The sequence below is a fragment of the Cryobacterium sp. TMT1-2-2 genome (assembly GCF_004403505.1).
GTDB classification, from domain to species: domain Bacteria; phylum Actinomycetota; class Actinomycetes; order Actinomycetales; family Microbacteriaceae; genus Cryobacterium; species Cryobacterium flavum.
Map to the genome: position 1 here is coordinate 57,672 of NZ_SOGS01000026.1, position 56,746 is coordinate 114,417.

Below are 56,746 nucleotides of genomic sequence, written 5' to 3' on the forward strand. Positions count from 1 at the left end.
TTCTCAACGGCCTCCTCGCCCCCGGCGCTGCCTTGCTCGAAGTAGAACAAGCCGAGCGCATCGGCGTCTCCCGCACCCCGCTGCGCGAAGCGGTCGCCCGGTTGATCGCCGACGGTCTCGTTGTCGGCCGTCGCGGCCGCGGTTTCGAAGTGACCGACATCTCCGTCGACAGCATCTCCGAACTGTACGAACTGCGCCAGGCGCTCGAGGTGCAGGCGATCCGCCTGGCCGCGACTCGGCGCGAACCCGCACCGTTCCTGAAGCTGCGCGACGCATTTGTGACGGCGCCGGAGCTGCTGGACCAGGGCGATATCGGTGTGCACCGATACTACGTGCTGATCGACGAGCTCGAAGATGCCGTCGACGCGGCCGTTGAAAACCCCTTTCTCGTCGGCGCCCTGCGCGCCGTACGCACCCACTTGGCCCGTATCCGTCGGCTGGCCCGGAGAAATCCGATGCGGCTTCGTGCCGCAGCGTCCGAGCACCTGCTGATTATCGACGCCATCATCGCCGGCGACCCGTCGCTGGCAGCCCATGCCACCCATATTCATCTTCACCAAAGCCTCTTGAGCGTCCTCGCGACGATCGACGAGGACTCGGCAATTGGTGTCAATCCGGCTCTTGTCGATTAACGACTCCGGCCGACTAACGAAGGGATCCACCGTGCAACTGCACCACGTTCGAGTTCACAAGAGCGACGAGAATCTGGCCCGCGAGGACCAGCTGGCCTGGAAGATCGCCGAGGTCGCCGCCGACCCCGCCCTGGTCTCCGAGGAAGTGACCGAGATGGTCATCAACCGCGTCATCGACAACGCCTCCGTTGCCGCGGCCAGCCTGACCCGTCGTCCAGTGATCGCCGCTCGCTCGCAGGCACTCGCGCACCCGCGTTCCAACGGTGGCGACGGCGCGACCGTGTTCGGCCTCGCGCCGGCTCGCCGGGTGTCCCCGGAATGGGCAGCCTGGGCGAACGGCGTCGCCGTGCGTGAACTCGACTATCACGACACCTTCCTGGCCGCCGAGTACTCGCACCCGGGTGATAATATCCCCCCGATCATTGCCGTCGCCCAGCACCTCGCCGCCTCTCGCGGCCTGACCGGCAGCGACCTGATTCGCGGCATCGCCACCGGCTACGAGATTCAGATCGACCTGGTGAAGTCGATCAGCCTGCACGCCCACAAGATCGACCACGTTGCCCACCTCGGCCCGTCCGTGGCCGCCGGCATCGGCACCCTGCTCGGCCTCGACAAGGAGGTCATCTTCCAGGCCGTCGGCCAGGCGCTGCACACCACGACCGCAACCCGCCAGTCACGGAAGGGCGAGATCTCCAGCTGGAAGGCGCACGCCCCGGCATTCGCCGGCAAGATGGCCGTCGAGGCCGTTGACCGGGCCCTGCGCGGCGAGACCAGCCCAACGCCCATCTACGAGGGCGAAGACGGCGTCATCGCCTGGCTTCTCGACGGACCGGAGGGCTCCTACGACGTATCGCTGCCCAAACCCGGAAGCATCAAGCGCGCGATCCTGGACAGCTATACCAAGGAGCACTCGGCCGAGTATCAGGCGCAGGCCTGGATCGATCTCGCTCGCAAGCTGCACAACGAGCACCCCGAGCTGCTCGTGGCCGGTGCGATCAAGAGCGTCGTGATCCACACCAGCCACCACACTCACTTCGTGATCGGCTCCGGCGCCAACGACCCGCAGAAGTATGACCCCACCGCCAGCCGCGAAACCCTCGACCACTCCATTCCGTACATCTTCACGGTGGCGCTGCAGGACGGCACCTGGAACCACGTCGATTCCTACAGCCCCGAGCGCGCGGGTCGACCCGACACCATCGCCCTCTGGAACACCGTCACCACGACCGAAGATGCGGAGTGGACGCGTCGCTACCACTCCCTCGACCCGGCCGAGAAGGCCTTCGGCGGTCGCGTGGAGATCGAACTGGCCAATGGAACCCGCCTGGTCGACGAGATCGCCGTCGCCGACGCGCATCCACTTGGCGCTCGCCCGTTTGCCCGCGCGGAGTACATCAACAAGTTCCGCACCCTGGCCGCGCCGGTGATGGAGGTGTCCGAGATCGAACGCTTCCTCGCGCTGGCCCAGCGCCTGCCCGAGCTTGGTGCTGCCGACCTCGGGGGCCTGACCATCGTGGCCAAGCCCGGACTGCTCTCCGGGGTCGCCACGCCGAACGGAATCTTTTAATGCTGTACGCCGGCACGACCGCCGCCGACAAGCGGATTGCCCTGCGCCAGGGCCTAAAAAGCGGCAAGATTTTGCGCTACCCCGGCGCGTTCAACCCCCTGTCTGCCAAGCTCATTCAGCAGAAGGGGTTCGAGGGCGTCTACATTTCGGGCGCCGTGCTCTCGGCTGACCTCGGCCTACCCGACATCGGCCTGACCACCCTCACCGAGGTGGCCAGCCGGTCGCAGCAGATCGCTCGCATGACCGATCTTCCGGCGATCGTCGACGCCGATACCGGTTTCGGTGAGCCGATGAACGTGGCGCGTACGATTCAGACCCTGGAAGACGCCGGCCTGGCCGGCATGCACATCGAGGACCAGATCAACCCGAAACGCTGCGGCCACCTCGACGGCAAGCAGGTCGTGGATGCCGACACCGCGATCAAACGCATCCGCGCAGCGGTCGACGCGCGGCGGGACCCGAACTTTCTCGTGATGGCGCGCACGGACATCCGTGCCGTCGACGGGCTGGACGCGGCCGTCACGCGCGCCAAACAGCTGCAGGATGCCGGGGCCGACGCGATCTTTCCCGAAGCGATGGGCAGCCTGGCCGAGTTCGAAACGATTCGCGCTGCGGTGTCGGTGCCGATCCTCGCGAACATGACCGAGTTCGGCAAGGGCGAGCTGTACACCGTGCAGCAGCTCGAAAACGTGGGCATGAACCTGGTGATCTTTCCGGTGTCGCTGCTGCGCCTGGCTATGGGCTCGGCCGCCCGCGGACTCGACGCGATCGAAGAGACCGGCTCGCTCACCACGATGCTGCCGGAAATGCAGCACCGCGCGGACCTGTACGAGTTGCTCGATTATGCGTCGTACAGTCAGTTCGATTCGGGTATCTTCGATTTCACGTTGAACCCGCACATTTCGACGCCCAGTTCGACGCAGGCCTAAAGGAGCACAATGTCTGACACCCAAACTGTCGAACCACACATCTATAAGGGACTGACCGGCGTCGTCGTCGACACGACCGCGGTCTCCAAGGTCAACCCGGAGACCAACTCGCTGCTCTACCGGGGCTACCCGGTGCAGGAACTCGCGGCGAAGAAGAGCTTCGAAGAGGTCGCCTACCTGCTCTGGCACGGCGAACTGCCCACAGACCAACAGCTCGCCGACTTCGAGGCACTCGAACGTTCGCTGCGGCACATGAGCCCGGTGGTCAAGCGCATCATCGACGAGCTGCCGCTGACCGCGCACCCGATGGATGTCGTGCGTACCGCGGTGAGCGTCATCGGTGCGAGCGACCCCGACGCCGAGATTCCATCGCCGGAATCCGACCTCGCCAAGTCGATTCGTCTATTCGCCCAGCTGCCGGCGATCGTCTCCTACGACCAGCGTCGCCGGCACGGCCTCGATTTGGTCGAGCCCCGCGACGATCTCGGCTACTCGGCGAACTTTCTGCACATGGCCTTCGGCGAGGTGCCGGAACTCGTCGTGGTTAACGCCTTCGACGTGTCGATGATCCTCTACGCCGAGCACTCCTTCAACGCGTCGACCTTCACCGCTCGGGTCATCACGTCCACCCTGTCCGATCTGTACTCGGCCGTGACCGGGGCGGTCGGGGCTCTTAAGGGTGCACTGCACGGTGGCGCTAACGAGGCCGTCATGCACACGTTCGCCGAGATCGGACTCGAAGCCGGGTCGGCGGCGCGGGCCGAACCGTGGCTGGAGAAGGCGCTCGCTGAGAAGCGCAAGATCATGGGCTTCGGGCACCGCGTCTACAAGAACGGCGACTCGCGCGTGCCGACGATGCGGGCCTCGCTCGTCACCCTCGTGGAGCATTACCAGAAGCCGGAACTGCTCGAATTGTACGAAGCCCTCGAGAGCGCGATGACGAACCGCAAGGCGATTCTGCCGAACCTTGACTACCCCTCGGGCCCGGCGTACCACCTGATGGGGTTCGACACCCTCACCTTCACGCCGATCTTCGTGGCGGCGCGCATCACCGGTTGGACCGCGCACATTATGGAGCAGAAGAAGAGCAACGCGCTCATTCGTCCGCTGTCGGCCTATAACGGCGTCGATCAGCGGCAGGTGCTGTAGCGCTGTTCTTTTCAGAGCGGATGCCGCGCTGCCAGCTGGCAGCGCGGCATCCGCTGTGTGCGTAACGGGTCGGGATCTAGCTAGCATTGATGAATGACACTTGATGCCGAGGCCGTGCCCACTTCGCCCGCTATTGACCGCGAAATTCTGCAGTGGACCGACTTCGCTGAAGCGTCGCGCGAGTTGGCGACCCGAGTGCGCGAGAGCAGTTTTCACCCGGATGTCGTGATCGCCATCGCCCGCGGCGGCCTGCTGCTGGCCGGTGCCATCTCCTACGCGCTCGGCACCAAGAACTGCGGCAGCATTAACGTGGAGTTCTACACCGGCATCGACGAGCGCCTGCCCGAGCCGGTGCTGTCGGCGCCGATGCTCGACGCACCGGCCCTGGCCGGCAAGAGGGTGCTGCTGGTCGACGACGTCTCCGACTCCGGCCACACCCTCGCGCTCGTCATGCGCCTGCTTGGCGAGACCGCCATGGAGGTGCGCACCGCGACGCTCTACACCAAGCCGCGCACCGTGCACGTGCCCGACTTCACCTGGCGCGAAACCGACAGGTGGATCGTGTTCCCCTGGTCGGCGCTGCCGCCGGTGCCGGGTGCGCCCGAGGATATTGCGCCCGAAGCGCTCGCCGACCTGACGGATGGGGTGCCCGCATGAGCGTGCACCTGGTCGGCGGCGGGGGAGACGCCGAGAGCGACATTGCGGTCTTCGCGACGTTCCTGTCCGAGGTCACGGCTCAGGCTTTCACAGCCGACCGCGACGAACCGATCGTGGCGATCATCACCGTCGGCCCGGGCTCAGCCCACGCCGAAGAACTGGCCGCTGCTCTCGGGCTTACCGCGCAGGCTCGACTGACCGTGCTCGCCCCCGGCGACGTCGCGGCCCTCACCTCCGTGTCCGCGGTCGACGGCATCATCATCGGCGGCGGCGTGACCCCCGACTATCTCGCCGCACTGCTGCCGATCGCTGGGGAGATTCGCCGCCAGGTCTCGGCCGGCGTGCCCTACCTCGGTTTCTCGGCCGGCGCCATGATCGCCGCCGAACGCGCCCTGATCGGTGGCTGGCGCATCGGCGGCGTCGAGGTCACGCCCCAGGATGTGTCGGAGGGCCTCGACGAGATCACCCTCGCCCAGGGCATCGGACTGCTCGACGTGACGGTGGACGTGCACGCCGCCCAGTCCGGCAGCCTGTCCCGGCTGATCGCCGCGACCGAGGCCGGACTCATCGACGGCGGCCTCGCCATCGACGAGAACACCGTGCTCGTGGTCGGAGAGGGGGCCCTCCGCGTGCTCGGAGCCGGCAGTGTCTGGAACGTCAGCCAGGCCGATGGCGGTGTGCTCGTGAGCACCATCGGTGCCTGATCTGCCCACCTGATGGCGGTAATTCAGCGGATGCGCCCGCTTCGGCGCACGCGCCGCTGCGGAGTGCGCTCGTGAACCTCGACGCCCTTGCGGCCAGCGGTGAGATCGACCCGGGGTGGGCGCGAGCACTCGCGCCCGTGGCCGATGACCTGGCTCGGGTTTCCGAGTTTTTGACGAGCGAACGGGCCGCCGGCCACGAGGTGTTACCAGCGCCGGAGAACCTGCTGCGTGCGTTCCGGCAGCCGTTCGACGCCGTGCGGGTGCTCATCGTCGGGCAGGATCCGTACCCCACTCCGGGGCATCCAACCGGTCTGGCCTTCGCCGTCAATGCCGACGTGCGGCCCGTTCCGCGCAGCCTCGGCAACGTCTACACCGAACTCGGCACCGACCTGGGCCTGCCGCGCCCCGAGCACGGCGACCTCTCCGCCTGGTCGAACCAGGGCGTGCTGCTGCTCAACCGAGTGCTCAGCGTGCGGGCCGGCGCTGCCGGTTCGCATCGGCGGCACGGCTGGGAAACCGTGACCGACCAGGCCATTCGCGCCCTGGTGGGGCGGCGGCATCCGCTCGTGGCGATTTTGTGGGGCAAGGATGCCGCAGCGCTCACGTCCCTGCTCGGCGACACACCCGTGCTCGAATCGGCGCACCCGAGCCCGCTGTCAGCCCGGCGAGGATTCTTCGGCTCGCGCCCGTTCAGCGCGGCCAACCGGTTGCTCACCGAGCAGGGGGCGGCTCCGGTTGCCTGGGAGCTTCCGGTAATCTGGAACCAACCAGAAAGGGGAGTGCCCGGTGCTTGAGGAAGAATACGAGCCTCGTCGTCGGCTGCCCCGCCACCTGCGGCCGGAAGTTGCCGCCGAGGCACCGTTCGAATACGAGATGCGCGAGGTGCGGGCGACCGATCTGCCGCACATTCGCGAGATCTACAACTACTACGTGGCCAACAGCACCGTCACCTTCGACGAGGATGCGATGACGCTCACCGAGTGGCGCGACAAGTTCTACTACCTGAACAAGCAGGGCATGCCGTTCATCGTCGCGGTCTCGCCGGCCGGCCAGATTCTCGGGTATGCCCTGGTCAGCCCGTGGAAGCAGAAGAAGGCCTACCGCTTCACGGTGGAGAACTCGATCTACCTCGGCGCCGCATCGACGGGCAAGGGTCTCGGGCGCGAGCTGCTCGGCGAGCTGATCAAACGCTCCAAGGCGGCCGGCCTGAAAGAGATCATCGCCGTCATCGCCGACCAGGGAGCGGATGCCTCGATCAAGCTGCACCGCGACTTCGGCTTCGAGGAGATCGGCCGCATGGGCAAGGTCGGTTTCAAGTTCGAGCGCTGGCTCGGCACGATTCTGCTGCAGAAGAGCCTGAAGTAGCCCCTCTCTCGCGACCTGTCAGAGGCGGGGGGTGTTTAGGCGGCCCACCGCGTTGAGCACCGCGCGGCGGGGGTAGATGCTCGCGACCCGCGCGAGCACGGCGTTGCGCGTTCCGACCAGCACAACGGATGGCGTCACGGAGCGGTCGAGCGCAGAGAAAGAGGCGCGCATGACTTCCTCTACGGTGAGCGGCGTCCCCTTCTTGCCGCCGCTGGTCTGGGCGACCTCGAAGAACTCGGTGTCGGCCGGGCCGGGGCAGATCGCGGTCACCTTGAGGCCGCTGGCCCTGGTCTCGTAGCTGACCGCCTCGGTGTAACTGAGCACATACGCCTTGGTCGCTCCGTAGACCGCCATGCGCGGCACCGGCTGGAACGCCGCCGTGCTGGCCAGATTCACCAGCGCCGCGGTGTGCGGATTCAGCGAGGCCGTCTCGACCAGGTCGGGCAGAAAAGCGTGGGTCAGCGCGGTCAGGGCGTGCACGTTGAGGGCCACCTGCTCACGTTCCCGCTTCTCGTCGGAGTCGAGCACGGTGCCGAAGGTCGCGAAGCCCGCATTGTTCACGAGCGTGCCAATGGTGATCGAACGCTCGCGCAGGTCGCGCACCAGCTCGGTGACGGCATCCGCTTCGGTGAGATCGAGCGGAATCACGGTGGAGACCGTGCCGTATTTCTCGGCCAGGTCGACCGCGAGGGCTTCGAGGCGGGCCTGACGGCGGGCGACGAGAACGAGATCCGCGCCGCGCTCGGCGAGTTTGTGGGCGTATCCGACTCCGAGTCCGCTCGACGCTCCCGTGATAAGCGCGGTGGTACCGATGGGGTTGTACAAAGCGCTGGCCATGGCTTGAGGCTAGCCTTCCTGCGCGTGCATAACCAGTGTTGGCTGCCCGCCCGCCCCGGTCGAACTAAGCTCGCCACATGGCTGATCCACACGAATTGACCGCCCTGGAACAATGGCAGGCCCTGCAGAGCCGCGAAATCAGCCCGAGCGAACTCACCGAGCATTACCTCGGGCGCATCGAGAAATTCAACCCGGCGCTCGGCGCTTTCGTCACCGTCACCGCGGATGCCGCTCGTGCCAGGGCCCGGTTCGTCGAAGAACGGATGCCCCGCACCGCCCCGCTCTGGGGTCTCCCATTCGCCGATAAAGACCTGCACCTGCGCGCCGGGGTACACGCCGGGTTCGGGTCGCGCCTGTTCGATGGCTACGTGCCCGACCAGTCCGACGACCTCGTTCAGGCGCTCGACGACGCCGGCGGGGTCAGCCTCGGCAAGACCAACACCCCCGAATTCGGCCTGGCCTCCTACACTGAAAGCCTCGCAGCGCCGCCCGCGCGCACCCCGTGGAACCTCGCGCTCGGTGCCGGCGGATCCAGCGGCGGCGCCGCCGTCGCGGTCGCCGCCCGGCTGCTGCCGTTCGCGCCCGGCTCCGACGGCGGCGGGTCCATTCGCATTCCCGCTGCCGCCTGCGGACTGGTCGGGCTCAAGCCGAGCCGCGGGCGCGTGCCCGCCGCCTCCGGCATCGACAAGCTCGGCGGCCTCCCGGTCGGCGGCCCGCTCGCCCGCACCGTAGCGGATGCCGCGCTGCTGCTCGACGCCATGATCGCTCCCCGAGACGGTCACCCCGACCACCACTACGCCCTGCGCGCCCCCGGCGATGAAACGCCGCTGCTCGCGGCGGCGGTGCGCGGCGAAGGCCGGTTTCAGCTCGGCGTCATGACCACCTCGGCCTGGGATAACGACTACTCCATAGCGATCGCCCCCGAAGCGCAAGCCGCCCTCGACCTGGCCGTCGCAGGGTTCGCCGCCCTGCACCACGGGCTCGAAGAGACCGCTTTGAAGCCCGACGCCAGCTACGTGCCGGCGTTCCGCACCATCTGGCAGGCCGGAGCTGCCGGTATCCCGGCTGAAACCGAGGCCGAGATCGCCCTGCTCGAACCGCTGACCCAGTGGCTGCTGGCCCGCGGCCGCGCGCTCGGTGCCCGCGACCTGGCCGAGGCGCTCGCCGCACTGACCGCGTTTGAGCGGTCGTTCATTCACCAGTTGTCCAAATTCGATGCCGTGCTGACCCCGGCCATGGCCCTGACGCCGCGACCGGTCGGCTGGTACGACGCCGACGACGCCGAGGCCAACTTCGCCCAGCAGGTGCAGTACACGCCGTTTACCTCGATGATCAACGTGAGCGGGTTGCCGGCCATCGTGTTGCCGGTGCACCAGACCGACGACGGCCTGCCGATGGGCGTGCAGCTCATCGGCAGGCCGGGCGGCGAGGCCACGCTGCTCGCGCTCGGCGCGCAGCTGGAGCGGCGCATCCGCTGGCAGGATCGGGTGCCGCCCGAGCCGGCGTAACCCTGGCAGCCGGGGCTACTGCCGGGTGGACACCGGCCGCGACGGCCACCAGAACCGGTCATCGACCAGAAACACCAGCGCCGGCACGAGCACGGTGCGCACGACGAGGGTGTCCAGCAGCACCCCGATGCAGACGATCACACCGATCTGGGTGAGGGCCACCACGGGAAGCACCCCGAGCACGGCGAACACCGCCGCGATCAGAATTCCGGCGCTCGTGATCACCGCGCCGGTCGACGAGAGCGCCCGCACCATGCCCTCGCGCGTGCCGTAGCGTTTGGCCTCTTCGCGGGCCCTGGTGGTCAGAAAGATGTTGTAGTCCACACCGAGTGCCACCAAGAACAGGAACGCGAACAGTACGACGTTGGTGTCGAAGGCCTTGAAGCCGAGCAGGTTCTGAAAAATCAGGTTCGAGGCGCCGAGGCTGGCGAAGAAGGTGCCGAGCACGGTCACGATGAGCAGCACCGGCGCCACGAGCGAGCGCAGCAGCAGCGCCAGAATCAGAAAGACGATGCCGAGGATCAGCGGCAGAATCAGGTCCTGGTCGCGTTCGGCCGTGGTTTTCGTGTCGAGGGCCGTGGCATCGCTGCCACCGACCAGCGATTGCGACACCGCGGCCGGGGCATCCGCTAACTCGGTGCGCAGCGCGGCGATGGCCGTGAAGGTTTGGTCGCTGCCCGGCTCGCTGTCAAGCGTGACATCGATGCGGGTGAGGCCGCCGGCGTTCTCGCCAGCCACGGCCGAGGAGACGCCGGGGGATTTCAGGGCGACCGCTACGGCGTCGGCGGATGCCGCATCCGGCGCCAGCACAACGGTCTGGCTGGTCAGCCCAGCCGAAAAAGACGCATCCACGATGTCCTGTGCAACGACCGACTCCGGGTTGCCGAGTAACTGATCGGCCTGGCTCAGCCCGACGGCGGCGCCGTTCAGCCCGAACGCGAGCGACCCGATCGCGAGCACGGACACGACCGTGATGATCACCGGATGCTTCGACACGCCTCGGCCGAGCCTGGTCCAGAAGCCGGTGCGCAAGGCGGCGGCCCCTGCCTGCACCCGCGGAATGAACGGCCAGAACAGCCCGCGCCCGCACACCACGAGGGCGGCCGGCAGCACGAGCAGGGCGAACAGGATGGCGATGATCACGCCGATGGCGCAGGCGATGCCGAGCGCCCGGTTACCAGCCAGTTCGGCGAACACCAGGGTGGCCAGGCTCAGCGCGACCGTTCCGCCGCTCGCCGCGATCGCCGGGCCGGCGCTCGTCACGGCGGTGCGCATCGCCTGGTTGCGGTTCTCGGTGTGCAGCAATTCCTCGCGGTAGCGGGCCACGAGCAACAGGGCGTAGTTGGTGCCCGCGCCGAAGACCAGCACCGACAGGATGCCCGAGATCGACGCGTCGAGGGCGAAACCGAGCGGCTCGGCCAGCGCCCCGGCCACCTTGCCGGCCAGGCCGTCGGCCAGGCCGACCACGACGAGCGGCACGATCCAGAGCACCGGGCTGCGGTACGTCACGATCAAGAGCACAGCCACGACGATCACGGTCACCAGCAGCAGGCGAAAATCAGCTCCGGCGAAGGCATTGGTGATGTCCGCCTGAAAACCGACCGGCCCGGTGACATAGGCGTTCAGACCGCTGGGCATTCCGGCCGACGCCGTAGAACGGATGTCGGTGGCCGTCTTCTCGATATCGGCCGTTGCCGTCGCGGCCTGAAGTGGTATCACGCTCAGGGCGGCCTGGCCGTCCTCGCTGAACTGGGGAGTCGCTGCCCGGGGGGCGATCGACGCGGCACCGAGCTCCTCGGCGGCGGCGGTGATCGCGGTCTTGTCGGCCGGCGTTAGTGCGGCACCGTCGCGGCTCCAGACCACGATCGCCGCGGTCTGATCGGCCGAGGGAAACTCGGCGAGGAGCTTGGTGACCTGTGCGGCCTGGCTGCTTTCCGGCAACCCGGCGGCCGGAAAATCTGCGGATTCATTAGCCGGTAGCAGGGCGAACAACAGTCCGACGGCAATGATGGTACCGAGTAGAACCGCCCAGGCGGTGCGTTTGCCGGTGATGAAGCGTGAGATGGCGAGCACAGTTCCTCCCAGAACCTCGATAATCGCTATCCTAGCTAGGTAAACGAGGCTCCAAAATTGTTTTGAATCAATCAAAACAACTGCTAGAGTTGAAGCATGCCTTTGACCGATGCCAGCCACGACGATGCGGGGCTTCGCCTGGCCGCAGCCGACGCCGCCGCGCTGGCCGACAGCATCCGTTCTGCCGGTCTCAAGGTGACCGCGCCGCGGCTGGCGGTGCTGCGCGCCCTTACCGACAAGCCGCACTCCAACGCCGACGCCCTCTTCGGCGCGGTACATTCCGACCTGCCGGGCACGTCGTTGCAGGCGGTCTACGGGGTGCTCGCCTCGTTCACCGCCGCCGGGCTGGTGCGCAAGATCGAACCGGCCGGTTCGCCCGCGCTGTTCGAACGCCGAGTGGGCGACAACCACCACCACATCGTCTGCACCCGCTGCAGCGTGGTGCACGACGTGGACTGCGCCGTCGGCCACTCCCCGTGCCTTACTCCAGCGGATGCGCTCGGTTTCGACGTGCGCGCCGCCGAGGTCATCTACTGGGGCCTCTGCGCACAGTGCCAGGCCGACACTTTCGCCCCCTAAACTTCCCCCGACAACCTCGCGTTGCTGTTCACAATCAAGGAGCACCATGACTATCAAGCCCACAACAGACCAGACGGGAACGCCCGTCGCCAGCGACGCGCACTCCCTCACCGTCGGCGCCGACGGCGTTACCGCCCTGCACGACCGTTACCTGGTCGAGAAGCTCGCCCAGTTCAACCGCGAGCGCATTCCGGAGCGCATCGTGCACGCCAAGGGCGGCGGAGCGCACGGCGAGTTCGTCGTCACCGGCGACGTCTCGAAGTACACCCGCGCGGCCGTGTTCCAGCCCGGCACCGTCACCCCCACCCTGCAGCGCTTCTCCAGCGTCGCTGGCGAACAGGGCAGTCCAGACACCTGGCGCGATGTTCGCGGTTTTTCGGTGAAGTTCTACACGAGCGAGGGCAATTACGACATCGTCGGAAACAACACCCCGGTGTTCTTCATCCGCGACGGCATCAAGTTTCCCGACTTCATCCACTCGCAGAAGCGTCTGCCGGGCACGGGCCTCCGCGACGCGACCATGCAGTGGGACTTCTGGACCCTCTCCCCGGAGTCGGCACACCAGGTCACCTACCTCATGGGCGACCGCGGCTTGCCGCGCTCCTGGCGTGAGATGCCCGGCTTCGGTTCGCACACCTACCAGTGGATCAACGCGGCCGGTGAGCGCTTCTGGGTGAAGTACCACTTCGAATCCAACCAGGGCAACGTGGAGATGGAAGGCTCTGAGGCTGAGCTCATCGCCGGAGCGGATGCTGACTACTACCGTCGCGACCTCTCCGACGCCATCGCCGCCGGCAACTTCCCGTCCTGGAACGTCTCCGTGCAGGTCATGCCGTACGAACAGGGCAACACCTACCGGTTCAACCCGTTCGACGTGACCAAGGTCTGGCCGCACGCCGACTTCCCGCTGATCCCGGTGGGCACCCACACCCTCAACCGCAACCCGGCGAACTTCTTCGCCGAGATCGAGCAGGCGGCGTTCTCGCCGGCCAACCTCGTTCCCGGAATCGCGGCGAGCCCCGACAAGATGCTCATGGCGCGCATCTTCTCCTACCCCGACGCTCAGCGCTACCGCGTGGGCACCAACTACGCGCAGCTGCCCATCAACGCTCCCCAGAGCCCGGTGAACAACTACTCGCAGGACGGCGCGCAGCGTCACCACTTCAACTCAGCCGACCAGCCGAACTACGCGCCCAACTCCCTCGGCGGCCCCGTCGCCGACCCGGCTGCTGCCGGCGAGGGTGCCTGGGAGGGTGACGGAACGCTTCTGCGTGCTGCCGCCACCCTGCGCAGCGAAGACAGCGACTTCGGCCAGGCCGGAACGCTGTACCGCGAGGTTTACGACGACGCCGCCAAGGCCCGGTTCCTCGACACCATCACCGGTGCCATCAGCGGCGTGACCCGGCCAGAGGTCACCGAGCGCGCTATCTGGTACTGGACCAGCGTCGACGCCGACCTCGGCGCCAAGCTGCGCGCGAACCTCGCCGTGTTCGCCGAAGCCGCTGCCGTCGACGCGGAGTACGTCGCCGCGAAGTAGCACGTCTCGGTTGATCACAACCGCCCGGCCTGTTCGCAGGCCGGGCGGTTTCGTGCATCCGCTCGCGCTAGCGGATATAGCCGCCGTTTTTCAGACCGGCCTCGATCTCGAAGCGGTTCGTGAGCGGATTGCGCCCGGCGACCGCGTAGAGCAGAGGAAAGACCATGCCGAAGCGCTGCCACTGGCGTTTGTGCACGGCCTCGTGCTCGAGCACGGCCGCGGTGACGTTCTGGTTGGTGAGGTAGCAGCCGCCCACGCAGGAGCCGCCGCGTCCGAAGGTCCACGGCGGCATGCCGCGAAACACGAACAGTCCGGCCCGTTTTTCGACCCGCCCGGTGCTCCAGATCGAGCCCCAGACCAGCCCGAATGCGGTTGCGTACAGGAAGCCGGCGCGGCTGAACGGTGAATCGAAGAGGAGGCGGCGCATCCGCTCAGCCTAATTCTTCCGCCCGTCGTTCTCGGTGAACCCGGGACGACCGTAGGCCTCGAGCAGGCGCAGCCACACCTCGCTAAGGGTGGGGTAGCTCGGGACCGCGTGCCACAGCCGGTTGATCGGAACCTCGCCAACGATGGCGACCGTGGCCGAGTGCAGCAGTTCGGCGACGTCCTGCCCGACGAAGGTGACGCCGAGCAGCACCTCCCGGTCGAGGTCGACGATGGCCCGGGCCTTGCCGACGTAGCCGACTGCGAGCACCGCGGAGCCACCCAGGTTGGCCAGGTCGTAGTCCAGGATGCGGATGCGATATCCCGCCTTCACAGCGGATGCCGCGGTCAGTCCCACCGACGCCACCTCCGGGTCGGTGAAGGTCACCTGAGGAACGGCGGCGTGGTCGGCCGTCGCCACGTGCGCGCCCCACGGTGCGTTATCGACCGGGGTGCCGGCCGCGCGGGTCACGATGGCATCGCCGGCCGCGCGGGCCTGGTACTTGCCCTGGTGGGTGAGGAGCGCCCGGTGGTTGACATCGCCGGTGGCGTAGAGCCAGTCGCCAGCGAGCGTTGGGGAGTCGCCCTGCACGAGCAGTGTGTCGTCGACGGCGAGCCAGTCGCCGCCGTTGAGGCCGACCGTCTCGAGGCCGAGGTCCTGGGTGCGCGGCGTGCGGCCGATGGCCACGAGTACCTTCTCGGCTGTCACCGTGCTGCCGTCGTCGAGGGTGAGCGTGACAGCGCCGCCTTCGCGGTGCGCCTCGGTGGTGGAGGGCCCGACGAGCACGGTGACGCCGTTCTTCTGGAGCGCTGCCGTGACGAGTTCACCGGCGAACGGTTCCTGTCCGCCGAGCAGGGCGCTGCGGGCGATGACGGTCACCGCCGACCCGAGCGAGGCATACGCTGCGGCCATCTCGGCGGCGACGACACCGCCGCCGATAACGGCCAGGCGGGGCGGAATCTGCTGGGCGCTCGTCGCGTCCCGGCTGGTCCAGGGGTCGATGTCCTTCAGCCCGGGGATATCGGGCAGCAGCGCCGCCGACCCGGTGCTCACGACGACGGCGTGGGTGGCGGTGAGAACGGTCACCACGCCATCCGCTTGCGTCACAGTGACTTCTTTGATGCCGGTAAGGCGGGCGTGGCCGCGTACCAGGGCAATGCCGGCGGAGTCGAGCCACTTGGCCTGGCCGTCGTCTTTCCAATTGCTCGCAATGGAATCGCGTTGTTTCAGGGCGGCGCGCACGTCGACGGTACCGGTGACGGCCTCGGCGGCGCCGGGTACCCGGCGGGCTGCCGCGAGGGCGGCCCCGCTGCGCAGCAACACTTTCGACGGCATGCAGGCCCAGTAGGAGCATTCGCCGCCGACCAGGTCGCTCTCGACGACGACCGTGGTGAGGCCGCCCTGTGCGGTGCGATCGGCGACGTTCTCGCCGACAGCGCCGCCGCCGATCACGATGACGTCGTAGCTCTGACTCGACATTGAATCTCCTTGACGGGGGTGGCGGTGTGCGGGTTTGGAGTAGCCTACCCGAGGTTCTGGCGAATGAGTTGGTCGCCTCGGCGGCTCCGGGCCCACCTTCTGGCCTTGGGCCCAGTTTATAAACTGGGCCCGTGGACGGGGCCTGGGCCCCGTCCCAAGAGGGAGGGGTCAGCGGCCCACGAAGATGGCGGGGGTTCGGGTGAGAAAGGACTGCATGCCGATTCGGGAGTCCTCGGTTTGCACCAGGCGGGCGAGGGCGGGTTGCAGCGCTGCCTCAGCGGATGCCGCCCCCTCCCGCTCTGCCATCCGCGCGTTGGCGAGCGTGGCCTGGATGGCGAGGGGAGCCTGGGCGGCGATCTTGTCGGCGAGCTCGAGGGCGCGATCGAACTGGGTACCGTCGGGCACGATCTCCTGCACGAGTCCCATGCGGTGCGCCTCGGTGGTGCCGAACAGGTCGCCGGTGAGCAGCCAGCGCATGGCATTGCCCCAGCCGGCTGCGCGCGGAAACCGAATGGTCGCGCCGCCGAACGGCAGGATGCCGCGGGCCACTTCGATCTGCCCGAACTTCGTGGATTGCGCCGCGACCACGATGTCGCTCGCGAGCATCAGCTCGATTCCGAGGGTGAGACAGGTGCCCTGCACGGCGATGACGACCGGTTTGCTCACCGAAATGCCATCCACTTGCCACGGATTGATGCCGCCCTCCGGCACCATGTCGAGTCCGTTCGGGCCGAGCCTCGGGCCGATATCGGCGAGGTCGAGCCCGGCGGTGAAGTGCTCGCCGACCGCGTAGATCAGTCCGACGCGCAGTTCGGAGTCGCGGTCCAGCTCTCCGTAGGCGAGTGACAGCTGCTGCAGCAGGGCGAAATCGGCGGCGTTGCGTTTCTCGGGCCGGTTCAGCCCGATCAGCAGAATGTGGCCGCGGCGTTCGGTGAGAATGCGGGGCTGGTCGGTCATGTGTGCCTCCATTGGCTGGTGTGAATTCTGGCTGGTGTGAAATCCTGCGGTCCTGGCCGGACTGTGTGGTCCTGCGCCCCGGCATAACTCCTGCAATTTGTGTGGGGTCCTGCGGAGTTGCCCGGAAAGACACGGATGCGCCGTCAGCCGGCCAGAAATTGCAGGAGTTATGCGGCAACGGTGCCCGCTGATTTTGTGGGGAAGCCGGGCTCAGCGCGTGAGCGCCCCGATGATGCGCAGGATGCTCGGGAGGTCGTCGTTCGCCGCCTCGGGCGAGGCGGGCGCGAACCCGGTGATGGTCGCGCCGGCGAGGGTGAACTCGGCGCGCAGCGCGGTGATCGCGCCGCCGAGATCGGCCACGCTCAGCCCGAATGGAATCAGGTCGCTCAGGCCGTCGAGCGCCGACGGGTCGAGTACGTCGAGGTCGATGTGCACGAAGACGTGCGTGGCGCCGGTCGCCGCGATGGCCGCGACGAGCGCGGCCGGGTCGGCCAGCTCCGAGCACGACACGCTCACCAGGCTGCGCTCGTGCAGCAGCAAGTCTTCGGCGTCGTCGACGTCGCGAATGCCGGCCAGCACCACGTTCTCAAGCGGCACGGTGCTCGAAGCCTGCAGGTCGAGTTCGGTCGGCCCCTCGCCGATGATCGCGCGCAGCACCATGCCGCAGAACCCGCCCGACGGCGAGGATTCCGGCGTGTGCAGGTCGGGGTGGGCGTCGAACCAGACCACGGCCAGATCATTCGGATGCGTGCGCGCCGCGTGCTCCACCGCGGCCAGCGCGATGCCGCAGTCGCCGCCGATCGACAAAGCCCAGTCGGTGGTGTCCTTCAAAATCTTGGTGTGGCGCTCGCGCACCTGCGCGATCGCGGAGAACCGGTGCACGCCGGTATCGAGCGCATCACCGGCCTCGACCGGCACGTCGACCAGGCGCGTGGCCGAGAACGGCAGGTCGCCCTGAATGGCCGCCGCCCCGTCGACCAGGCGCATCGCGCGCGGAGAAATCGAACCCTGCCACTGCGGCACTACAACGAAGGTGGGAGCCATACCTCAGTATGGCGCAGCCGCCGGGGCCGCAAGCATCCGCTTCGCCAGCAGCGAATTTCTCCTCCGTCAAACGACGCCTCAGTGGACAACTTTGGTGGGTGTGACGGGCTCGCAACCACTCAAAGTTGTCCACTCAGCGACTAGCCCTCGATGGCTGCGGTGTTGCCGGCCTTGAGAGCCGCTAGTCGCGCATCCACTTCGGTCAGCTCGCCGAGGTCGTCGAGGCTTTCGAACTGGGCATCGAGGCTCGACGCTGCGAGCTCCTGGGCACCGCGCACACGGGCTTCTTCGCGGCGGATCTTGTCTTCGAACCGGTTGACCTCGCTGGTGGGGTCCATCATGTCGATGCTCTTGACGGCGTCCATCACCTGAGCCTGCGCCTGGGCGGTCTTCGACCGGGCGATCAGCTCGGCGCGCTTGTTGGTGAGCTGCACCAGCTTCTCTTTCATGGCGTTCAGGCCGGTCTTGAGCTGGTTGACGATGGCCGTCTGCGACTGGATCTGCGGTTCGGCGGCCCGCGCCTCCTTCTCGGAGGTGAGCTGGCGACCGAGCGCGACCTTGGCAAGGTTGTCGAACTTGTCGGCGTCGGCGGCGTTGCCGACGAGGCGCAGTTCGTCGGCCTTGCGGCTGGCCGCGAGGGCCTTGTCGCCCCACTCCACGGCGGCTTCCTGATCTTCGCGGTGGTCGTCTTCGAGCAGTCGCAGGTTGCCAATGGTCTCGGCGATGGCGCTTTCGGCGTCGGAGATGCTGCTGGAGAAGTCGCGCACCATCTGGTCGAGCATTTTTGCGGGGTCTTCCGCCGAGTCGAGGATCGAGTTGATGTTCGCCTTCGCGAGCTGGGCAATACGGCCGAAGATGGACTGCTTGGTCATTCGGAGGTCCTTTCAAAGGAGTGACCCTGGGCGAGGTCTCGCCAGGAACGTGCGTGCCTGTTGCAAAGTTTAGGGTGACCGGCAGACACGAGTCTGGGAACCGTCGAAAATCCGAACCGGGAGCGATGTTGCCCCGTGTTACAGGGGCGCTCGCGTGCCACGCGCGCCCCGCCCACAATGGAGACAACACGACACGACGGGAGCTGCGCCATGAACCAAGAATTCACGAACCGGATGCTCGCCGTCGTCGAGGTCACCACCGTGCGTCCCGACCGCCCCGCGTATCACGCCAAGGTGCAGGTGCTCAATGCCCGCGTCGTCACCGAGGCCGACAAAGCCGGCTGGACCGTCACGCGGGTCGCTGCGGCCGACGTCACTCCCGCCGCCCTGCTTCGCCTCACAGCGGATGCCGACGCCCTCGTCATCGTCGGCGGCGAAGACGTCACCCCCAACTTCTACGGCGGCTTCACCGGCTACGAGGGCGAGACAGCGCACTTCGCCGCCGCCGACGAGGGGCAGATCGCTCTCGTGCAGCGCGCCCTCGCGCTCGGCACCCCGCTGCTCGGCATCTGCCGTGGCCTGCAGATCATCAACGTCGCCCTCGGCGGCAACCTGGTGCAGCACATCGACGACGGCATCCACAAGAACATCGGCGTGCCGATCGACCAGATCCTCTCCACCCACGACGTCACGCTCAGCAATGACAGCACCCTCGCCGCGAGCCTCGGCCGCGTCGACATCTCGGTGCAGAGTGCCCACCACCAGATCGTCGACCGCCTCGGTTCCGGCCTCGTTGCTGCCGCGCACGCTCCCGATGGCCTGATCGAAGCCCTCGAACACGAGATCGCGCCGATCACCGGTGTGCAGTGGCACCCCGAGGCGCCCGATGCCCCGGTCGACCAGCTGGCGCTGCTCCTGGCCGGCCTCGCCGCCCAGCACGACGCCCGGGCGCGGGTCACGAACGCGCTCGCCGCCTAAGATCGCACCGCCGAAGCAAGCCGCCGCACCTCGCACGCCTCAGGCAGCAGCCGAGAACGTGGCATCGAGCGCCGCCACGAGATCCGCCACCAGATCAGCGGTGTCCTCGAGGCCCACCGAGAAGCGCAGGTGCCCGAACTCGCGAAACGCGGCCGGGTAGGCCGCGACGCGCGGCCCGGAATTGTCGACGTGCACGATGAGGGACTCGTCGTGGCCGAGTGACACGGCCGAGGTGATCACGCGCAGGTTCGCGACGAACCGGTTCTGCGTGGCCTTGTCGCCGGCGACCGCGAAGGCGAGCACCCCGCCGAACCCGTGCGACAGCTGTCGCAGCGCGACGGCGTGCTGCGGATGCGACGCCAAACCCGGGTAGGCCACGAACGCCACCCGCGGGTCGGCCTCCAGAAAGCGGGCGATGGCCAGCGCCGACTCGCAGTGCTGCCGAATGCGCAGCGGCAGGGTGACCGAGCCGCGCATGATCAGCCAGGCGTTGAACGGGCTGATCACACCGCCGACATCGACCATCGCGTCGAGCTTGATCCGGCGGATCAGCGCTGCCCGGCCGATCACCGCGCCGCCCATCGCATCGCCGTGCCCATTGATGTACTTGGTCAGCGAGTGCACGACCAGGTCAGCTCCGTGCTCGATCGGGCGAAACAGCGGTGGTGGCGTGAACGTGTTGTCTATGGAGAGCAGCGCGCCAGCCTCGTGCGCGATCGTCGCGACGGCCGCGACATCCGTTACCGCGGTCGTGGGGTTGCCGACCGTCTCAATGTGAATCAACCGCGTCGACGAGCGGATGGCGCCGCGCACCGCCGCCAGGTCCGTCGCGTCGACGAAGGTGGCCTCGATCCCGTACTTCTCCGGCAACAGCTCCGTGAACAGTCGATAGGAGGCCTCATAGGTCACGTTGGCGACGACGACGTGGTCGCCGCTCTTCAGCAGGGTGAAGAACACGGCGTGCAGCGCCGCGACCCCGCTGGCCAGCGCCACCGCGTCCTCGCCGCCTTCGAGCACGGCGAGCTTCTGCTGCAGGCCCTGCTGGTTAGTGCCGGTGTTGCGGGTGTAGAGACCGGGGGTCGCGCCCGACCAGCTCAGCGTCGACGGGTCCTCCGGCAGGGCATACGAGTTGGCCATGACGATCGGCGTGCGCAGCGCGCCCGACCCGGCGTCGATCTCGTTGCCGGCATGCACCGACTGGGTCTGGAAGCCCAGCGTGGCCGGGTCGTGTTTGTCGGGCCGCGGTGCCGGGCTCGTGGTGGGCGTCGGTTCGGTGCGAAGGCTCATTCCTCCACGCTAGGCCCATCGCGGAGTGCCGCGCCGAACGTTACGCGCCATCGGCATCTGGCCGGGCCGAGATCACGAAAAAGCCCCGGCACTTCTCGCCTGGGGGGAGGTGAGAAATATACCGGGGCCAATCGTTGGAGTGGGGGAACTCCGTGTATAACCGTACGGGGGACGGCCTGAGAAGAGGCTGATAAAAATGGAAAACGGAGTCTACCCTCACCGGGCAGCCAGCCACTCCCGGTCGGTCGGTTTGTTATGCATCCGTTGCAACCGCAGGCATCGCGGGCCGCCCCCGTCCGGGTGCACCCCGCCGCGCTGTTTTAATTCTTTGGAAACATCTAGGAGACATCCCGACAAATCCACGTGGTCATTCGTGAGCAAGAAAAGTCACTGACAGTGAATTTACGAACAGTGACCCACCCGGATGGGAGGTCGAACAGTTGAAGATCGCAGGCTGTGGGTATCGACGACGAATTGCGCGAAGCGGATGCCGCCCACCAGCGCTACCCCAGCCCCGCGCCGCCACAACGCGCGAGAGCGGAAAAATTGTTGCTTCAGGAGTGCTTAGGCAGCGAATTTCCCGCTCTTGCGAACCGGAACGGGGAAGGCATCGATTGGTCGGGTGAGTCGATGTCGATCCCGGGGAACAACCGGTCAGGCGGCCTGGTGTTTGCCGGCGCCGACCGCGCTCGTGGTGTGGGTCCAGGCGAGCAGCTCGGCCTGCGCGCGCCGACGGCTCGCAGCAGTCTGTTTGGGGGGCACCGGAACGTTCATGCGGGAGCCGGGGCAATCCGTGGTGGAGTTAGCCAACGAGTGATAGGTCGCGAACCGGGTATCCGACGTGATCCATACCATTTGCTGGCATTCTGGGCACTCTGTCTGCAACATTTTCACGATTGTCCGTTCCATCGCCGACTCGGGTAATCGGTTCGATAGCTCCAATGTAGTGGGGATAGACAGGTTGATGTCCTCCCCACTCGTGGGGACAGCAGAAAACCCGAAAGGGTGGTATTTTGCCGCCGGGTTAACGACCGGCCGCGTAGCCTTGAGCCCCGCGCGGGTTAGCCGCCGCCTGCAGCAGCCCGGTCTGCGGCTCCCGAGTGACCGCCGAGATGCGGCCGAGTGCCCAGTCGCCGGCGCGGGTAATGCGGTGGCCACGCTGTTCCAGCTCGGTGATGACCGCGTCGCCCAGCCGATCCTCCACCACGGCGCCGCCGGGCTGCCAGGTGCGCGGCCAGAACGAACCCGGAAACGAGGTGCTGTGAAACGCGGGCGCATCGATCGCCTGCTGCGGGGTATAGCCGCCGACGATCGTGCGCAGCAGGTACAGCAACTGCCACTGGTCCTGCTGGTCGCCGCCGGGGGAGCCGAGCGCCGTCACCGCCTGCCCGTCCTTCAGCACGAGCGTCGGCGTGAGGGTCGTGCGCGGCCGCTTGCCGCCGGTCAGTGCCGAGGGTGCGCCCGGCTCGAGCCAGGTCATCTGCAGCCGGGAGCCGAGGCAGAACCCCAATTCGGGAATCGTCGGCGACGATTGCAGCCAGCCACCCGACGGCGTCGCCGAGACCATGTTGCCCCAGCGGTCGACGACGTCGATGTGGCAGGTGTCACCGCGTAGTTCGCCGGTCGAGAGCGTTTCGGGCTCGGCCACGGTGCGAGATGGTGCAGCGCTGGCCGGCGCGGCCACCGTCGGTTCGCCCACCCCAGCGGATGACCCCGCACCCTGCTCTAACAGCGACTCCGTTGTGTAGTCGGTGCGCAGTACCGGGTAGTACGGGGCGTGGCCGGGAACGATGCCCGGGCGAAACTCGTGCGAGGCGGCATCCGTGATGAGAGCCCGCCGGGTGGCCGCGTAGTCGGCCGAGAGCAGGTAATTCAGGGGTACCGTGGTGTCGCCGAAGTAGGCCTCCCGGTCGGCGATGGCCAACTTCTGCGCCTCAAGAATCGTGTGCGCGCCCAGCGCGGTCGACGGGTCAAGGTACTCGTCGCTGAAACTATCGAGAATCATCAGGGTCGCCAGCAGCGCCGGCCCCTGGCCCCAGGCGCCGGTCTTGGCGATCGTGTAACCCCGAAACTCGACGGTCACGGCCTCTTCGATGCTCGCTTCGAAACCGGCCAGATCCGCCAGGGTCATCACGCCGGCGTGATCGGTGCCGGAGGAATGGCGGTGCGGCGTGCGCCCGAAGTCGACGATGGCCCGGGCCACGAACCCCTCCCGCCATTCCTGCCTGGCCGCGTCGATGCGCCCCTCGCGGGTCGCGACGGCCGCGTCCGCGCTGGCCGCGAGCAGACGGTCGAGGCTTCGCGCCCAGGCCGCATTGGTCACGAGGTCGCCGGCCTGTGGAAGGCGACCATCCGGCATCCACTGTGCTGCCGAGGTGGGCCAGTGCTCGGTGAACAGCGTCGCGACGGAGGTGATCGTGGCGACGACCCGACCCAGAATCGGATGCCCGTCGCGCGCGTACCCGAGGGCGAACGCGAGCACGTCAGACAGCTCCCAGGTGCCGTAATCGCGCAGCAGCACGAGCCAGGCGTCGACCGCGCCGGGAACGGCCGCGGCGAGCACACCAGACCCGGGAACCAGGTCGAGGCCTTCCGACCGGTAGCGCTCGATGGTGGCGTTCTTTGGGGCCGGGCCCTGCCCCATCAAGATGCGGGGGGCATCCGGTTCGCTGGCGGTGACGAAGACGCCGGTCATGTCGCCGCCCGGACCGTTGAGATGGGGTTCGACGATGTGCAGCACGAAGGCGCCGGCCACGGCCGCGTCGAAGGCGTTGCCGCCGCGTTCGAGCACGGCCTGGGCGCAGGCCGTCGCGAGCCAGTGCGTCGAGGCGGTCATGCCAAATGTTCCCTGCAGGGTCGGACGGGTGGTGAAGGCGTTCGCAGCGGTATAGGTCACCCGTCTACCCTCGCACGAGTGTGGGCGGGGTGCCGGTCGGCACCCCGCCCACCGCTGATTACGGCGTGACCCGATAGCGGGTGAGCATGCCGGCAGCTCGCCACTTCGACTCATTTACGTCGAATCAGCTCGATTTGTGCAATGATCAGGCGCACTAAGTGCCCGCTCAGGTCGGAGGTCTCCGGCCGGTCGAGCACAACCGGCGCGGCGCGGCGCGAACTCGACATCGGGACAGACGCACCATGAACTTTGATTGGGAATTCAACGGATTGCCGCTGCACGTCCTCATCGTGCACGCCGTCGTGATCGTGGTTCCGCTGGCGGCACTGTGCGCGCTGCTCACTGCATTCTGGCCGGCCGTTCGGCGGCGGCTGGGTATCGTGACGCCGCTCGTGGCCCTCGCCGCGCTCGCGCTGGTCCCCCTGGCGGTGCAGGCGGGAGAGTGGCTGCAATCCCGCCTCGTCAACGTCACCCCGCTGCTCGGAACCCACACTGCGCTCGGTCGCACCATGCTGCCGTGGGTGATCGCCCTGTTCCTCGTGGCCGTCGTGCAGTGGGTCTGGTATCGCTATTTTGTCGGTGCCGGCGGGCGTTTCGCATCCGCTGTGCCGAGCCGCAGGGGACGTCTAGTAGCCACCATCATTCTCGACCTGGCCGTTCTGGTCAGCGCGATCGGAGCTGTGGTGACCGTGGCGCTCATCGGAGAATCGGGATCACGCGCGGTCTGGACCGGCCTCTTCACGTCGTAACTTCTTAGCCCTGTGAGTGTCGCACAGAGGTGCGGCACCCACAGGGCCGGTCAGCTGCGCGGCCGGGGCGGCTGTGGTTTCTGGAAGGCCAGTTCGCCGCCGACGCGCCCGCCGAACGGGCGGCCGTGATCGGCGAACTCTTCCCGAAAATAGCCCATCCGCCACGGGCCCATTTCAAGCCGCGAACCGGTGCGCAGAATCTGTCCATTGCCGATGCTGCGGCCGTCTTCGGCCGGCCGGGAACTGCCCCCGACCTCACCGATCGGAAACAGGCGGTACTCGTCGTTGTCATCGTGGCGAATCTCGGCGTGCAGGGGTTTCAGGCCGGGCAGTTGCAGGTCCGCGTCGGCCGACGAACCGATAGTCGTCGTGCCCGGAAGCAGGTTGAACTCTCGGGGCATCTGTCCGTTCCAATTCTTCGACCCCACGACGAAAATGAGGCGCGGGCGCCCGCTTCCCGGCGTGTAGTGCGTCGTCGTGACCCGGCGGCGGCTGCGCCGGTCGAAGGTCGGCGCGAGCGGAAACACGGTCGACGGTGGAAGCGGAATCGCCACCGGCATGCGGGCCTGCCCGCGCAAGCGGGCCTGCACCAGCGGTCCGAGTGCATTTCTCGACCCGAGAACGATGTGCGGTGACCGCGTCACCAGACGTTGCGTGACGGATGCCTGTACGTCGCCCAGTCGGGCGATGAGCCCGACGGGGCCGGTGACGGACACCGTCAATCCACGATTCGCCAACTCGCCGGCCAGTGCGCGCAACGGTTCCAGGTTGAGTGCCCGGCCCTGCACGAACATTTCCGGGTTGCTCGTGTAGATGGTCACATCTCTGCCGTCTGCAGTGATCGTGCCTTGCATGGTGTCGGCGGCTCCAAAAGTGTCGCCGGTCGAACCGTCGGAGGAGCCATCGGGCCGGGCCGATGGCTCCTCCAGCGAGAAGGCGAGATCGATGTGCAGATCGATGTTCGAGGCCGGGGGCACGCTCGCGGAGGAGCCCATGATTAGCCGCGGAAGGGATCGGAGCCGACGGATTTCTGGTCGCTCGTCGTTACACGCAGGGTGCCGTTGAACTTCCACACGGCTCGCGGAGCGTCGGGACCGATATCGCGGGGAACCTCGACGACCATATCGATGAAGCTGTAGTTGATCGCTGCACCCTTGCCCGTGAGATAGGACCACATTTCCTGGCCGAGGTCGGTCCAGTCCTTGATGGTGCGCTCCTCGGAGTCAGCGGAGTTCTCGACATTGCCCAGGTATGTCTGTCGTTCGGTCACGGTAAGTTCCTTTTCGCTCGCACAGAGAATGGTGCAGGTTCCGGCAAGTGCACCGGTCAGGAGGAAGAGAACCTCGAGATTTACCTAGCCTATTTACCTAGCTGTGTGGCGTAAAGGATTTTGGGTAAAACGGGAACGGGCATTATTCGGCGTCGAGGTCGGTCTCGAGAATCTTCACGAGTGAGTCGAGAGCCTCCTCGGCGCCCTCACCCTCGGCCCGCAGCACGACGGTGTCGCCGTTGGAGGCGCCGAGGCTCATGATCGAGAGGATGCTCGAGGCGTCCATGGCGTCGTCGGCCGGTTCGCCGGCCATGGCGATGGTCACTTCGAGGGGCAGCTCGCCCACAGCGGCGACGAAAATTCCGGCCGGGCGAGCGTGCAGGCCGACGCGGCTGGCGATGACGGCGGTTCGTTCAGACATGGGATCCTCCAGGGATAGGCGCGTGAAAAGTACGGTGAAACGGGTGTGGCGGGTTAGAGCCCCAGCGTGTTAAGTATGGGTAGTTTCTCGCGAACGATGCGACGGGCATCCGCTGCCGAATGCGCCGTCAGAGCCAGTTTGGCCAGCTGCTCGGCCTCGGGGAGCGTCACGCTGGCGAGCACAGCGGCGACGGCGGAGAGTGCCCGTGCGGTCATCGACAGGGTCGTGACGCCGAGGCCGACCAATACGACCGCGAGGGCGGGGTCGGCAGCGGCCTCGCCGCAGACACCGACGGGTTTGTTGTGGCCCTCGTCGCGCGATCCGGCCACGGTCAGCCGAATCAGCTGGAGCACGGCGGGCTGCCACGGGGTGTTGAGGCCCGCGAGCGGGCCGAGCTGCCGGTCGGCCGCCATGGCGTACTGGGTGAGGTCGTTGGTGCCGAGGCTGACGAAATCGACGTGTTCGAGAATGCTCGCGGAGGTCAGGGCAGCGGAGGGGACCTCGACCATGACGCCGGGCGTTTTCAGGCCAGCTGCGGCACAGAGGCTGGCGAAATGTTCGGCTTCCTCGGCGGTGGAGATCATCGGCGCCATCACCCAGACCTGGGCTTCGGTGCCCTCGGTGGCCTGCGCGATGGCCTGCAGCTGGCGTTCGAGCACGCCGGGCGAAGTGAAATCGGTGCGGTAGCCGCGCACGCCGAGGGCCGGGTTGGGCTCGGAGGCATCGGTCAGAAACGGCAGTGGTTTGTCGGCGCCGGCATCAAGCGTGCGCACGACCACCTTCTTGCCCGGAAAAGCGTCGAACACGCCGCGATAGGCCTTAACCTGTTCGGCGATGGTGGGCTCGGTGTCGCGTTCCAGAAAGCAGAACTCGGTGCGCAGCAGCCCGACGCCCTGGGCACCGGCTGCCGCGGCCTTGACCGCATCCTTCGCGCCACCGACATTGGAGAGCAGCGGAACCAGGTGGCCGTCCTTCATTCGCCCGGTCCCGTCGAACACGGCGAGGGCGGCGGTGGTTGTCTCCCACGCCTTGGCGAGCGCGACCTCGTCGCCGCCGGGGTCGACCAGGACCGTGCCGGCGGCTCCGTCGACGAAGACCAGGGTGCCGTCAGCGAGAGAGTCGACCCCCACTGCGGCGACCACGGCCGGCAGCCCGAGGGCGCGAGCAATGATGGCCGTGTGCGACTGCGGCCCGCCGCTCGAGGTGACGAGGGCCATGACTTTCGCCGGGTCGAGGGTGGCGGTGTCGGCCGGCGCGAGGTCCTCGCCGACCAGAACGAACGGAGTGTCCGAATAGGGAATTCCGGGCGCGGGAACGCCGCGCAGCTCGGCGACGATACGCCCCCGCACATCCAGGACGTCGGTCGCTCGCTCGGCCATGTAGCCGCCGAGATTGTGCAGCATCTCGGCCACCGACGCGGCGGCGTCCCAGATTGCGCGTTCCGCCGAGGCGCCGTTGGTGATGAGCTTGACTGCGGCCTTCACCAGCATCGGGTCGTTCGCCATTAGTGCTGTGGCTTCCAGCACCTCCCGGCCGGTGCCCGAAGCCGAGGACGAGCGCGCCGTGAGGTTGGTCTGCACGGCTTTCGCCGCGGTGCGCAGCAGAGCGGATGCGTCTTCCGCACTTGTTCCCGCAGCCAACTGCTCGCCGACTGCGGGTTCACGAACCGCTTTGGGCATCAGCAGGATGGAACCGATGATGCGTCCGGGGCTGACTCCGACTCCGGAGAAGGTGCGGCCGGTCTCGGCCTGGTCTGCCGGTGCCTGGCCTGCACCGGCACTGCCTGAAAGCGTCTGCACGATCATCCTCGATTCCTTCATCCCAGCATTCGGCTGGCGTCACTGTATTGCGGAACTGCGGTCGCGCGCGTCGTTTGGGCTGCGCTGGTTCGCGCGGCGCCGGCACCGGATCAGGCGTTGACGAGCACGGCTTCCGGAGCGTCAACCGGACGCTTCCGCACGGCGTAGCGCTTGAGTCCGACAACGGCAAACGCTGATACAACAGTACCGATCGCGATTGCGAGCAGGAACAACCAGAAGTTGTCGATCGCAAAGAACACGAAGACGCCTCCGTGCGGTGCCTTGCTCGTGATGTTCCAGGCCATCGACAGTCCACCGGTGACGGCGGCGCCGAGCATGCTGGCCGGAATTACGCGGAAGACGTCGGCGGCGGCGAACGGAATGGCACCCTCGGAGATGAAGGAGAGCCCGAGAAGCCAGGCCGCCTTGCCGTTCTCCCGCTCAGCGAGGCTGAACAGCTTGCGGTCGACCACGGTGGCCAGGGCCATCGCGAGCGGCGGCACCATGCCGGCGGCCATGACCGCGGCCATGATCTGCCACGGTGCCTGGTTGGCGAGGGTGGCTGCGCCGAGGCCGGCGACGGCGAAGGCGTAGGCCACCTTGTTGACCGGGCCGCCGAGGTCGAAGGCCATCATGAGGCCGAGAATGACACCGAGAATCACAGCGGATGCCCCGGTCATGCCGTTTAGCCAGTCGCTCAGTCCCACGGTTAGCAGGGCGATCGGACCGCCGAGCACGATGAACATCAACCCGGAGGCGACGATCGACGCGATCAGCGGAATGATGACGACGGGCATAAGGCTGCGCAGCCAGCGTGGAACGTTGATTTTGGCGATGTTCACAGCGACGACACCGGCGAGCAGTCCGCCGACGATGCCGCCGAGGAACCCGGCACCCATGAATCCGGCCACGGCACCGGCGACGAAGCCGGGAGCGATGCCGGGGCGATCGGCGATGGCGAAGGAGATGTAGCCGGCCAGCGCGGGAACCAGGAAGCCCATCGACAGGGCGCCGATCTTGAAGAAGACCGCTCCCAGATAGATGTTCAGGCCCCCGTCGGGAAGGTTGAACAGGCTGTTGTTCAGCACGACTGCATCGGCGACCTTGGTGATCTCGAAGCCGCCGAGGGCGAAGCCGAGGGCGATCAGCAGGCCTCCGCCGGCGACGAACGGAATCATGTAGCTGACACCGGTGAGCAGGGCTCGCTTGAGCTTCTGGCCCAGGTGCTCACTCTTCTCCTCTGATGAGCCACCGAGGTCAACGGTGCCGCTGACGCGACGGGCGTTCGGGTTGAGCGCGGCGGCGAGGGCTTCCTCGATCAATCGTCCGGGTTCGTCGATTCCGCGCTTGACCGGGGCGTTGATGACGGGCAGTCCGGCGAAGCGTTCCCGGCCACGCACGTCGACGTCGACGGCGAAGATGACGGCGTCGGCCGCTGCGATGACGGCGGCGTCGAGCGGGGTGAGTCCGGCCGAGCCCTGGGTCTCGACCTGCAGGTCGACTCCGACGGCCTTGGCGGCGGCCACGAGGGAGTCGGCGGCCATGTAGGTGTGGGCGATGCCGGTCGGGCAGGCCGTGACGGCGACAATGCGCTTCATGCCGGACCGTGCGGGGCCGGTGCCGGCGTTCGCGTTTTCGGCACTGCCGGCGTGGGCGCCGGCAGCAACCGGCACCGGGGCGACGACGTTGCCCACGAGTTCGACGATCTGCTGCGCGGTCGACGCGTCCCGCAGGGCCGCGGTGAAGTCGTTCTTCATGAGCGACCGGGCCAGCTTGGCCAGAATCTTCAGATGCTCCTGGTCGGCGCCGTCCGGCGCCGCAATAAGAAAGACGAGGTCGGCCGGGCCGTCCTTGGAACCGAAGTCGACCGGCGTCGACAGGCGGGCCAGTGCCAGGGTGGGCTCCAGCACGGCCGTGGAACGGCAGTGCGGAATGGCGAGCCCGCCCGGGATGCCGGTGGCGGTCTTCGCTTCGCGGGCCAGGGCATCCGCGTAGAGAGATTCGATCTCGGTGGCTCGGCCGGCGCCGACGACGAGCTCGGCCAGGTGCCGAATGACGTCTTTCGGCTCGGTACCGAGATAGGTGTCCAGAGCAACAAGCTCCGGGGTGATCAGTGCGCTCACTGGTCATCCTCCTTTGGATGTGTGGCCAGGACCGGCTCGGAGGCCAGGACTGGGGCAAGGTCCGTCACGGTGACGGCGCTGGGGTTGGTTTGGTGCAGGGCGGGAACAGTGGAACCGGGCAGGGAGGCGGCGGCAGCGCCGTGGGCGGCGGCTTGGCGCAGGCAATCGGGGGCACTCGCGCCGAGGTTGCTCTGCAGCAGGTAGCCGGCCAGGGCCGAGTCGCCGGCACCGACCGTGCTCACGGCGAGCATTGGGGGAGTCGTGGCGAGCCAGCTTTCGGCGGCGGTGACGAGCACGGCGCCCTTCGCTCCGAGGGTGGCCAGCACGGCGCCGACACCACCGGCGATGAGAACGCGAGCTGCGTCGACGACGAGATCGGGGTTTGCTTCGAGCGTGTCGCCGTCGAAGAGGCCGCTCAGCTCGGCGAGTTCCTCACCGTTGGGCTTGAGCAGGTCGGGGTGGGCCAGAGCTGCCGCGGCGAGCGGGCCGCCGGAGGAATCCACGGCGACTTTCGGCGCCTGGCTACCGAGTCGGGTGCGCAGCTCGACGATGATACGCGCGTAGAAGTCGTCGGGCACGCCGGGGGGGACCGATCCGGCCAGCACCAGCCAGCTCGCGCCGACCGACTGTTCCAGAACGAGTTCCACCAGGGCATCCTGCTGGGCGAGGCTCAGTACGGGGCCGGGTTCGTTGAGCTTGGTCGTGGTGCCGTCGGGTTCTGTGATCGCGACATTGCTGCGGAGGGGCGCGCCGATCGGCAGGCCGAGGTGTGGAATTGACTGGCTGGTGAGGGCGAGCAGCACCGGATCGTCGGCGTCACCGGGCAAAATTGCGAGGCTTGAAATGCCGCTCGCTTCGAGGGCGCGGCAGATGTTGACGCCCTTGCCGCCGGGTTCGCTGTGGGCGGCCACGGCCCGCTGCACCTCGCCGCGTTCGATCGGGCCGGCCAGCTCGATGGTGCGGTCGAGGCTCGGGTTGGGGGTCAGGGTGACGATCATGCGATCACCACGTCGACGTCGGCCGCGGCGAGGGCTGCGGCCAGATTAGCGGATGGCGGGGCATCCGTTATCAGGGTATCGATGGCCGCGAGGGCGGCGAAACAGACGAGCGTCTCCTGGTCGAGCTTGCTGGAATCGGCGAGCACGACGACGCGCCTCGCTGAGGTGACGATGGCCGCCTTGACGGCCGCTTCGACCGAGTCGGGGGTGCTGAGTCCGAAGGTGGCGCTGATGCCGTTGGTGCCGATGAAGGCGATGTCGGGGCGCAGCAACCCGAGCTGCGCGACGGTTCCGGCACCGACGATGGCGCTGGTCAGCCCGCGCACGCGGCCCCCGAGAATGTGCAGCTGGATTGTCTCGTTGCTGGAGAGTTTGCCGGCGATCGGCACCGCGTTGGTGATCACCAGAAGTTGGTCGCCGCTGACAGCCGGAGTGAAGCTGGCCAGGCTGTCGGCGAGAAGCTCCGTGGTGCTGCCGGCGTCGAGCAGGATCGAACCGGTGCGACTGGCCGGAATCATGCGCATGGCGGCGTCGGCGATGCGCGACTTCTCGTCGAGGTGCTGGGTCTGGCGTACGTTGAGGCTCGGCTCGGACAGGCTCAGGCGGTCGATAGCGACCGCGCCGCCATGCACGCGCCGCAGCTGGCGGGCGGCTTCGAGGGTGTCGAGGTCGCGGCGTACCGTCTCGGCGGTGATGGTGAATCGCGTGGCGAGGTCGGTGACGGTGACCCGGCCCTGGGTTGCCACGAGTGCGGCGATCAAGAGTTGACGTTCTTCGGCGAACACGAATGCCTCCTCGACGGTGAGTGATGTTGGTCACGAAGTTGGTTTCATTGACTTTAGCTGTGTTTATTTTTGTTTGTCAAGAAAAAAGAAGATAAACAAAGAAATATTGCTGCGCAGCGGCGCGCGGATGCTGCCGGTCGGGCATGTCGGTGGGCCCCGGTAGCGTAATTGGTATGAAGATTCTGCACACCTCGGACTGGCACATCGGGCGCACCTTCCATACCCATTCCACGCTCGAGCACCTCGGTCTCGTGTTGGACGCACTGGTTGCGGTGGTGGTGCAACGCGGTGTCGACGTGGTGGCCGTGGCCGGTGATGTCTTCGATTCCGCAATGCCCTCCAAAGAGAGCTACGCGCTGCTGACCGACACGCTGCGGCGGTTGAAAGAGGCCGGGGCATCCGTTGTGATGACCAGCGGCAATCACGACTCGGCCACCCGGCTCGGGTTTCAGGCCGAGTGGGCAGCGCTGGCCGGCATCCACATCCTGACCCGGCCCGAGCAATACGCTTCGCCGATCACGCTCACCGACGAGCACGGCCCGGTTCATTTCTATGGCATCCCCTATCTGGAGCCGGCGCTCATTCGCCACCTGCACCCCGGGGTACCGTTGAAAACGCACGACCAGGTGCTCGACTTCGCCATGACGCGCATTCGGGACGACCTGGCGCTGCGCCTCACTGCGGGCGGCCGGGGTGGCCGCAGCGTCGTCCTCGCGCACTGTTTCGCGGCCGGCGTCGCCCCGGCCGCCGAGTCGAGCGATGTGGAGCGCGATATCACCGCCGGCGGGCTCGACGTCGTACCGCTGTCGGTGTTCGACGGCTGCGACTACGTCGCGCTCGGCCACATTCACGGGCGAGCCACCCTCACCCCGCGGGTGCGCTACTCCGGGGCGCCGCTGCACTACTCTTTCGCCGAGGCCGGCAAGCCGCGCGGTGCCTGGCTGGTCGAACTCGGCGCCGACGGCCTGGGCTCCGACCTTGGTGCCGTGGAGTGGGTCGACCTGCCCGTTCCGCGCCGGCTCGCGGTACTCACCGGCGAACTCGCCGACCTGCTCGCTAACGAAGCATTCGCCGACAACGAGGGCGACTGGGTGAAAGCCATTCTCACCGACCGGGTGCGCCCGCTCGACGCGATGCGGGCGCTGCAATCCCGATTTGTCCACGCGGTGACGCTCGAGCACCGCCCCACGATCACTCTCGATGCGGAGGGCTCCACCTACGCCGAGCGCATTCGCGCGGCCACGGGGGATACCGAGATTGTGGCTGGCTTCCTGTCGTTCGTGCGCAACGGGGTCGGTCCCAGCGAGTTTGAAAGTGCTTTGGTCGCAGAACTGTTAAACGAACAGAGTGTGAAGGAGGTGAACGCATGAAGATCCAGCGACTGCGTCTGGCCGGATTCGGGCCATATAAGACTGAACAAATTGTCGATTTCGAACGTTTCGATGCCGACGGCATCTTTCTCATCACAGGCAAGACCGGCGCCGGCAAATCCAGTATTCTCGACGCTATCTGCTTCGCTCTCTATGACCAAGTGCCGCGGTTTCTCGATGGAAAGCAGCCGTTGCGTAGCGACTACTGCGAGCCCGATGATCCCACCTTTGTCGAACTCGACTTCAGCCTGCGCGGGCGTGAGTATCGCCTGTTGCGCAGCCCCGCCTACGAGCGGGCGAAGAAGAACGGCACCGGAACCACCACCGCGGCGCCCACCGCTGTACTGCAGGTGCTCCACGGCACCGAGTGGCAAGGCCTTGCGGCCAAACCACACGCGGTCGGCCTGGAACTGAGCGCGATCCTGCCCCTGAAGGCCGACCAGTTCCTGCAGGTGATCCTGCTCGCCCAAAACCGGTTCCAATACTTTCTGCTGGCCAAGACCGATGAACGCCGTGCCGTGCTGCGCACCCTGTTCGGGACCACCCGATTTGAGCAACTGGAAACCGCGCTCGTGCAGCGCCGCAAATCACTCGACGACCGGCTCGCTGACGTGCAGCGCGACATCGTCGAACACACCACCGCTGCCATGCATCAGCTTCGGCTTTCTGAACCGCCCATCGCCCCCGACCTGGGCTGGTTTCAGGGCGCTCTGGCCGACTTGAACAGCGCAGTCGACGCCGCCGCAGAGGAGTCGGCCAGTGCGGCCGCTCTGCTGTCTGAAGCCACTGCCGACCACCGCGCGGCCACGGAGACCCAGCGGCGTCAGGGCCGCCGCGCTCTGGCCGACACCGCTCTCGCCACCCTCGACGGCCGCCGGGCCGAGGTCGAGGAAGAACGCAGCACACTGCTGCGGGCCGCCCGGGCGGCACGGGTCTGGCCGCACATTCGCAGCAGCCGGGCCGCGACTGCCGACTGGCAGGCCGCTCTGGCCGCTGAAACCTTGGCGCGGGTCGCCTGGCTGCCGTTCGGCGACAGCAGCGCCGGTGTCAGCGGCAGCACGGCGCAGAGCGAGTCCGAGCCGGCGCTGCGTCCGATCATGGACGCCCTCGTGAGACGTCTCGGAGCGCTCGCGGAGGTACTCGCGGAAGAGAAGCAGCTCCCTGCCCTGAACCACGAGATCACCGCTTTGTTCGACGTGCTCACCGGCCACACCGACGGTTTGACGCGTGCGCAGAATCGCATCGATGAGCTGCCTCAGCAGATCGATTTCGTCGGCGAGCAACTCGCGGCCGCAACCCTCGCCGCCTCCGGCGAGACCGACGCCGACGACGCCGTGTGCCGGTCCGACGCCGCGTTCACGGCCGCCGAAAACGTGGTGTCGTTGCAGACCGAGCTGGCCGGGGCGGGCGTGCAACTGCTCGACCGCAGTCGGGACAACGCGGCGGCTGCCGTTGACTACGAGGCCCTCGTGGCTCGTCGGTTCGCCGGGCAGGCGTCCGAATTGGCCAGCCGCCTCGTCGATGGTGTGCCCTGCCCGGTCTGCGGTTCCGTCGAACACCCGGCTCCCGCAGCAGCGGAGGGCGAACAGGTCACTGCAGCCGACCTCGATTCGGCCCAACTGCAGATGCAGGGCCGGCAGCGCGAACTGGCCGATGCTCAGGAGACCCAGGCCTCCCTGACGAATCGTCTCGGGCAGGCGCAGGCGCTGGCCGGGCAACGAAGTGTTGACGAGCTCCGCGCCGAAGGCGTGGCCGCCCGGGTCAGGTTGGCCACCGCGCGCACGGCTGCCGACCTGGTCGGTGGGCTTCGGCAGGAAAACGCCGACCTGCGGGACGCCCAGGCCCACGCACGAGCCGCGGTGGTGAGCCTTCGGGCGGCACGCGATACTGCGGCAGACACCCACAGCGAACGGTCGGGGCAGCGTGACCTGCTCGTGGCCCGCGTGGGAGCGCAGCGTGGTGATCGCGATACCGTGACCGACCAGGCGCGCGCTCTGCAGCACGAGCTGGACTGCGCTCGCGCCCTCGACGACGCCCTCGTGCTCAGCCAGCAGCGCGCCGCGGCTCGTGATGCGGCCGACCTCGACCTCGCGAGCCAACTGGCGGAGCAAGCCTTTGATGACGAGGAAACCGCTGCCGCGGCGCGGCGGGGCGAGCGCCAGACCGCGCAGCTGGCGAACGATGTGCGGTCCTATGACGACCAGCGTGCAGCGGCCCTGGCGGCAGCGGCAGATCCTGAGCTGATCGATCTTGCGCCAGATCCGGTCGATCTCGAGCCATCCCGGCTGGCCTTCGCAGCCGCGAGCGGCGCGCGCGATGACGCTGTGGGCGCGCACAGCTCGCTCGCCGAACGTGCCGGCCAGCTGGACGTGCTCGTGCGGGGCGTTACCACGCGATTCGCGGCATCCGCTGATCTGCTCGACGAACACTCCCAGGTACAAGGCCTGGCCGACGTCGTGCAGGGAGACGAACCGAACACGAAACGGATGCGGCTGGAGACTTACGTTCTGGCCGCCCAGCTGGAAGAGATCGTCGTGGCGGCCAACCTGCGGCTGCGCACGATGACCAGCGGCCGCTACGCCCTCGAACACGATGACTCCCGAGTGAAGGGCGGTGCTCGGTCGGGACTGGGGCTGGCGATCCGCGATGAGTTCACCGGTCGAGCCCGGGCGACGCACTCTCTTTCGGGTGGCGAGACCTTCCTGGCCTCGCTCGCTCTCGCGCTCGGACTGGCGGAGGTGGTGACCGGGCAAGCCGGCGGCATCACGCTCGACACCCTGTTTGTCGACGAGGGGTTTGGCTCGCTCGACAGCGAGACCCTGGAGACGGCCATGAGCACCCTCGACACCCTGCGCGCCGGCGGACGCACGATCGGCCTGATCAGTCACGTCGACTCCATGAAAGAGCAGATCCCGGCGACCCTGCGTATCTCGGTCACCGACCAGGGCTACAGCCGAATCGAGGCCAACGCACCCGTCGAATGACCGTTCGTGGGCGGTACGGAATCGTTCCCGGACCGTCCAAGCGCCGTTCGAGGCCACCGGGCTGACCACAAGAGGTGGGCTTTAGCCATTGCCCATCCGCGGTGAGCCTGTCACGATCGGAGCGTTGCCGCAACGAAGCGAGCTGCGCCAGGGAGCCCGAATGAAGAAGATCCTCTATATCGACCTCGACAACACCCTCGTCAACGTGCAATCGGGGATCGACCGACTCACCAACGCCGAGTACATCCGCTATGAGAAGCGGCTCGACGAGGTGCCGGGTATTTTCGCCCGCATGGAGCCGATCAGCGGTGCCATTGACGCGTTTCACACCCTCGCCCAATCGTTCGACACCTACATTCTGTCGATGGCACCGTGGGGAAATGCGAGTGCCTGGCAGCACAAACTGGAGTGGGTGCAGGAACATCTCGGAGTGGATGCCGGCGGACCGGCCTATAAGCGGCTCATTCTTTCCCACCACAAGCACCTGAACCGCGGCGACTTTCTGGTCGACGACGGATTGGCCGTTGGCGCTGACCGGTTCGAGGGCGAGCTGATCAAATTTCTGACCCCGCTGTTCCCCGACTGGAACACGGTGACCCGCTACCTGCTCGAGCGTGCCGACAACGATTCACCCCCGACGAGCGAGCCCTATTCTCGGCACCGCCCGGCGCTGCAGCGCGGGGCAGCGCTGCACCGCTGACCGCGTATTCCACGGGCTTCGTACTGGTCCAAATGCTATAACCCGATTTCGCTCATCGCGCAAGAAAACAGGTGAATTTGGCACTTGAGCAGGGGTGCTCGCCGTTGTATATTGATCCTGCTTAGACCAGTCCGATTGCCCTGCCGACCGGACTGGTCTTTCCTTGTCTGCCCTTCCTGCCGGCGACGTCGCTGACAACCCTGGGACGCCCCTACCGACGACGCGCGGCGCATAATACATGGTCTTGATCTCTTGACTAGGGGTTTACCCACATGTAAATCTGGGGTAATCTCACTTTCAGACAGGCACGGATCGGTCCCGGTGGCTTACCCGGACAGATTTGGGCCACCAGATGATTGGGTGAAGACGATGGTGGAACTGAAGAAGATGACGGAACTCAAGTCGGATTTCGTTCCGATGGGTGAAGTCAGTGCCGATGAACGCTCCCGAATGGCGTTCGGTAAGGCTGGTGTGCACCGCGACGATCGTTACGCCGTCGCAGTGAACGCTGAGGGCGAGATTTTGCTCACCCCGCTCGTGTCCATTCCTCGCCGGGAACTTCTGGTCTGGGACGACGAGGGCATTCGCGCCGCTCTGGTGCGCGGCCTCGAGCACAGCAGCAAGGACGAGACCAACGAGGGTGGCGACTTCACCCGGTACGCCGATGAGGAGCACGCTGTCGACGAGTCGGCCGCGCCCGCCGAGCCTCAGTCATGAGTTTTACGCTTCTTCTCACGAGGGAAGCGGCCTCGGGATTATCCATCCTCGAAACGAAACCACAGTTGGTCGGCCGTCTGAAGCGGGTGCGTACGGCCCTCGGTCGGCTGCAGCTGAACCCTGACGACCCGGCATTGCGCTCACACAAGTATGTGTCGCTCGCCGGTAAGAAGGGTGAGGCCGTCTGGGACTCCTATATAGAGCACCGCACGCCGACGGCCGGGCGCATCTACTGGCACTACGGTCCCGGCCTCGATCGCATCACCGTTGTGATAATCACGCCGCACCCGTAGCGAGTGCCGCGCCTGCCTGCACCGGCTGCTCCGCTCTAGAACGGGTGGAGCAGCCGGTGCAGGAACTGGCGGGTGCGTTCCTGCTGGGGGTTCCGCAGCAGCTGCTTCGGGTCGCCGTGCTCGACGATGGTGCCGCCGTCGACGAAAGCGATCTCGTGCGCGACCTCGCGGGCGAATTCAAGCTCGTGGGTGACGATCACCATGCTCCAGCCCTCCGCGGCCAGATCTTTGATCAGGCGCAGCACATCGCCGACCAGCTCCGGGTCGAGGGCGGATGTCGGCTCATCAAAGAGCAGCAGCTGGGGCTGCAGAGCGAGTGCCCGCACGATGCCGACGCGCTGCTGCTGGCCGCCGGAGAGTTCGAACGGATAGCTGTCCCGCTTGTCGGTCAGTCCGACACGCTCGAGTAAAGCGAACGCCTCGGCAGTTGCCTCGGCAACCGGGCGGCGCTGCACCACGACCGGTCCCTCGATCACGTTCTGCAGAACGGTCTTGTGCGGAAACAGGTTGTAGTGCTGAAAGACCATGGCCGAGCGGTCGCGAAGGCCGGCCAGCTGTTTCGGCGTGGTCTTCGCGGCGAAATCAAGGGTCACGGGCACGGAGGTGGCTCCGCGTCCGGGCGTCCGGCCGGCACCGGGTCGGTCAACAGGGGAGGCTGCCGCGACCTCGATCGTGCCGCCATCGGGCAGTTCGAGCCCGTTCAGGCAGCGCAGAATGGTGGTTTTTCCCGAGCCGGACGGACCGATCAGGGCGAGCACCCGGCCGCGGCCCACCGTGAGGTCCACCGATTCCAGCACGCGGTTGGTGCCGAAACTTTTCTGCAGGCCGCGCACGCGGAGTAGTGGAACAACGGGCTCGGCCGCACGATCTGCGGCCGGAAGATCAGCGGGCGACATAGCGGTCCAATCGTCTCTCGAGAAAACCCTGGCCGGTGGAGAGCACCAAGCAGATGACCCAGTAGATGAGGGCTGCTTCGAGATAGAGCAGCATGAACTTATTGCTGAACGCAGCCACTTGCTGCGCCTCGCGGAACAATTCGGTGACCAGGATCAGCGAGGCCAGCGAGGTGTCCTTGACCAGGCTGATGAACGTGTTCGACAGCGGCGGCACCGACACCCGGGCCGCCTGCGGCAGGATGATGCGGGTGAGGGCACGCCGGTGCGACATGCCGATCATGTAGGCGGCTTCCCACTGGCCCTTGGGCACCGAGAGAATTGCGGCGCGAATGACCTCGGCCGCATAGCCGCCGACGTTGATCGAAAAGGCCACCACGGCGCTCGGCCACGGGTCGATGGTCACGCCGATCGACGGCAGCCCATAGAAGATCACGAACAGTTGCACCAGGAGCGGAGTGCCGCGCACGATCGAGATGTAGCCGCGGGCGATGCCCGATAGCCAGCGGCGGGTCGACAACCTCATCAGGGCCAGCGCAATCGCGAGCACGAGCCCGATCGCGAACGACATCAGGGCGAGCGGAATCGTGCCTCGAATCGCGCCGTCCAGCATCGGCCAGAACGAGCTGACGAACAACTCCCAGTCAGATTGGATCATCGAATCTGGGGGCTACTGGCTGACGTCGGCGCCGAAGTACTTGTCGGAGAGCTCGGCGAGCGTTCCGTCTGCGGTGAGGGTCGCGAGGGCTGCGCTCACGGCGTCGGCCAGCGCGGTGCCGTCCTTCGCGAAGGCGAAGGCGCTTTCCGAACGGTCTTCGGTCTCCGCAGCGATCTTCAGGTTGTCGGCGCCGGTGGACTTCTGGTAGTCGAGAAAGGTCAGTTTGTCGTTGACCGTGGCATCGACTCGACCCTGTTCGACCAGCGCGACCGACTGGGCCCAGCCCTCGACTCCTTCGACGGTCGCGCCGCTCTCGGTGGCCAGGGCGTTCCAGTTGCTGGTGAGGGACTGCGCCGTGGTCAAGCCCTTGAGACTCGCGAACGACGTGATTGACGTGTTGTCGGCGGGAACGACGATGACCCCGGTGGAGTAGGTGTACGGCGTGGAGAACTTGTACGATTCAAGGCGTTCCGGGGTTATCGACACCTGGTTGGCAATGGTGTCCCAGCGGCCGGCGGTGAGGCCGGCGAAGATGGCGTCCCACTGGGTCTCTTCGAATTTCGCTTCGACGCCGAGCTCGTCGGCAACGGCGCGGGCCACCTCGACGTCGTAGCCGGTGAGCTCGCCCGAACCGTCTTCGTGGAACGAGAAGGGGCGGTAGGTGCCCTCGGTGCCGATAGTGAGGGTGCCGGAGTCGAGCACGCTGCTGAGCGAGTCATCGGTGCCGGTTGCGGTCTCCGCAGCGGGAGCGGAGCAGCCCGTAAGGGCGAGGGCAGCGATCGACAGCACGGCAGCGGGAATGAATCTGAGCTTCATGAAAGGAATGCCTAACGAACTCGTTGGGGCGGGCGGGTTGTGCCGCGCTGCCCCAGAATGTGCGGAGGCCGCGGGTAGCGGCGTCCCCAGAGTAACAAGGCGCTGGTTGCCGGGAATATTCCGGTTACGTTCAATGAAGCGGCGCACTCGGCCTATCTGCCGGCCGCTCAGACCGCAGGCTAGGAGCGCAGGGCCAGGGTGAACGGCAGTACCGCCGAAACTCCGTGCTGGCGCAGTACGCGGCTCGCCACGGTCAGGGTCCAGCGGCTGTCGGCCAGGTCGTCGATGAGCAGAATGGGGCGGCCGGCGAACGGGGCCAGGGCCTCGGCCAGCTCGGGGCCCACAGCGAAGCGATCCCACACGCTCGACAGCCGGTAGGCACTGTTGCCGCCCGGCTCGCCGGTGGGGCCGCCGTTCGCCCAACTCAGGGCGCCGAGCCACGGCAGCCGACCGATACTAGCGAGTGACGCTGCCACCGAATCAATCAACAACGGATGCCGCTGCGACGGCACCCCGACGATGGCCACCGGCCGGTCGGCCCACCCCCACTCGGCGAGCACGCGCACACAGGCGGCCAGCATGGCCGGCGGGGCGGCGGCATCCGTGCCTTGCGTCTCGAACAGGTCGCGCAGGGGACCACCCCAGCCCAGGTCGGTCAGTCGGGCCAGCGCGCGGCCGGGCTCGGCGCGATCGCCGAGCGCAATCTTTCCGGTCGCCGCGACGCCCAGGTTGTTCATGCCGGTGGGCCACTGGGCGCGTACGTCGATGGCGACGCCGACCCGGTCGAGCGATTTCGCGGCCGTCGCAGCGGCGTCGTCAGCCACATCGCTTGGATACCACACGCCCTGGCAGTTGTCGCAGCGACCGCAGGCCACTGCGCTGTCGTCGTCGAGGGCTCGCTGCAGAAATTCCATGCGGCATCTCGTGGTGTTCTCAAATTCGAGCATGGCCTGCTGCTCGCCGAGCCTGGCGGCCGCGATGCGTTCGTAGCGTTCCTGGTCGTAGACCCAGGGCTGCCCGGTGGACTGCCAGCCACCCTTGACCCGGTGCACGGCGCCGTCTACGTCGAGCACCTTGAGCAGCAGCTCGAGCGGCGTACGTCGAAGGTCGACCCGGGCTTCGAGCGCCGGCGTCGACAGGGGAGCTCCGGCGGCTTCGAGTGCGCCGATCACGGCGAGGGCCTTGGCCTGGTTGGGCATCGAGGCGGTGGCGAAATAGTGCCAGATGGCCTCGTCTTCGGCTCCGGGCAGCAGCAACACATCGGCCGACGCCGTGGCCCGGCCGGCACGGCCGACCTGCTGGTAATACGCCACGGGGGAGGACGGCGCGCCGAGGTGCAGCACGAAGCCGAGGTCGGGTTTGTCGAAGCCCATCCCGAGGGCGCTCGTGGCGATGAGCGCCTTGACCTGGTTGGTCTTGAGCAGCCCCTCGGATTCCTCGCGTTCGGCCGTGTCGGTCTGGCCGGTGTACGCACGCACGGCGTGACCGGCTTCGCGGAGCAGCCGCGCGGTGTCCTCGGCGGCCGCGACCGTGAGGGTATAAATGATGCCGCTGCCCGGCAAGTCACCGAGGTGGCTGAGCAGCCAGGCCAGCCGGGCCCGCGAATCGGGCAGGCGCAGCACCCCGAGTCGCAGCGACGACCGGGCGAGCGGGCCGCGAATGGTGACGACCTCGGCCGTGCCCGCCGTGGTGCCAGCATCGTTGAAGCCGGTGGCGACCATACCCACCTGCTCCGCGACATCCTGCACGACCCTGCTGTTGGCGGTGGCCGTGGTGGCGAGCACCGGGACGCCCGTCGGCATCTGCGCGATCAGCTCGCGCAGGCGGCGATAGTCCGGGCGAAAGTCGTGGCCCCAGTCCGAGATGCAGTGTGCTTCGTCGACCACGAGCAGGCCCACACGGGCGATCAGGGCGGGCAGCTGCTCATCCCGAAAGGACGGATTGTTCAGTCGTTCCGGCGACACCAGCAACACGTCGACCTCATCGGCGTCGAGCTGGCGCAGCACATCGCTCCACTCGTGCGCGTTCGACGAGTTGATCGACACCGCACGCACCCCGGCCCGGGCCGCAGCGGCCACCTGGTCGCGCATCAGCGCCAGGAGCGGAGAGACCAGAATGGTCGGGCCGGCGCCCTGGCGTCGAAGCAGCAGCGTGGCCACAAAATACACGGCCGATTTTCCCCACCCGGTGCGCTGCACCACGAGGGCGCGGCGGCGGTGGTCTACCAGGGTTTCGATGGCCTCGTACTGTCCGTCGTGCCAGGAGGCGTCGTCTCGCCCCACGAGCGTACGCAGAATAGCCAGAGCGGATGCGCGGGTGTCGGTCATCCTTCAAGGGTGCCAGATGCCGCCGACGCTGCGGGGCGCTGCACGACCTGGTAGACCGCACCATCCGGCGTGCGAGAGACCAGCCCCGCGTCGACGAGATACCGGCGCAGGGTGACGACGTCGTCCACGACCAACGCGAGACGGATGCCCAACTCGCGTTCCGACATTCGCTCTGGTGGCAGCGCAGCGGCGACCCATCCCAGTAGTTCGTCACGATCAGGCTGCTTCGCCGGGTACCGCTCGATTCGCCCATGCTGAATGAACCGTTCGACACCCTCGCGTCGCACCTCGGGTTCGCTCGCGAGCAGCTCACCGAACACCGCGGTGACAGCATCGCCGTCATCATCGAGTAATCCTGCGTCCCGCAGCGCGGCGGCGGCTTTCACCGTTCTGGGCTCGGTCAGAGCGCCTGACCCGCGGAGCACCGCTTCTGCCCACACGGCTCTGCGATCCGGATGGGCGAGAGCTGCGACGACGCGGCGCCATTCATTAGCCATGGCTCCAGTGTGTTGCCAGCGGCAATCCTCTGCAACCTCCTCAGATTCTCACTGCTCTCGCTGGTCACTGGCGCGTGTCGCGGGGCATCCGTCGCGTTCCGGCGGGATCGCTCAGTAGGCTCGGTGGGTGAACGTGATTCAGGAGATCGAAACGCGACTGCCGGAACAGGCCGTCGTCGGTTTCCGACGACTCATCGGGCAGGCCCGCGTGAAAGATGCGGTGCTGTTGCAGGAGCGGGCCATGGCGCGCATGGTGGCCCCGGCGCAGTGGATTCTGACCCGGGTCGGGGCCGACGGCATCCGCTTGACCAAAGCCGGGCACCTGCCGCCCGCGGTCGTCGTTGAAGCCTCCGTCGAGCTCGACTGGGGCTGGCCGATCAGCGTCAACCGCGAGGTGCACCTGCGACCGCTGCAGGAGCTGCGCGGGCACCTGCGCGATGTCGGACTGCTGCGGGTCAGCAAGGGAATGCTGGTGCTCACCAAAAAGGGCGCCGCCCTGTCCGGCTCTCCCCGACAACTCTGGTGGCATCTCGCCCGCACCATTCACTCCAGCCGCACGCCCGCCGTCGCTGACGCCACCCGCCTGCTGCTGCTCTTCGTCGCGACCCGCGGGCTGGCTCGCCGCGAGGACTACCTCACGACCCTGTCTCGCGCGCTCGGATCGCTGGGCTGGGTCCAGTCCGACGGCCAGGAACCGACGACGGAATCGGTCTGGCACCTCGTCGACACCAAATGGCGCCTGCTCGACCGGCTCGGCGCGTTCGAGCCGACCGAGGCCTGGCACGGCGACCGCGGCACCGTCACGGTCGGTGGCGCGGCCTTCGCGCGCGCTGCATTGCAGGCCGACGCACCGGATGACGCGCCCGCCGAGTAGGTAGCCGGCCGCGGCATCCGTTTGTCTGCGCGGGTGGTTGGATGGATGAATGGATGCCACACCGGACTACATCGCTGATTTCTCCGTTTTTCTGCAAGCGTCACCGTCGTCATATCACGCCGCCGCTGAAGTCGCCCGGCGGCTCGATGCGGCCGGTTTCACCCGGCTGAGCGAGTCGGAGGCGTGGACCGATGCCGCCACCGACTGCTACGTCGTGCGCGACGGCGCCGTGATTGCCTGGTCGCAGCCGGCCGATGCCGGGCCCACGACGCCGTTTCGCATTCTCGGCGCCCACACCGACTCCCCGAGTTTCAAACTCAAGCCGAAGCCCACGATCGGCTCGCACGGCTGGCTGCAGGCCGGCGTCGAGGTTTACGGCGGGCCGCTGCAGAACTCCTGGCTCGACCGTGAGCTCGAATTAGCCGGCCGGCTGGTCACGCAGGATGGCACCGAGCACCTCGTGCGTACCGGGCCGTTCCTGCGCATCCCGCAGCTCGCTGTGCACCTCGACCGCGAGGTCAACAACGGCCTCACTCTCGATCGGCAACGTCACCTCACGCCCGTCTTCGGTGTCGGCGAGGCATCCGAGGCTGACCTGCTCGCCCACCTGGCCGGTCTGGCTGGGCTCAAGGCAGCGGATGTTGCCGGTTACGACATCCTCAGCAACGACACCCAGCCGCCCGCAACCTTCGGGCTGGGTAACGAGCTGTTCGCCGCCGGACGCCTCGACAACCTTTCCTCGGTCTACGCCGGCCTGCACGCCCTCATCGCGACCAGCCACCAGAAATCGGGCGGCTCGATCAGCGTGCTCGCCGCATTCGACCACGAGGAACTCGGTTCGCAGTCGCGTTCCGGAGCGAGCGGACCGCTGCTGGACGACATTCTCACCCGCATCGGCCACGGCCTCGGCGCTACCGACTCTGATCGCCTGCAGGCCTACGCCCAATCGTGGTGCCTGTCGGCCGACGCCGGACACGCCGTGCACCCGAACTATCCCGAGCGCCACGATCCGGCCAACCAGCCCATTCTCGGCGGCGGCCCGCTGCTGAAGATCAATGCCAACCAGCGCTACGCAACGGATGCCCACGGCGCCGCCCTCTGGGCCCGCACCTGCGCCCAGGCGGGCGTCGACTACCAGGAATTCGTCTCCAACAACACGGTTCCCTGCGGCTCAACGATCGGACCGCTGACCGCCACCCGGCTGGGTATCCGTGTGGTCGACGTTGGCGTGCCGCTCTTGTCGATGCACTCGGCCCGGGAGCTGTGCCACGTCAACGATCCGCAGGCGCTCGCCGCGGCAACGGCGGCCTTCTTCGCACCCGAGGTGTAGCGGGCCGCCGGCTCACGCGGTCAGCTCGTCGGCACCATTGATGCGCTCGAGCCGCGCGCGGGCGGCATCCTCTGAGGTTGAAGAGGGACCGAGCAGGGTGCCCACCACCCCGAGAACGAGCCGGGTACCTAAAACAACAGGCAGACGAGACCGCTTGAGGCCCAGCATGTCGCGATACTCGCGCGGGATCGACGCCACGGCGCCGGCGAACATGATGCGGTAGAACGGCAGCATGCCGCGGCTGAGCGGCGGGTAGCGGATGAACCGCACGGCTTCCGCGACGCGCGCGTCACTTTTCAGGGTGCCGGCGCTGCGAAATCCCTCGAGCTGGGCGGCGAGTTCGTCGGCCGAATGCGGTGCATTCTGCACTCCGATGAGTTCGCCGGCCGTGGCCCATTCGTTGACGTAGCGGTCGGCGCCGCCCGGAATCGCGTCGCCCCAGAGCAGATGGGATTGCAGAAAAGCGTCAGTGAAGACGACGTGCACCCACGACAACAGCTCGGGATCACCCGCGGCATAGGGGCGTTCCTCGCCACGGGCGTCGAGGTAGGTGCCGCTCACCCGGTCGTGAAAATGGGCGACCCGACCGGATTCCCGCTGGGCGACGACGGTATCGGCGAAAGTCACCGTGATGAGCCACTGAATGGTGCCGGAGAGACGGCCGAGAGGGTCTTCGTGATACCGGGACCAGTCGTGCACGCCGGCCATAGCGCCCGGGTGCAGGGTCTGCATGAGCAGCGCGCGAATGCCGGCGACCATGGTCGCCATGCCCCCGTGAACGGCCCAAGCGGCACTGCCAGGGCCGAAGTAGCCGGCATCGTCGCCGGTGGCGATCTGGCCGACCCATTTCGGCCGACCTTCGCTGTTCCCCGAGAGCGTCACCAGGAGGTGCGAGCGCCAGCTGTCCGTGAATCTGCCCATTCTCGGATGATAGCCCCGCCTCGCTGGACGCCCGCCGCGAACGACGGCGGCACAAGCGGTGAGTTTCGAAGTTCTTCGCAACATGGAACATGTTCGTGGAAAACCCGAGCGAGACCAGTTCGAATCCCGTCATTACGGCGGTGGAGCCGGTTCGGGCTGGTGCGCACCCGCTCATTGCCTGCCCGGCACGACATCCGCTGACACCCGAAGTAGGCTAGTCAGGTGAACAAGGGATACACAACACGATGACCGCGTCCGTGAAGGCAACTGATCTGGCAGCACCCAGTACCAACAGAAAAGTCATCGCGCTGGCCGTCGCCGGTGCCCTCGGCGGGTTTCTGTTCGGGTTCGATTCTTCGGTCATCAACGGCGCGGTCAATGCGGTGCAGCAGGAATTCGGGCTAAACGCCACTTTGACAGGTTTCGCGGTAGCGTGCGCGTTGCTCGGCGCCGCGGCCGGAGCATTCTTCGGTGGGCGCTTCGCCGACCGCTACGGACGCATCCCCATGATGGTGCTCGGCGGCGTCGTGTTCCTGATCAGCTCGATCGGCTCCGGCTTCGCGTTCGGCGTCGTCGACCTGATCGTCTGGCGGGTGGTCGGCGGACTCGGTATCGGTCTCGCATCCGTTGTCGCACCGGCCTACATCGCCGAAATTTCACCCCGACAGATGCGCGGCCGGCTCGGCTCGTTGCAGCAGCTCGCGATCACCCTCGGAATCTTCACGGCCCTGCTCTCCGACGCCGTGTTCGCCGAGAGCGCGGGCGGCGCCGGCAGCGAGTTCTGGTTCGGCCTCGAAGCCTGGCGCTGGATGTTCCTGGCCGGTGCCGTACCCGCCATCGTCTACGGCGGTATCGCGTTCATCCTGCCGGAATCTCCACGTTTTCTCATTCTGAAAGACAAAGAAACGGATGCCCGCGCCGTCTTCACCCGGCTCTGGCCGAGCGGTGACGTGGACCGGGAGATTCGCGACATGCGCCGCTCGATCGAGGTCGATGCCCGCTCGCACAAGTCCGGTTCGCTGCGCGGCAGAGCGTTCGGTCTCAAGCCGATTGTCTGGGTCGGCATCATCCTCTCGGTGTTCCAGCAGTTCGTCGGCATCAACGTGATCTTCTACTACTCGACCACCCTGTGGTCGGCGGTCGGTTTCGCGGAATCGAACTCACTTACCATCTCGGTGATCACCAGTGTGACCAACATCCTGGTCACCCTGGTCGCGATCGCCCTGGTCGACAGGATCGGACGGCGACCAATTCTGCTGGCCGGGTCCATCGGTATGACGGTGTCGCTCGCCACAATGGCGGTCGCGTTCAGCCAGTCGGTCACTGTCGACGGTGAACTCAGCCTGCCCGGGGCCTGGGCCCCGATCGCGCTGGTTGCCGCGAACCTATTCGTGATCTCGTTCGGAGCGTCCTGGGGACCGGTGGTGTGGGTGCTCCTCGGTGAAATGTTCCCCAACTCCATTCGCGCCAAGGCCCTCGGGTTGGCCGCGGCCGCCCAGTGGATCGCGAATTTTCTCATCACGGTCAGCTTCCCCCCGATGGCGGATGTGTCCCTGCCGATCACCTACGGGCTCTACGCTCTGTTCGCCGGGCTCTCGTTCTGGTTCGTGTTGCGCAAAGTGCCCGAAACCAACGGAATGTCACTCGAGGAAGCCGACACCCTGTTGCCGCCGAAAAACTCGGCCAGGAAGACTACTGCGACCAACTAGGAATTAAAGCAGTGCGCGGTAAAACCCTCAAGCCCCCGAACGGGCTGTCGCGTCGAGCGGGGTTTGCGGATAACTTCACAACACAAGATTGTGGAGTGTGACCATGCCCGAACGTGGATACGCCGTTATATGTTTGAAAACCACCGGACTGTTCCCGTATCAGCGGGATCGGGTCGTCGAGGTCGCCGTGGTGCACCTCGACGAGGGTGGTCGCATTGCTGAGCGCTGGGAAACGGTGATCAACCCCGAAAGCAACGCCGGCGACGTGGCGAACCACGGCGTCAGCACGGCCGAACTGCTTCGCGCGCCGACCTTCGAGCAGATTGCACCGCGCCTGGTCGATCTGCTGCGCGGCCGGGTATTGGTGACGCACAACGCCCAGTTCGTCACCGGATTTCTGATGCGCGAGTTCGAGCTGATTGGCTACGCCCCCGGGCGCGGACTGGAGGCGGTCTGCACCATGCAGTTGGCCCGCACGTATTTGCCCGGGGCCGGTCGGCTCCTCGTCGATTGCTGCGCCGCCTATGACATCGAAATCGGACCAGGCCCCGGTGCTCTGGTGCAGGCCGTGGCGTGCGCGAGCCTGCTGGCCGCCTACGTGCACGGCTCGCCGACAGCTGCACCGTGGATCGACGCGCTTGACCGTGCCGAGCGTTCTGCCTGGCCGAGAATTGCGGCGGGTACCGACGCCGAGTGGGTGCAGCGCGACCCGTCAACTCCGCACGACGTGGTGGCAAGACCGAGCTTCCTGGCCCGCGCGGCCGTGAAACTCCCTGACTACACCGGCCCTGAGGAACACCTCGACTACCTCGCCCTGCTCGATTTGTGCCTGCTCGATCGGGTTCTCGGGCCTCGGGAAACACATGAACTTCGGGTCCTGGCCGAATTCAGTGGCATCAATGCCGCGGAGTGCACCGCGCTGCACCGTCGCTATTTCGAGGATCTCGTGCGGGTGGCCTGGTCGAACGGAGCTCTCAGCATCGCGGATTCCGCCGATCTGATCGCGGTCGCACGCATGCTCGACGTCGCTCCGGAGGCCGTTGCCGCAGCACTGGCGGCACCCGCATCGGTGGTGCAGCTGCCGATCGCATCGATCGACACCGTGCTGCTGGAGCAGGGCGACATCGTCGTGCTGACCGGTGACATGGCCCGTGCCCGCTCCGACTGGAGCCGGGAATTGGTCGCACGGGGCCTGTCCCTGGGTACGGCGGTCACCCTGCGCACCCGGCTGCTCGTGGCCGCGGACCCGGCGTCACTCACCGGCAAGACCGGCAAAGCTCGGGACTACGGCATTCCGATCGTCTCCGAATTCGGCCTGCGCTCTCTCATCGGGGTGCGCTGACCGCGTTCATTCGTGGCGTGAGCCCTCGCCGGCCGACCATTTCTCTTCAACGTGGCCGAACCGCCAGGCGGCGAGGGCTATGACCCAGGCGAGGGCCAAAAAGGCGACCACCGCAAAACCTACGTTCTCCAGGTCGAGGTGGCCGATCGTGGCGAGCGCGACGAGCAGACCCCGACACGGACTAGCGCCGACCCCTCGCTAGACTGGCTGCCGGGGGCACTGACATGAAGAAGAGCTACAAGGCGGCCGCAATTCTCCTGATCGTGCAGGGCGGACTGATGGAATTCAGCGTCTTCATCGGAGTCATTCCCCTGCTCCTGCTCGGGGTAGAGCAGGGCACTATCTCGGAACATTTCTCGTTCATCGTGCCGTACCTGCAGGACAACCTCTATCTCATGATGGTGATGAGCGGAGTGTTCGGTGCCCTGCGACTGATCGGGGCGATCGGAATTCTGCGCGATCGCCTGTGGGGCCTGGCACTCTCGGTCATCAATTGCATCGTCACCATGGCGCTGATGATCTCTCTTCTTCCGGCCGGAATTCTCGACGGAATCTTCTCCGGAACAGCACTGATCCTGATTCTGACCGCCTACTTCGGCACCCAGAAAATCTCTGATGCTGTGGCCGAAGCGCCGACGAGGGTCGAGCAGCACCAATGACCTGTCGAACTGGTCAGAGGGTCGCCCGGCGCCAAACCGGTGACGGCCACCAGCTCTCCCCAGCGGATGCGGCACCTGTCCATCACCGTCAGTGCCGTACCCGACCGGCGGTCATCGCGCAGCAGTCCCAGCAACGGATTGCCGGGCTAGCGGCGGCGCGGAGCGGCTTTCTCCGCGCACATGATGCAGAGGTCAGCGGCCGGTTTAATCTCCAGCCGCCCGTGCGGAATGCGTTCGCCGCCGCGCACGCACAGGCCGTAGCTGCCGTCGACGATCCGCTGCAGGGCCCGATCGATCGCCGCGAGTTCTTCGACGGCTTCGCCCTGGAACCCCGACATGCGTGACCATTCGGTGCGCAGCGAGGACGCCTCAGCGTCGTGGGTGCCGTCGGCCGAGCCGTCGCTGCGCGAGCTTTGCACGCCGGCGAAGGTGTCTGCGAGGCGCTGGGACTCTAGGTTCAGTTCACGCCGGCGTTCGCTGAGAGCGGTCTCAAACGCGTGTAGTTGAGCGGGGTCAAAGGGTGACACGGTCATGCTCCATGGTCTCACGGCCCGGTTGGCCGCTGTGGGCTGGTCCGTCAACGGCCGGGTGCGAGCAAGCGCAGCTCAGATCTGGCCACGCAGGTACTCCTCGATCGTCACTCCGCGGGCCGTAGCGCGCTGCACCAGGCGCCGGTGTTCCTCGGCGCTGAGCGAGAGCGTCACCCGGTGCAGCTCACTGGTGCTGCGCATCGCGTCGGGGCCGTGCGGGTTGGTGAAGTCGCGGTGGTCCTCGCCGATGTCATCCCCGAGGTCGTCGAACGAGAACAGCTCGTCGTGCGAGTAAGCGGCGGCCCGCTCGGTGACCCGGCCCGAGGTGAGGGTCGGCGCGCCCCTGCCGCTCTGCCCGACGGATGCCGCAGCTCGCGCCCCCACCACCGGTTCGGCTACCGCAGCAGCCCCGGCAAAACCAGGCCCGGCCGGTGCCGGCCGACCGCGTTGAAACGCCTCGGCCGCGCCGCGCGCACGCTCATCGGCAGCCTCGTTGAGCGGATGCCCGACATGCCCCTTGACCCATTCGAAGCGGTACCGGCGGCCGGCGATGGCCTCGTCGATCTCCTTCAGCAGGTCGAGGTTCATCACCGGTTTGCCGTCGCCCTTGCGCCAGCCCTTGGCCTTCCAGCCCTTCATCCACTTCGTCACCGAGTTGATCACGTACTGGCTGTCGCACAGCACCAGCAGGTCGTCGTCGATGTGCGCTGTCGCGCGAAACAGTTCGAGCACGGCCTTCAGCTCGCCCTGGTTGTTGGTGGCGTGCTTCCAGCCGCCGGCCGCCCACGACGAGTCGTCGACGTACCAGGCCCAACCGGCCGGTCCGGGGTTTCCGAGGGCAGAACCGTCGGCGGCGGCGGTGATCGTCATGTGCGGGCCTTTCAAACAGCGGATACGCAGGGCGCAGGTCGTCCAATTCTGCCACGCCCGGCATCCGCTGCCCGTATCACCGGGCCACGCCTGGAATGTGTCCGTCATGTAACAGCGCCCCAACATCCCACCGAACAGCCTGTGATGATCTGGTGATCGAAAGGTAACGGGTGCCACGTTGGCCGGAAACACGCGCTGGCTAACGTCGAAGCAGGGAAGCCGCCCGGGCTGCCTGCAGCTCTGCACCACCTCCTGAGGGGATTTCGATGACATCCAGCACCGTTGAATCAGCACCAGGCACCACCGCACCCAGTACCGATGAGGCGGTGCTGGTGCACCGTCCGGGTCGATGGATCGATAATTGGAACCCCGAGAACAAGAAGCAGTGGCAACAGGGTGGCAAACTCATCGCCTCCCGCAACCTGAAATGGTCGATCTTCGCCGAGTTCCTCGGTTTCGTGGTCTGGCAGCTCTGGAGCATCGTCGTCGTGTCGCTGCCGGCCGCCGGCTTCACCTTCTCCACCGCCGAGGTGTTCTGGCTCATCTCCATGCCGAGCCTCGTCGGCGCCACGCTGCGCTTCCCGTACACCTTCCTGGTCCCCAAGTTCGGTGGCCGCAACTGGACGATCATCTCGGCCGGACTGCTGTTGATCCCGTCGATCGCTCTCGGCTTCTGCGTCGGCAACCCGGACACCCCGTTTGGCGTCATGCTGTTCGTCGCCGCGCTCGCCGGCTTCGGCGGCGGCAACTTCGCCAGCTCGATGTCGAACATCACCTACTTCTACCCGCAGAGTCAGAAGGGCTACGCGCTCGGCCTGAACGCGGCCGGCGGCAACCTCGGCGCTTCGATGGCCCAGCTCATCGTGCCGATCGTGATCACCCTCGGCGCTGTCGGCACGCTCAATATCTCGCTCGCCGGCTGGTTCTGGATCCCGTTCATCCTGGTGGCCATGTGGGGCGCCTGGAAGTACATGGACAACCTCACCAACGCCAAGGCCGACTTCGCCGGATCCATCGCCGCAGTGAAGGAGCCGCACTTCTGGATTCTCGCCGTGCTCTACATCGGCACCTTCGGTTCCTTCATCGGCTTCGCGAGCGTCTTCCCGAAGCTCATCGCCGACCAGTTCCCCGCCTACTCCACCTTCCAGGTCGCGTCCGCCTCGCTGTCGCTCGCCTTCATCGGCGCCTTGGTCGGTTCGCTGGCACGCCCGGCCGGCGGCCGCCTCGCCGACCGCTTTGGCGGGGCATCCGTCACCGTCGCTGCCTTCGGCGTCATGGCCGTCGGTGCCCTCGTGGTGGTCGCGGTGCTGCCGCTCGGAAACTTCTGGGCGTTCCTCGGCAGCTTCCTGCTGATCTTCGTCGCCACCGGAATCGGCAACGGCTCGACCTACCGTATGATTCCGAGCGTGTTCTCGGCCAAGAGCGGAGTGAAAGACGCCCACCAGAACTCGGGTGACGTCAACACCCAACGCAAGACGGCAGCAGCTCTCGGCCTCATCTCGGCTGTCGGAGCCTACGGCGGATTCATCATCCCGCAGGTGCTCGGCCACTCCAAGACAACGACCGGCGACTACTCCAGCGCGATCTACGCCTTCGCCATGGCCTACGTCGTCATGATGTGTGTCACCGCCTTCGTCTACCTCCGCCGCGGCTCGTCCGTCGCCGGCCAGAAGATCTAGGAACCCATGCCCGTGGCCCGAACCCACTGCCCGTACTGCGCCCTGCAGTGCGCGATGACGCTGACCCCGGTCGAAACGCCGGTTGAAACGGATGCCGCAGCATCCGTTTCGCAGGCCACCGCAGTCGTGACGGTCACGGGCCGGGAGTTTCCGACCAACCGCGGGGGCCTGTGCAAGAAGGGCTGGACCTCCGCTGAACTGCTCACATCGCCGGACCGCATTCTCGAACCCCTGCTGCGACAGGCTGACGGTACCTTCGAGCCGGCCTCCTGGAGCGACGCACTCGACCTCGTCGCCTCGAAACTCCGCGAGGCCCGGGCGGAACACGGGGCTGACGCGGTCGGCGCGTTCGGCGGCGGCGGCCTGACCAACGAGAAGGCCTACCAGCTCGGCAAGTTCACCCGAGTGGCGCTTCGTTCCAGCCGCATCGACTACAACGGCCGGTTTTGCATGTCGAGCGCCGCCGCCGCGGGAAACCGGGCGTTCGGCCTCGACCGGGGATTGCCGTTTCGGGTCGACGAGCTCGACACGGCCGACACCATTTTGATTCTCGGCTCCAACGTGGCGCAGACCATGCCGCCGTTCATCGGCCACCTCGAGGGCGCCCGCGCCGCTGGCGGCCTCGTGGTCGTCGACCCCCGCCGCACCGCGACCGCCCGACTCACCGACGACGGCGCCGGCAGGCACGTGCAGCCGACCCCCGGCAGCGACCTCGTGCTGCTGCTCGGCCTGACCCACATCGTCATCGCCGAGAAACTCGCCGACCTCGATTATCTGGCGAGCCGCACCACGGGCTTCGACGCGGTGCGCCGCAGCGTGAGCCAGTGGTGGCCGGCCCGGGTACAGGAACAGACCGGCGTGCCGGTCTGGCAGCTGCGTGAACTAGCCCGGCGCCTCGCTGGCGGGGCTGCGCGCGGAGCAGCGACCGGCAGCGGCACCTACATCCTCACCGGGCGGGGCGTCGAGCAGCACGCCGATGGCACCGACACGGCCACCGCCGCGATCAATCTCAGCCTGGTGCTCGGCCTTGTTGGCACGACGCACTCTGGCTACGGCACGCTCACCGGCCAGGGCAACGGGCAGGGTGGACGTGAACACGGGCAGAAATGCGACCAGCTGCCCGGCTACCGCAAGATCAACGATCCCGCCGCCCGCGCGCATGTCGCTGGGGTCTGGGGTGTCGACCCCGATAGCCTGCCCGGCGTTGGGCTTCCCGCGGTCGAGCTGCTCAGCGCGCTGGGCGAGCCGGGCGGCGTCCGCTGCCTGCTCGTGCACGGCTCTAACGTGGTCGTCTCGGCTCCGAACGCAGACCGGGTGCGCGCCGCCCTGAAAACCCTCGACTTTCTGGTCGTCGCCGACTTCTTCTTCTCCGAAACTGCGGTGCTCGCCGATGTCGTGCTGCCGGTGACCCAGTGGGCCGAAGAGGAGGGCACGATGACCTCGCTTGAGGGCCGCGTCATCCGTCGCCGCCTGGCCGTCGACGCGCCGGAGGGCGTGCGCAGCGAACTGTGGATCTGGCAGGAACTCGCTCGCCGGCTCGACTCGGCGTCAACGTTCAGTGCCGAAGCGTCCGAGGTGTTCGACGAACTCTGCCGGGCGTCGGCGGGAGGCCTGGCCGACTATTCCGGGCTCAGCTATGAGCTGCTCGACTCCGAGAAGCCGGCCTTCTGGCCGTATCCCGCAGGGTCCACCGGAACGCCCCGCCTATTTCTTGACCGCTTTGCCCACCCCGACGGCCGCGCCCACCTCGTCGCCGTCCAGGCCCGTCGCCTCGGTGCACCGGCGCAGGTCGACGGCACCCTCACGCTGATCACCGGCCGCCTGCTCGAGCACTACCAAAGCGGCACCCAGACTCGGCGGGTGCGCGAGCTCGCCGATGCCCAGCCGGAGGCCCGACTGCAGCTGCACCCGGCTACCGCGGAGCAGCTCGGCATCATCGACGAGGCCTGGGTCGAGGTCAGCAACGACCGGGGAACGGTGCGCTGCCGGGCCCAGGTGAGCACCGACATCCGCTTTGACACGGTCTTTCTGCCGTTTCACTTTGCCGGCGATCAGCGTGCCAACCTGCTGACGGACGACGAGACCGATCCCGTGAGCGGTATGCCCGAATTCAAGAAGACGACCGTTCGAGTGCGTGCGCTCGTGGAAGCAGGCGCCCATGTCTGAACACCGGAACCCTGAGCACATCGTGCTGGTCGGCTACGGCCCGGTCGGTGCCCGTTTCGTCGACGAGCTGCTGCCGCTCGTGCGGGCCGGCGCGGCAACGCTGACCGTAGTCGGGGCCGAGAGCGCGGACGCCTACAACCGGGTGCTCATCGCCGAATATGCCGTCGGCAACGCCGACCGGGAGAGCCTGGATATCACCGACACGCTCGCCGCCCGGGAGGCCGGCGTGCACCTGCGCCTGGGCCTGAGCGTCACGGCCATCCTCCGCAGTCGCCGTGCGGTGTCGCTCAGCGATGGCACGCTGTTGCGCTACGACCGGCTCGTGCTCGCCACCGGCGCCCGTGCCAACGTGCCCACCCTCGACGGCGTCACCCGCGTGCGCCGCGATCGCCAGGCGCCGCCAGCGGAGGCCGCCACCCTCGACACCAGCGGCGCCCCACTCCCGCGCGGGGTTACCGTGCTGCGTGACCTCGACGACGCGCAGCGGGTGCTCGCGGCCGTGACTGCCGGAGCCCGCATCGTCGTGCTCGGCGCGGGCGTGCTCGGTATGGAGATTGCCCTCGCTGCGGCGACCGCCGGTGCCCAGGCCTGCGTGGTTTATCACGGCGAGATTCCCATGGCACGCAACCTCGACCGCGGCGGCGGCAGCGTGCTCGCGCAGAGCGCCCGCCGGGCCGGCGTGACCATGGTCAACCACTCTCGCGCCGAGAGCCTGCTCTTTCACCAGGACGACGACGGAGTGGACCGGTTCGACGCCCTGATCTGTGCTGACGGCAAGCAGATCCACGGCGACCTGCTGCTGCTCTCCTGCGGTGTCGGCGCCCGCATCGAGCTGGCCCAGCTGGCGGCCCTGCCGGTGTCGACCGGAATCCTGGTCGATGAAAACCTACAGAGCTGGGGAGACCCGCGCATCTACGCGATCGGCGACTGCGCACACGTGGCTCCTGCGCCTCGCGCCGGCGCTTCCACCGCGCTGCCCTCCGGCGGGCCCAGCGGCCTGATCGGGCCGGGCTGGCGCCAGGCCGACTGGTTGGCAGCGCGATTCACCGTCGAGGTGGTAGGCCGGGGTGCGGCGTTGCCGCTGGCTGCTTCGGTGTCGGCCGTGGTCATGCTGAAGGCCGAGGGCATCGACGTCGTGTCGGTGGGAAACACCGGCGCCGACCCGTGGGATCGTGCCGCTGATAACGCCAGCATCGACGCCCACGCTGCCGGGTGCTCCGGGGCACCCCTGAGCGTCTCGCAGTGGGCCGACCCCGAGCACGGGCGCTACGTGAAAATGGTCACCCGTGACGGTATTCTCGAGGGGTTCGTCTGCGTCGGCATGCCGCGCACCGCCGCCGAACTGACGCTGCTGTTCGAGCGCGGGAGCGAACTGCCAGCCGATCGCTCCGTACTGCTGCGCTACGACGGGCCGGACTACGAGCCCTCCGCGGGCAGTGCGTTCGACCCGGGTGCGACCGTGTGCTGGTGCAACGGGGTCACGGTCGGAGCCATCGCCGACTCGGCCGCGGCCGGCAACACCAGCGTTGCCTGCATCAGCTCGGCCACCAGGGCCGGCACCGGATGCGGCGGCTGCAAAATGCGCATCATCGACGTTCTCGAGCGCTTCGCCACGTCCGAACCCGCCGCTGGAACAGCCGGGTAGGCATCCGTTTCTCCCGGATTTCTAGGGAAAATGTTACAACCCAAGAAAATGCTGAGCTTTACCCGGTTTCGCCACGGGTGTGGCCGTTACACTGCTGCACGACCGACTTGATTCGAGGGAGAATTTACATGCTCAGTAACCTGACCG

The 56,746-nt window shown here is 67.1% G+C and carries 52 protein-coding genes (2 of these 52 only partly in view); 27 read left to right on the plus strand and 25 right to left on the minus strand.

Annotated elements, in window-relative coordinates:
• The 8 genes from E3T35_RS16815 to E3T35_RS16850 form a co-directional block, all read left to right on the plus strand.
• On the plus strand, positions 1-632 hold the 3' portion of the coding sequence (locus E3T35_RS16815; protein WP_134346255.1) for a GntR family transcriptional regulator. It extends 64 nt beyond the left edge of the window; the window shows 632 of its 696 coding nt (coding positions 65-696); its start codon lies beyond the left edge, outside the window; the stop codon is at positions 630-632.
• Between the two features lie 31 nt (positions 633-663).
• Positions 664-2,199, plus strand: coding sequence for an MmgE/PrpD family protein (locus E3T35_RS16820; protein WP_134346257.1), 1,536 nt, complete (start codon positions 664-666; stop codon positions 2,197-2,199).
• A complete protein-coding gene (gene prpB / locus E3T35_RS16825) occupies positions 2,199-3,128 on the plus strand; it encodes a methylisocitrate lyase (protein ID WP_092340579.1) in 930 nt (309 codons plus the stop codon). Before E3T35_RS16820 ends, prpB begins: the two co-directional genes overlap by 1 nt.
• A gap of 9 nt (positions 3,129-3,137) precedes the next feature.
• Positions 3,138-4,277, plus strand: coding sequence for a bifunctional 2-methylcitrate synthase/citrate synthase (locus E3T35_RS16830; protein ID WP_134346258.1), 1,140 nt, complete (start codon positions 3,138-3,140; stop codon positions 4,275-4,277).
• Positions 4,278-4,370: 93 nt separating this feature from the next.
• Positions 4,371-4,934, plus strand: a complete 564-nt coding sequence (locus tag E3T35_RS16835; protein WP_134380181.1) for a phosphoribosyltransferase — start codon at positions 4,371-4,373, stop codon at positions 4,932-4,934.
• On the plus strand, positions 4,931-5,638 hold the full coding sequence (locus E3T35_RS16840) for a Type 1 glutamine amidotransferase-like domain-containing protein (RefSeq protein ID WP_134380183.1): 708 nt from the start codon (positions 4,931-4,933) through the stop codon (positions 5,636-5,638). Before E3T35_RS16835 ends, E3T35_RS16840 begins: the two co-directional genes overlap by 4 nt.
• A 71-nt stretch (positions 5,639-5,709) precedes the next feature.
• Positions 5,710-6,432 carry a uracil-DNA glycosylase gene (locus tag E3T35_RS16845; protein ID WP_134346261.1) on the plus strand — a complete coding sequence of 241 codons (723 nt, stop codon included), beginning with the start codon at positions 5,710-5,712 and terminating at the stop codon, positions 6,430-6,432.
• Positions 6,425-7,003, plus strand: a complete 579-nt coding sequence (locus E3T35_RS16850) for a GNAT family N-acetyltransferase (RefSeq protein WP_174776429.1) — start codon at positions 6,425-6,427, stop codon at positions 7,001-7,003. Before E3T35_RS16845 ends, E3T35_RS16850 begins: the two co-directional genes overlap by 8 nt.
• A gap of 18 nt (positions 7,004-7,021) precedes the next feature.
• On the opposite strand, the gene E3T35_RS16855 is transcribed toward E3T35_RS16850, so the two are convergent.
• A complete protein-coding gene (locus E3T35_RS16855) occupies positions 7,022-7,840 on the minus strand; it encodes an SDR family oxidoreductase (RefSeq protein WP_092340584.1) in 819 nt (272 codons plus the stop codon).
• Positions 7,841-7,917: 77 nt separating this feature from the next.
• On the opposite strand from E3T35_RS16855, the gene E3T35_RS16860 reads away from it, so the two are divergent.
• A complete protein-coding gene (locus E3T35_RS16860; RefSeq protein ID WP_134380185.1) occupies positions 7,918-9,348 on the plus strand; it encodes an amidase in 1,431 nt (476 codons plus the stop codon).
• A 15-nt stretch (positions 9,349-9,363) separates the two neighbouring features.
• Here E3T35_RS16860 and E3T35_RS16865 read toward each other — a convergent pair whose 3' ends face one another.
• Positions 9,364-11,421, minus strand: coding sequence for an MMPL family transporter (locus tag E3T35_RS16865; RefSeq protein WP_134380187.1), 2,058 nt, complete (start codon positions 11,419-11,421; stop codon positions 9,364-9,366).
• Between the two features lie 96 nt (positions 11,422-11,517).
• Here E3T35_RS16865 and E3T35_RS16870 point away from each other — a divergent pair, with 96 nt between their 5' ends.
• Together E3T35_RS16870 and E3T35_RS16875 are read left to right on the plus strand one after the other, a co-directional pair.
• Positions 11,518-12,000, plus strand: coding sequence for a Fur family transcriptional regulator (locus tag E3T35_RS16870; RefSeq protein ID WP_134380189.1), 483 nt, complete (start codon positions 11,518-11,520; stop codon positions 11,998-12,000).
• Positions 12,001-12,046: 46 nt separating this feature from the next.
• Positions 12,047-13,537: a catalase gene (locus tag E3T35_RS16875; protein WP_134346411.1), complete on the plus strand. Its 1,491-nt coding sequence runs from the start codon at positions 12,047-12,049 to the stop codon at positions 13,535-13,537.
• Between the two features lie 67 nt (positions 13,538-13,604).
• Here the strand turns inward: E3T35_RS16875 and E3T35_RS16880 are convergent, their stop codons facing one another.
• The 5 genes from E3T35_RS16880 to E3T35_RS16900 form a co-directional block, all read right to left on the minus strand.
• Complete coding sequence (locus tag E3T35_RS16880) at positions 13,605-13,964, minus strand: Fe-S oxidoreductase (RefSeq protein ID WP_092340589.1); 360 nt, start codon at positions 13,962-13,964, stop codon at positions 13,605-13,607.
• A 9-nt stretch (positions 13,965-13,973) separates the two neighbouring features.
• The gene (locus E3T35_RS16885; protein ID WP_134380191.1) at positions 13,974-15,440 is read right to left on the minus strand and encodes an NAD(P)/FAD-dependent oxidoreductase; all 1,467 of its coding nucleotides are present in this window, start codon (positions 15,438-15,440) and stop codon (positions 13,974-13,976) included.
• 168 nt (positions 15,441-15,608) lie between these two features.
• Entirely contained in the window at positions 15,609-16,397 is a 789-nt protein-coding gene (locus E3T35_RS16890) for a crotonase/enoyl-CoA hydratase family protein (RefSeq protein ID WP_134380193.1), read from the minus strand.
• 210 nt (positions 16,398-16,607) lie between these two features.
• Positions 16,608-17,441 carry an arginase family protein gene (locus E3T35_RS16895; RefSeq protein ID WP_134380195.1) on the minus strand — a complete coding sequence of 278 codons (834 nt, stop codon included), beginning with the start codon at positions 17,439-17,441 and terminating at the stop codon, positions 16,608-16,610.
• 140 nt (positions 17,442-17,581) lie between these two features.
• Complete coding sequence (locus E3T35_RS16900; RefSeq protein ID WP_134346407.1) at positions 17,582-18,313, minus strand: PspA/IM30 family protein; 732 nt, start codon at positions 18,311-18,313, stop codon at positions 17,582-17,584.
• Between the two features lie 210 nt (positions 18,314-18,523).
• Here E3T35_RS16900 and E3T35_RS16905 point away from each other — a divergent pair, with 210 nt between their 5' ends.
• A complete protein-coding gene (locus tag E3T35_RS16905; protein ID WP_134380197.1) occupies positions 18,524-19,291 on the plus strand; it encodes a gamma-glutamyl-gamma-aminobutyrate hydrolase family protein in 768 nt (255 codons plus the stop codon).
• A 39-nt stretch (positions 19,292-19,330) separates the two neighbouring features.
• Here the strand turns inward: E3T35_RS16905 and E3T35_RS16910 are convergent, their stop codons facing one another.
• From E3T35_RS16910 to E3T35_RS16920, 3 genes are all read right to left on the minus strand, one after another.
• The gene (locus tag E3T35_RS16910; protein WP_134380199.1) at positions 19,331-20,578 is read right to left on the minus strand and encodes a PLP-dependent aspartate aminotransferase family protein; all 1,248 of its coding nucleotides are present in this window, start codon (positions 20,576-20,578) and stop codon (positions 19,331-19,333) included.
• A 654-nt stretch (positions 20,579-21,232) separates the two neighbouring features.
• The gene (locus E3T35_RS16915) at positions 21,233-21,433 is read right to left on the minus strand and encodes a hypothetical protein (RefSeq protein WP_134346404.1); all 201 of its coding nucleotides are present in this window, start codon (positions 21,431-21,433) and stop codon (positions 21,233-21,235) included.
• Positions 21,434-21,602: 169 nt separating this feature from the next.
• Positions 21,603-23,414 (minus strand): gamma-glutamyltransferase family protein, encoded by a 1,812-nt coding sequence (locus E3T35_RS16920; RefSeq protein WP_134380445.1) that lies wholly within the window; start codon positions 23,412-23,414, stop codon positions 21,603-21,605.
• 302 nt (positions 23,415-23,716) lie between these two features.
• Between E3T35_RS16920 and E3T35_RS16925 the strand changes: the two genes are divergently transcribed.
• Entirely contained in the window at positions 23,717-24,223 is a 507-nt protein-coding gene (locus E3T35_RS16925) for a hypothetical protein (RefSeq protein WP_134346403.1), read from the plus strand.
• Positions 24,224-24,273: 50 nt separating this feature from the next.
• Here the strand turns inward: E3T35_RS16925 and E3T35_RS16930 are convergent, their stop codons facing one another.
• The 7 genes from E3T35_RS16930 to E3T35_RS16960 form a co-directional block, all read right to left on the minus strand.
• Positions 24,274-25,218 (minus strand): FHA domain-containing protein, encoded by a 945-nt coding sequence (locus E3T35_RS16930; protein WP_134346402.1) that lies wholly within the window; start codon positions 25,216-25,218, stop codon positions 24,274-24,276.
• A gap of 2 nt (positions 25,219-25,220) precedes the next feature.
• Entirely contained in the window at positions 25,221-25,493 is a 273-nt protein-coding gene (locus tag E3T35_RS16935; protein WP_369827297.1) for a hypothetical protein, read from the minus strand.
• Positions 25,494-25,635: 142 nt separating this feature from the next.
• Positions 25,636-25,914 carry an HPr family phosphocarrier protein gene (locus E3T35_RS16940; RefSeq protein ID WP_092340598.1) on the minus strand — a complete coding sequence of 93 codons (279 nt, stop codon included), beginning with the start codon at positions 25,912-25,914 and terminating at the stop codon, positions 25,636-25,638.
• 53 nt (positions 25,915-25,967) lie between these two features.
• A complete protein-coding gene (gene ptsP, locus E3T35_RS16945; protein ID WP_134380201.1) occupies positions 25,968-27,719 on the minus strand; it encodes a phosphoenolpyruvate--protein phosphotransferase in 1,752 nt (583 codons plus the stop codon).
• 104 nt (positions 27,720-27,823) lie between these two features.
• On the minus strand, positions 27,824-29,836 hold the full coding sequence (locus E3T35_RS16950; protein ID WP_134380203.1) for a fructose-specific PTS transporter subunit EIIC: 2,013 nt from the start codon (positions 29,834-29,836) through the stop codon (positions 27,824-27,826).
• Positions 29,833-30,834 (minus strand): 1-phosphofructokinase family hexose kinase, encoded by a 1,002-nt coding sequence (locus E3T35_RS16955; protein WP_134380205.1) that lies wholly within the window; start codon positions 30,832-30,834, stop codon positions 29,833-29,835. Before E3T35_RS16955 ends, E3T35_RS16950 begins: the two co-directional genes overlap by 4 nt.
• Complete coding sequence (locus tag E3T35_RS16960) at positions 30,831-31,619, minus strand: DeoR/GlpR family DNA-binding transcription regulator (RefSeq protein ID WP_134380207.1); 789 nt, start codon at positions 31,617-31,619, stop codon at positions 30,831-30,833. Before E3T35_RS16960 ends, E3T35_RS16955 begins: the two co-directional genes overlap by 4 nt.
• A gap of 173 nt (positions 31,620-31,792) precedes the next feature.
• Here E3T35_RS16960 and E3T35_RS16965 point away from each other — a divergent pair, with 173 nt between their 5' ends.
• From E3T35_RS16965 to E3T35_RS16985, 5 genes are all read left to right on the plus strand, one after another.
• Positions 31,793-32,989, plus strand: coding sequence for an exonuclease SbcCD subunit D (locus E3T35_RS16965; protein ID WP_134380209.1), 1,197 nt, complete (start codon positions 31,793-31,795; stop codon positions 32,987-32,989).
• Positions 32,986-35,973, plus strand: a complete 2,988-nt coding sequence (locus E3T35_RS16970; RefSeq protein WP_134380211.1) for an AAA family ATPase — start codon at positions 32,986-32,988, stop codon at positions 35,971-35,973. The genes E3T35_RS16965 and E3T35_RS16970 overlap by 4 nt, the downstream gene beginning before the upstream one ends.
• 160 nt (positions 35,974-36,133) lie before the next feature.
• Positions 36,134-36,673 (plus strand): hypothetical protein, encoded by a 540-nt coding sequence (locus tag E3T35_RS16975; RefSeq protein WP_134346395.1) that lies wholly within the window; start codon positions 36,134-36,136, stop codon positions 36,671-36,673.
• Positions 36,674-37,042: 369 nt separating this feature from the next.
• Entirely contained in the window at positions 37,043-37,390 is a 348-nt protein-coding gene (locus tag E3T35_RS16980) for a hypothetical protein (RefSeq protein WP_241987843.1), read from the plus strand.
• Entirely contained in the window at positions 37,387-37,683 is a 297-nt protein-coding gene (locus E3T35_RS16985) for a hypothetical protein (RefSeq protein ID WP_092111002.1), read from the plus strand. Before E3T35_RS16980 ends, E3T35_RS16985 begins: the two co-directional genes overlap by 4 nt.
• A 35-nt stretch (positions 37,684-37,718) precedes the next feature.
• Here E3T35_RS16985 and E3T35_RS16990 read toward each other — a convergent pair whose 3' ends face one another.
• The 5 genes from E3T35_RS16990 to E3T35_RS17010 all read right to left on the minus strand — a co-directional run bounded on the left by E3T35_RS16990 (position 37,719) and on the right by E3T35_RS17010 (position 42,874).
• Positions 37,719-38,579, minus strand: a complete 861-nt coding sequence (locus E3T35_RS16990) for an amino acid ABC transporter ATP-binding protein (protein ID WP_134380213.1) — start codon at positions 38,577-38,579, stop codon at positions 37,719-37,721.
• On the minus strand, positions 38,566-39,234 hold the full coding sequence (locus E3T35_RS16995; protein ID WP_134380215.1) for an amino acid ABC transporter permease: 669 nt from the start codon (positions 39,232-39,234) through the stop codon (positions 38,566-38,568). Before E3T35_RS16995 ends, E3T35_RS16990 begins: the two co-directional genes overlap by 14 nt.
• Before the next feature lie 12 nt (positions 39,235-39,246).
• On the minus strand, positions 39,247-40,050 hold the full coding sequence (locus E3T35_RS17000) for an amino acid ABC transporter substrate-binding protein (RefSeq protein ID WP_134380217.1): 804 nt from the start codon (positions 40,048-40,050) through the stop codon (positions 39,247-39,249).
• Between the two features lie 179 nt (positions 40,051-40,229).
• Positions 40,230-42,377 (minus strand): ATP-dependent DNA helicase RecQ, encoded by a 2,148-nt coding sequence (locus tag E3T35_RS17005; RefSeq protein ID WP_134380219.1) that lies wholly within the window; start codon positions 42,375-42,377, stop codon positions 40,230-40,232.
• Positions 42,374-42,874 (minus strand): DUF2087 domain-containing protein, encoded by a 501-nt coding sequence (locus E3T35_RS17010; protein ID WP_134346390.1) that lies wholly within the window; start codon positions 42,872-42,874, stop codon positions 42,374-42,376. Before E3T35_RS17010 ends, E3T35_RS17005 begins: the two co-directional genes overlap by 4 nt.
• 127 nt (positions 42,875-43,001) lie before the next feature.
• Between E3T35_RS17010 and E3T35_RS17015 the strand changes: the two genes are divergently transcribed.
• Positions 43,002-43,748, plus strand: a complete 747-nt coding sequence (locus E3T35_RS17015) for a hypothetical protein (protein WP_134380221.1) — start codon at positions 43,002-43,004, stop codon at positions 43,746-43,748.
• A gap of 49 nt (positions 43,749-43,797) precedes the next feature.
• The gene (locus tag E3T35_RS17020; protein ID WP_134346388.1) at positions 43,798-45,078 is read left to right on the plus strand and encodes a M18 family aminopeptidase; all 1,281 of its coding nucleotides are present in this window, start codon (positions 43,798-43,800) and stop codon (positions 45,076-45,078) included.
• A gap of 12 nt (positions 45,079-45,090) precedes the next feature.
• Here the strand turns inward: E3T35_RS17020 and E3T35_RS17025 are convergent, their stop codons facing one another.
• The gene (locus E3T35_RS17025; RefSeq protein WP_134346387.1) at positions 45,091-45,999 is read right to left on the minus strand and encodes an oxygenase MpaB family protein; all 909 of its coding nucleotides are present in this window, start codon (positions 45,997-45,999) and stop codon (positions 45,091-45,093) included.
• Positions 46,000-46,244: 245 nt separating this feature from the next.
• On the opposite strand from E3T35_RS17025, the gene E3T35_RS17030 reads away from it, so the two are divergent.
• The 3 genes from E3T35_RS17030 (at position 46,245) to E3T35_RS17040 (ending at position 49,709) form a co-directional block, all read left to right on the plus strand.
• Positions 46,245-47,708, plus strand: a complete 1,464-nt coding sequence (locus E3T35_RS17030; RefSeq protein ID WP_134346386.1) for a sugar porter family MFS transporter — start codon at positions 46,245-46,247, stop codon at positions 47,706-47,708.
• Positions 47,709-47,811: 103 nt separating this feature from the next.
• Positions 47,812-49,050, plus strand: coding sequence for an exonuclease domain-containing protein (locus E3T35_RS17035; protein WP_134380223.1), 1,239 nt, complete (start codon positions 47,812-47,814; stop codon positions 49,048-49,050).
• A 224-nt stretch (positions 49,051-49,274) separates the two neighbouring features.
• Entirely contained in the window at positions 49,275-49,709 is a 435-nt protein-coding gene (locus E3T35_RS17040) for a hypothetical protein (RefSeq protein ID WP_134380225.1), read from the plus strand.
• A gap of 146 nt (positions 49,710-49,855) precedes the next feature.
• On the opposite strand, the gene E3T35_RS17050 is transcribed toward E3T35_RS17040, so the two are convergent.
• Positions 49,856-50,236 carry a TraR/DksA C4-type zinc finger protein gene (locus E3T35_RS17050; RefSeq protein WP_166789997.1) on the minus strand — a complete coding sequence of 127 codons (381 nt, stop codon included), beginning with the start codon at positions 50,234-50,236 and terminating at the stop codon, positions 49,856-49,858.
• Between the two features lie 78 nt (positions 50,237-50,314).
• Positions 50,315-51,109 (minus strand): RNase H family protein, encoded by a 795-nt coding sequence (locus E3T35_RS17055; protein WP_134380231.1) that lies wholly within the window; start codon positions 51,107-51,109, stop codon positions 50,315-50,317.
• A 266-nt stretch (positions 51,110-51,375) separates the two neighbouring features.
• Between E3T35_RS17055 and E3T35_RS17060 the strand changes: the two genes are divergently transcribed.
• The 4 genes from E3T35_RS17060 to tatA all read left to right on the plus strand — a co-directional run.
• Positions 51,376-52,788: an MFS transporter gene (locus tag E3T35_RS17060; protein WP_134380233.1), complete on the plus strand. Its 1,413-nt coding sequence runs from the start codon at positions 51,376-51,378 to the stop codon at positions 52,786-52,788.
• Between the two features lie 6 nt (positions 52,789-52,794).
• Positions 52,795-54,954 carry a molybdopterin oxidoreductase family protein gene (locus E3T35_RS17065; RefSeq protein ID WP_134346379.1) on the plus strand — a complete coding sequence of 720 codons (2,160 nt, stop codon included), beginning with the start codon at positions 52,795-52,797 and terminating at the stop codon, positions 54,952-54,954.
• A complete protein-coding gene (locus E3T35_RS17070) occupies positions 54,947-56,599 on the plus strand; it encodes an FAD-dependent oxidoreductase (RefSeq protein WP_134346378.1) in 1,653 nt (550 codons plus the stop codon). Before E3T35_RS17065 ends, E3T35_RS17070 begins: the two co-directional genes overlap by 8 nt.
• A 128-nt stretch (positions 56,600-56,727) precedes the next feature.
• On the plus strand, positions 56,728-56,746 hold the start of the coding sequence (gene tatA / locus E3T35_RS17075) for a twin-arginine translocase TatA/TatE family subunit (protein WP_134380235.1). Its footprint extends 194 nt past the window's final position; only the first 19 of its 213 coding nucleotides appear in the window; its start codon is at positions 56,728-56,730; its stop codon lies off the right edge, out of view.

Bases quoted from the DNA above. Each gene is read 5' to 3' on its own strand.
- E3T35_RS17000 (WP_134380217.1), bottom strand. From the start codon at position 40,050: ATGAAGCTCAGATTCATTCCCGCTGCCGTGCTGTCGATCGCTGCCCTC.
- E3T35_RS17040 (WP_134380225.1), top strand. From the start codon at position 49,275: ATGAAGAAGAGCTACAAGGCGGCCGCAATTCTCCTGATCGTGCAGGGC.
- E3T35_RS16840 (WP_134380183.1), top strand. From the start codon at position 4,931: ATGAGCGTGCACCTGGTCGGCGGCGGGGGAGACGCCGAGAGCGACATT.
- ptsP (WP_134380201.1), bottom strand. From the start codon at position 27,719: ATGATCGTGCAGACGCTTTCAGGCAGTGCCGGTGCAGGCCAGGCACCG.
- E3T35_RS17010 (WP_134346390.1), bottom strand. From the start codon at position 42,874: ATGGCTAATGAATGGCGCCGCGTCGTCGCAGCTCTCGCCCATCCGGAT.
- E3T35_RS16980 (WP_241987843.1), top strand. From the start codon at position 37,043: ATGGTGGAACTGAAGAAGATGACGGAACTCAAGTCGGATTTCGTTCCG.
- E3T35_RS17020 (WP_134346388.1), top strand. From the start codon at position 43,798: ATGGATGCCACACCGGACTACATCGCTGATTTCTCCGTTTTTCTGCAA.
- E3T35_RS16965 (WP_134380209.1), top strand. From the start codon at position 31,793: ATGAAGATTCTGCACACCTCGGACTGGCACATCGGGCGCACCTTCCAT.
- E3T35_RS16830 (WP_134346258.1), top strand. From the start codon at position 3,138: ATGTCTGACACCCAAACTGTCGAACCACACATCTATAAGGGACTGACC.
- E3T35_RS16890 (WP_134380193.1), bottom strand. From the start codon at position 16,397: ATGACCGACCAGCCCCGCATTCTCACCGAACGCCGCGGCCACATTCTG.
- E3T35_RS16970 (WP_134380211.1), top strand. From the start codon at position 32,986: ATGAAGATCCAGCGACTGCGTCTGGCCGGATTCGGGCCATATAAGACT.
- E3T35_RS16875 (WP_134346411.1), top strand. From the start codon at position 12,047: ATGACTATCAAGCCCACAACAGACCAGACGGGAACGCCCGTCGCCAGC.
- E3T35_RS16925 (WP_134346403.1), top strand. From the start codon at position 23,717: ATGAACTTTGATTGGGAATTCAACGGATTGCCGCTGCACGTCCTCATC.
- prpB (WP_092340579.1), top strand. From the start codon at position 2,199: ATGCTGTACGCCGGCACGACCGCCGCCGACAAGCGGATTGCCCTGCGC.
- E3T35_RS16910 (WP_134380199.1), bottom strand. From the start codon at position 20,578: ATGAGCCTTCGCACCGAACCGACGCCCACCACGAGCCCGGCACCGCGG.
- E3T35_RS17030 (WP_134346386.1), top strand. From the start codon at position 46,245: ATGACCGCGTCCGTGAAGGCAACTGATCTGGCAGCACCCAGTACCAAC.
- E3T35_RS16835 (WP_134380181.1), top strand. From the start codon at position 4,371: ATGACACTTGATGCCGAGGCCGTGCCCACTTCGCCCGCTATTGACCGC.
- E3T35_RS16975 (WP_134346395.1), top strand. From the start codon at position 36,134: ATGAAGAAGATCCTCTATATCGACCTCGACAACACCCTCGTCAACGTG.
- E3T35_RS17025 (WP_134346387.1), bottom strand. From the start codon at position 45,999: ATGGGCAGATTCACGGACAGCTGGCGCTCGCACCTCCTGGTGACGCTC.
- E3T35_RS17065 (WP_134346379.1), top strand. From the start codon at position 52,795: ATGCCCGTGGCCCGAACCCACTGCCCGTACTGCGCCCTGCAGTGCGCG.
- E3T35_RS17005 (WP_134380219.1), bottom strand. From the start codon at position 42,377: ATGACCGACACCCGCGCATCCGCTCTGGCTATTCTGCGTACGCTCGTG.
- E3T35_RS16995 (WP_134380215.1), bottom strand. From the start codon at position 39,234: ATGATCCAATCTGACTGGGAGTTGTTCGTCAGCTCGTTCTGGCCGATG.
- E3T35_RS16905 (WP_134380197.1), top strand. From the start codon at position 18,524: ATGAACCAAGAATTCACGAACCGGATGCTCGCCGTCGTCGAGGTCACC.
- E3T35_RS17055 (WP_134380231.1), bottom strand. From the start codon at position 51,109: ATGACGATCACCGCCGCCGCCGACGGTTCTGCCCTCGGAAACCCCGGA.
- E3T35_RS16915 (WP_134346404.1), bottom strand. From the start codon at position 21,433: ATGGTATGGATCACGTCGGATACCCGGTTCGCGACCTATCACTCGTTG.
- E3T35_RS16985 (WP_092111002.1), top strand. From the start codon at position 37,387: ATGAGTTTTACGCTTCTTCTCACGAGGGAAGCGGCCTCGGGATTATCC.
- E3T35_RS16880 (WP_092340589.1), bottom strand. From the start codon at position 13,964: ATGCGCCGCCTCCTCTTCGATTCACCGTTCAGCCGCGCCGGCTTCCTG.
- E3T35_RS16895 (WP_134380195.1), bottom strand. From the start codon at position 17,441: ATGGCTCCCACCTTCGTTGTAGTGCCGCAGTGGCAGGGTTCGATTTCT.
- E3T35_RS16955 (WP_134380205.1), bottom strand. From the start codon at position 30,834: ATGATCGTCACCCTGACCCCCAACCCGAGCCTCGACCGCACCATCGAG.
- E3T35_RS16855 (WP_092340584.1), bottom strand. From the start codon at position 7,840: ATGGCCAGCGCTTTGTACAACCCCATCGGTACCACCGCGCTTATCACG.
- E3T35_RS17070 (WP_134346378.1), top strand. From the start codon at position 54,947: ATGTCTGAACACCGGAACCCTGAGCACATCGTGCTGGTCGGCTACGGC.
- E3T35_RS16930 (WP_134346402.1), bottom strand. From the start codon at position 25,218: ATGGGCTCCTCCGCGAGCGTGCCCCCGGCCTCGAACATCGATCTGCAC.
- E3T35_RS16940 (WP_092340598.1), bottom strand. From the start codon at position 25,914: ATGTCTGAACGAACCGCCGTCATCGCCAGCCGCGTCGGCCTGCACGCT.
- E3T35_RS16990 (WP_134380213.1), bottom strand. From the start codon at position 38,579: ATGTCGCCCGCTGATCTTCCGGCCGCAGATCGTGCGGCCGAGCCCGTT.
- E3T35_RS16885 (WP_134380191.1), bottom strand. From the start codon at position 15,440: ATGTCGAGTCAGAGCTACGACGTCATCGTGATCGGCGGCGGCGCTGTC.
- E3T35_RS16920 (WP_134380445.1), bottom strand. From the start codon at position 23,414: ATGACCGCCTCGACGCACTGGCTCGCGACGGCCTGCGCCCAGGCCGTG.
- E3T35_RS17035 (WP_134380223.1), top strand. From the start codon at position 47,812: ATGCCCGAACGTGGATACGCCGTTATATGTTTGAAAACCACCGGACTG.
- E3T35_RS16900 (WP_134346407.1), bottom strand. From the start codon at position 18,313: ATGACCAAGCAGTCCATCTTCGGCCGTATTGCCCAGCTCGCGAAGGCG.
- E3T35_RS16870 (WP_134380189.1), top strand. From the start codon at position 11,518: ATGCCTTTGACCGATGCCAGCCACGACGATGCGGGGCTTCGCCTGGCC.
- E3T35_RS17060 (WP_134380233.1), top strand. From the start codon at position 51,376: ATGACATCCAGCACCGTTGAATCAGCACCAGGCACCACCGCACCCAGT.
- E3T35_RS16860 (WP_134380185.1), top strand. From the start codon at position 7,918: ATGGCTGATCCACACGAATTGACCGCCCTGGAACAATGGCAGGCCCTG.